General features: G+C 69.3%; 49 protein-coding genes, 2 pseudogenes and 2 riboswitches (1 of these 53 cut by a window edge). Of the genes and pseudogenes, 18 read left to right on the forward strand and 33 right to left on the reverse strand.

Annotated elements, in window-relative coordinates; all coding sequences use genetic code 11:
- The 6 genes and pseudogenes from ACFV6H_RS24070 to ACFV6H_RS24095 all read right to left on the reverse strand — a co-directional run.
- Positions 1-385 (reverse strand): annotated as a pseudogene (locus ACFV6H_RS24070) (cation:dicarboxylate symporter family transporter) (it extends 501 nt beyond the left edge of the window).
- Positions 386-606: 221 nt separating this feature from the next.
- Entirely contained in the window at positions 607-903 is a 297-nt protein-coding gene (locus ACFV6H_RS24075) for a DUF4229 domain-containing protein (RefSeq protein ID WP_093589575.1), read from the reverse strand.
- 80 nt (positions 904-983) lie between these two features.
- Positions 984-1,514, reverse strand: coding sequence for a GNAT family N-acetyltransferase (locus tag ACFV6H_RS24080; protein ID WP_385545482.1), 531 nt, complete (start codon positions 1,512-1,514; stop codon positions 984-986).
- 173 nt (positions 1,515-1,687) lie between these two features.
- Positions 1,688-2,866, reverse strand: a complete 1,179-nt coding sequence (gene mqnE / locus ACFV6H_RS24085; RefSeq protein ID WP_385545485.1) for an aminofutalosine synthase MqnE — start codon at positions 2,864-2,866, stop codon at positions 1,688-1,690.
- A 108-nt stretch (positions 2,867-2,974) separates the two neighbouring features.
- A complete protein-coding gene (locus ACFV6H_RS24090; protein WP_066943847.1) occupies positions 2,975-3,427 on the reverse strand; it encodes an Lrp/AsnC family transcriptional regulator in 453 nt (150 codons plus the stop codon).
- Between the two features lie 129 nt (positions 3,428-3,556).
- Positions 3,557-4,288, reverse strand: a complete 732-nt coding sequence (locus ACFV6H_RS24095) for a UbiX family flavin prenyltransferase (protein WP_385545489.1) — start codon at positions 4,286-4,288, stop codon at positions 3,557-3,559.
- A 93-nt stretch (positions 4,289-4,381) separates the two neighbouring features.
- Here ACFV6H_RS24095 and ACFV6H_RS24100 point away from each other — a divergent pair, with 93 nt between their 5' ends.
- Entirely contained in the window at positions 4,382-4,984 is a 603-nt protein-coding gene (locus tag ACFV6H_RS24100; protein WP_385545492.1) for a rhomboid family intramembrane serine protease, read from the forward strand.
- Positions 4,985-5,033: 49 nt separating this feature from the next.
- Here the strand turns inward: ACFV6H_RS24100 and mqnP are convergent, their stop codons facing one another.
- Both mqnP and ACFV6H_RS24110 read right to left on the reverse strand, forming a co-directional pair.
- Complete coding sequence (mqnP, locus tag ACFV6H_RS24105) at positions 5,034-5,948, reverse strand: menaquinone biosynthesis prenyltransferase MqnP (protein ID WP_093589588.1); 915 nt, start codon at positions 5,946-5,948, stop codon at positions 5,034-5,036.
- Positions 5,945-7,396, reverse strand: coding sequence for a menaquinone biosynthesis decarboxylase (locus ACFV6H_RS24110; protein ID WP_385545496.1), 1,452 nt, complete (start codon positions 7,394-7,396; stop codon positions 5,945-5,947). Before ACFV6H_RS24110 ends, mqnP begins: the two co-directional genes overlap by 4 nt.
- Before the next feature lie 88 nt (positions 7,397-7,484).
- Between ACFV6H_RS24110 and ACFV6H_RS24115 the strand changes: the two genes are divergently transcribed.
- Complete coding sequence (locus tag ACFV6H_RS24115; protein WP_093589594.1) at positions 7,485-7,880, forward strand: PLD nuclease N-terminal domain-containing protein; 396 nt, start codon at positions 7,485-7,487, stop codon at positions 7,878-7,880.
- Positions 7,881-7,988: 108 nt separating this feature from the next.
- Here the strand turns inward: ACFV6H_RS24115 and ccsB are convergent, their stop codons facing one another.
- From ccsB to hemL, 7 genes are all read right to left on the reverse strand, one after another.
- Positions 7,989-9,080 carry a c-type cytochrome biogenesis protein CcsB gene (gene ccsB, locus ACFV6H_RS24120; protein WP_385545500.1) on the reverse strand — a complete coding sequence of 364 codons (1,092 nt, stop codon included), beginning with the start codon at positions 9,078-9,080 and terminating at the stop codon, positions 7,989-7,991.
- Complete coding sequence (locus tag ACFV6H_RS24125) at positions 9,077-10,867, reverse strand: cytochrome c biogenesis protein ResB (protein WP_385545503.1); 1,791 nt, start codon at positions 10,865-10,867, stop codon at positions 9,077-9,079. The genes ccsB and ACFV6H_RS24125 overlap by 4 nt, the downstream gene beginning before the upstream one ends.
- 4 nt (positions 10,868-10,871) lie before the next feature.
- On the reverse strand, positions 10,872-11,621 hold the full coding sequence (locus tag ACFV6H_RS24130; protein WP_093589612.1) for a cytochrome c biogenesis CcdA family protein: 750 nt from the start codon (positions 11,619-11,621) through the stop codon (positions 10,872-10,874).
- 19 nt (positions 11,622-11,640) lie between these two features.
- Positions 11,641-12,261, reverse strand: a complete 621-nt coding sequence (locus tag ACFV6H_RS24135) for a TlpA family protein disulfide reductase (RefSeq protein WP_385545508.1) — start codon at positions 12,259-12,261, stop codon at positions 11,641-11,643.
- A gap of 67 nt (positions 12,262-12,328) precedes the next feature.
- Entirely contained in the window at positions 12,329-13,618 is a 1,290-nt protein-coding gene (locus tag ACFV6H_RS24140; protein ID WP_385545639.1) for a hypothetical protein, read from the reverse strand.
- A 148-nt stretch (positions 13,619-13,766) separates the two neighbouring features.
- Positions 13,767-14,450: a histidine phosphatase family protein gene (locus tag ACFV6H_RS24145; RefSeq protein ID WP_384986426.1), complete on the reverse strand. Its 684-nt coding sequence runs from the start codon at positions 14,448-14,450 to the stop codon at positions 13,767-13,769.
- 47 nt (positions 14,451-14,497) lie between these two features.
- On the reverse strand, positions 14,498-15,853 hold the full coding sequence (gene hemL, locus ACFV6H_RS24150) for a glutamate-1-semialdehyde 2,1-aminomutase (RefSeq protein ID WP_385545643.1): 1,356 nt from the start codon (positions 15,851-15,853) through the stop codon (positions 14,498-14,500).
- 116 nt (positions 15,854-15,969) lie between these two features.
- Here hemL and ACFV6H_RS24155 point away from each other — a divergent pair, with 116 nt between their 5' ends.
- Positions 15,970-16,554 carry a hypothetical protein gene (locus tag ACFV6H_RS24155; RefSeq protein ID WP_079124815.1) on the forward strand — a complete coding sequence of 195 codons (585 nt, stop codon included), beginning with the start codon at positions 15,970-15,972 and terminating at the stop codon, positions 16,552-16,554.
- A gap of 143 nt (positions 16,555-16,697) precedes the next feature.
- Here the strand turns inward: ACFV6H_RS24155 and ACFV6H_RS24160 are convergent, their stop codons facing one another.
- From ACFV6H_RS24160 to cobN, 4 genes are all read right to left on the reverse strand, one after another.
- Positions 16,698-17,132 (reverse strand): hypothetical protein, encoded by a 435-nt coding sequence (locus tag ACFV6H_RS24160; protein ID WP_384986383.1) that lies wholly within the window; start codon positions 17,130-17,132, stop codon positions 16,698-16,700.
- Between the two features lie 321 nt (positions 17,133-17,453).
- Positions 17,454-17,765 carry an excalibur calcium-binding domain-containing protein gene (locus tag ACFV6H_RS24165; RefSeq protein ID WP_385545512.1) on the reverse strand — a complete coding sequence of 104 codons (312 nt, stop codon included), beginning with the start codon at positions 17,763-17,765 and terminating at the stop codon, positions 17,454-17,456.
- A gap of 373 nt (positions 17,766-18,138) precedes the next feature.
- On the reverse strand, positions 18,139-20,535 hold the full coding sequence (locus ACFV6H_RS24170) for a M4 family metallopeptidase (protein ID WP_385545515.1): 2,397 nt from the start codon (positions 20,533-20,535) through the stop codon (positions 18,139-18,141).
- A 348-nt stretch (positions 20,536-20,883) separates the two neighbouring features.
- A complete protein-coding gene (gene cobN, locus ACFV6H_RS24175) occupies positions 20,884-24,792 on the reverse strand; it encodes a cobaltochelatase subunit CobN (RefSeq protein ID WP_385545518.1) in 3,909 nt (1,302 codons plus the stop codon).
- A 53-nt stretch (positions 24,793-24,845) separates the two neighbouring features.
- Positions 24,846-24,918, reverse strand: a riboswitch (cobalamin riboswitch).
- Between the two features lie 119 nt (positions 24,919-25,037).
- Between cobN and ACFV6H_RS24180 the strand changes: the two genes are divergently transcribed.
- The 3 genes from ACFV6H_RS24180 to ACFV6H_RS24190 all read left to right on the forward strand — a co-directional run bounded on the left by ACFV6H_RS24180 (position 25,038) and on the right by ACFV6H_RS24190 (position 29,169).
- Positions 25,038-26,630 carry a cobalamin biosynthesis protein CobG gene (locus ACFV6H_RS24180; protein WP_385545647.1) on the forward strand — a complete coding sequence of 531 codons (1,593 nt, stop codon included), beginning with the start codon at positions 25,038-25,040 and terminating at the stop codon, positions 26,628-26,630.
- 74 nt (positions 26,631-26,704) lie between these two features.
- Entirely contained in the window at positions 26,705-27,331 is a 627-nt protein-coding gene (locus ACFV6H_RS24185; RefSeq protein WP_093592957.1) for a precorrin-8X methylmutase, read from the forward strand.
- A 152-nt stretch (positions 27,332-27,483) separates the two neighbouring features.
- Positions 27,484-29,169, forward strand: a complete 1,686-nt coding sequence (locus tag ACFV6H_RS24190; RefSeq protein ID WP_385545651.1) for a precorrin-2 C(20)-methyltransferase — start codon at positions 27,484-27,486, stop codon at positions 29,167-29,169.
- Here the strand turns inward: ACFV6H_RS24190 and ACFV6H_RS24195 are convergent.
- A pseudogene (locus ACFV6H_RS24195) lies at positions 29,166-29,948 on the reverse strand (cobalt-precorrin-6A reductase); the annotation flags it as partial. The gene ACFV6H_RS24190 and the pseudogene ACFV6H_RS24195 sit on opposite strands and share 4 nt — an antisense overlap.
- 81 nt (positions 29,949-30,029) lie before the next feature.
- Here ACFV6H_RS24195 and ACFV6H_RS24200 point away from each other — a divergent pair.
- Positions 30,030-31,178 (forward strand): cobalt-precorrin-5B (C(1))-methyltransferase, encoded by a 1,149-nt coding sequence (locus tag ACFV6H_RS24200; protein ID WP_385545521.1) that lies wholly within the window; start codon positions 30,030-30,032, stop codon positions 31,176-31,178.
- 19 nt (positions 31,179-31,197) lie between these two features.
- On the opposite strand, the gene ACFV6H_RS24205 is transcribed toward ACFV6H_RS24200, so the two are convergent.
- From ACFV6H_RS24205 to ACFV6H_RS24235, 7 genes are all read right to left on the reverse strand, one after another.
- On the reverse strand, positions 31,198-31,494 hold the full coding sequence (locus ACFV6H_RS24205; RefSeq protein WP_385545524.1) for a hypothetical protein: 297 nt from the start codon (positions 31,492-31,494) through the stop codon (positions 31,198-31,200).
- Positions 31,491-31,772 (reverse strand): hypothetical protein, encoded by a 282-nt coding sequence (locus tag ACFV6H_RS24210; RefSeq protein ID WP_384986379.1) that lies wholly within the window; start codon positions 31,770-31,772, stop codon positions 31,491-31,493. The genes ACFV6H_RS24205 and ACFV6H_RS24210 overlap by 4 nt, the downstream gene beginning before the upstream one ends.
- Before the next feature lie 138 nt (positions 31,773-31,910).
- Positions 31,911-32,240 carry a hypothetical protein gene (locus ACFV6H_RS24215; RefSeq protein ID WP_385545528.1) on the reverse strand — a complete coding sequence of 110 codons (330 nt, stop codon included), beginning with the start codon at positions 32,238-32,240 and terminating at the stop codon, positions 31,911-31,913.
- Between the two features lie 200 nt (positions 32,241-32,440).
- Complete coding sequence (gene cobM, locus ACFV6H_RS24220) at positions 32,441-33,193, reverse strand: precorrin-4 C(11)-methyltransferase (protein ID WP_385545531.1); 753 nt, start codon at positions 33,191-33,193, stop codon at positions 32,441-32,443.
- The gene (gene cbiE, locus ACFV6H_RS24225; RefSeq protein WP_385545534.1) at positions 33,190-34,521 is read right to left on the reverse strand and encodes a precorrin-6y C5,15-methyltransferase (decarboxylating) subunit CbiE; all 1,332 of its coding nucleotides are present in this window, start codon (positions 34,519-34,521) and stop codon (positions 33,190-33,192) included. The genes cobM and cbiE overlap by 4 nt, the downstream gene beginning before the upstream one ends.
- 366 nt (positions 34,522-34,887) lie before the next feature.
- A complete protein-coding gene (locus ACFV6H_RS24230) occupies positions 34,888-35,721 on the reverse strand; it encodes a CbtA family protein (RefSeq protein ID WP_385545537.1) in 834 nt (277 codons plus the stop codon).
- Positions 35,722-35,742: 21 nt separating this feature from the next.
- The gene (locus ACFV6H_RS24235; RefSeq protein WP_093592935.1) at positions 35,743-35,967 is read right to left on the reverse strand and encodes a CbtB domain-containing protein; all 225 of its coding nucleotides are present in this window, start codon (positions 35,965-35,967) and stop codon (positions 35,743-35,745) included.
- A 37-nt stretch (positions 35,968-36,004) separates the two neighbouring features.
- Positions 36,005-36,173, reverse strand: a riboswitch (cobalamin riboswitch).
- Positions 36,174-36,240: 67 nt separating this feature from the next.
- Between ACFV6H_RS24235 and ACFV6H_RS24240 the strand changes: the two genes are divergently transcribed.
- Entirely contained in the window at positions 36,241-36,984 is a 744-nt protein-coding gene (locus tag ACFV6H_RS24240) for a histidine phosphatase family protein (RefSeq protein WP_385545540.1), read from the forward strand.
- 71 nt (positions 36,985-37,055) lie between these two features.
- Here ACFV6H_RS24240 and ACFV6H_RS24245 read toward each other — a convergent pair whose 3' ends face one another.
- The gene (locus tag ACFV6H_RS24245; protein WP_093592928.1) at positions 37,056-37,319 is read right to left on the reverse strand and encodes a GlsB/YeaQ/YmgE family stress response membrane protein; all 264 of its coding nucleotides are present in this window, start codon (positions 37,317-37,319) and stop codon (positions 37,056-37,058) included.
- A 167-nt stretch (positions 37,320-37,486) separates the two neighbouring features.
- Positions 37,487-38,056, reverse strand: coding sequence for a TIGR03086 family metal-binding protein (locus ACFV6H_RS24250; protein ID WP_385545543.1), 570 nt, complete (start codon positions 38,054-38,056; stop codon positions 37,487-37,489).
- A 63-nt stretch (positions 38,057-38,119) separates the two neighbouring features.
- On the opposite strand from ACFV6H_RS24250, the gene ACFV6H_RS24255 reads away from it, so the two are divergent.
- From ACFV6H_RS24255 to ACFV6H_RS24265, 3 genes are all read left to right on the forward strand, one after another.
- Positions 38,120-39,097, forward strand: a complete 978-nt coding sequence (locus ACFV6H_RS24255; RefSeq protein WP_385545546.1) for a DUF6597 domain-containing transcriptional factor — start codon at positions 38,120-38,122, stop codon at positions 39,095-39,097.
- Positions 39,098-39,181: 84 nt separating this feature from the next.
- Positions 39,182-39,751: a GNAT family N-acetyltransferase gene (locus ACFV6H_RS24260; RefSeq protein ID WP_385545549.1), complete on the forward strand. Its 570-nt coding sequence runs from the start codon at positions 39,182-39,184 to the stop codon at positions 39,749-39,751.
- Between the two features lie 68 nt (positions 39,752-39,819).
- Entirely contained in the window at positions 39,820-40,554 is a 735-nt protein-coding gene (locus tag ACFV6H_RS24265) for a Mut7-C RNAse domain-containing protein (protein WP_385545552.1), read from the forward strand.
- A gap of 72 nt (positions 40,555-40,626) precedes the next feature.
- On the opposite strand, the gene ACFV6H_RS24270 is transcribed toward ACFV6H_RS24265, so the two are convergent.
- The gene (locus tag ACFV6H_RS24270; protein ID WP_385545555.1) at positions 40,627-41,166 is read right to left on the reverse strand and encodes a hypothetical protein; all 540 of its coding nucleotides are present in this window, start codon (positions 41,164-41,166) and stop codon (positions 40,627-40,629) included.
- Positions 41,167-41,253: 87 nt separating this feature from the next.
- Between ACFV6H_RS24270 and ACFV6H_RS24275 the strand changes: the two genes are divergently transcribed.
- Positions 41,254-41,607, forward strand: a complete 354-nt coding sequence (locus tag ACFV6H_RS24275; protein WP_093592913.1) for a YnfA family protein — start codon at positions 41,254-41,256, stop codon at positions 41,605-41,607.
- A gap of 203 nt (positions 41,608-41,810) precedes the next feature.
- Positions 41,811-42,584, forward strand: coding sequence for an SDR family NAD(P)-dependent oxidoreductase (locus tag ACFV6H_RS24280; protein ID WP_385545558.1), 774 nt, complete (start codon positions 41,811-41,813; stop codon positions 42,582-42,584).
- 138 nt (positions 42,585-42,722) lie between these two features.
- On the opposite strand, the gene ACFV6H_RS24285 is transcribed toward ACFV6H_RS24280, so the two are convergent.
- Positions 42,723-43,916: an RtcB family protein gene (locus ACFV6H_RS24285; RefSeq protein ID WP_384786716.1), complete on the reverse strand. Its 1,194-nt coding sequence runs from the start codon at positions 43,914-43,916 to the stop codon at positions 42,723-42,725.
- Positions 43,917-44,103: 187 nt separating this feature from the next.
- Between ACFV6H_RS24285 and ACFV6H_RS24290 the strand changes: the two genes are divergently transcribed.
- From ACFV6H_RS24290 to ACFV6H_RS24300, 3 genes are all read left to right on the forward strand, one after another.
- Positions 44,104-45,042 carry a DUF3558 domain-containing protein gene (locus ACFV6H_RS24290; protein ID WP_385545562.1) on the forward strand — a complete coding sequence of 313 codons (939 nt, stop codon included), beginning with the start codon at positions 44,104-44,106 and terminating at the stop codon, positions 45,040-45,042.
- Between the two features lie 241 nt (positions 45,043-45,283).
- Positions 45,284-46,042, forward strand: a complete 759-nt coding sequence (locus ACFV6H_RS24295) for a DUF3558 domain-containing protein (protein ID WP_385545565.1) — start codon at positions 45,284-45,286, stop codon at positions 46,040-46,042.
- Positions 46,043-46,262: 220 nt separating this feature from the next.
- Positions 46,263-47,729 (forward strand): DUF2637 domain-containing protein, encoded by a 1,467-nt coding sequence (locus ACFV6H_RS24300; protein WP_385545568.1) that lies wholly within the window; start codon positions 46,263-46,265, stop codon positions 47,727-47,729.
- A gap of 67 nt (positions 47,730-47,796) precedes the next feature.
- Here the strand turns inward: ACFV6H_RS24300 and lysS are convergent, their stop codons facing one another.
- Positions 47,797-49,620: a lysine--tRNA ligase gene (gene lysS / locus ACFV6H_RS24305; protein ID WP_385545571.1), complete on the reverse strand. Its 1,824-nt coding sequence runs from the start codon at positions 49,618-49,620 to the stop codon at positions 47,797-47,799.
- 249 nt (positions 49,621-49,869) lie between these two features.
- Here lysS and argS point away from each other — a divergent pair, with 249 nt between their 5' ends.
- Together argS and ACFV6H_RS24315 are read left to right on the forward strand one after the other, a co-directional pair.
- Entirely contained in the window at positions 49,870-51,732 is a 1,863-nt protein-coding gene (gene argS, locus ACFV6H_RS24310; RefSeq protein ID WP_385545574.1) for an arginine--tRNA ligase, read from the forward strand.
- Between the two features lie 166 nt (positions 51,733-51,898).
- A complete protein-coding gene (locus tag ACFV6H_RS24315) occupies positions 51,899-52,810 on the forward strand; it encodes an NAD(P)-dependent oxidoreductase (protein WP_385545577.1) in 912 nt (303 codons plus the stop codon).
- Positions 52,811-52,871: 61 nt separating this feature from the next.
- On the opposite strand, the gene hemB is transcribed toward ACFV6H_RS24315, so the two are convergent.
- A complete protein-coding gene (hemB, locus tag ACFV6H_RS24320; RefSeq protein WP_385545581.1) occupies positions 52,872-53,870 on the reverse strand; it encodes a porphobilinogen synthase in 999 nt (332 codons plus the stop codon).
- Positions 53,871-54,117 lie beyond the last annotated feature (247 nt).

A 54,117-nucleotide genomic window follows, 5' to 3' on the forward strand; every position in this document is an offset into this window, starting at 1 on the left:
GCCCGATCGCCAGGCCGATGGCGACCGCGATCAGTGATGTGATCATGAACCAGAGCAGCGTACGGGAGGCCAGCCGGGCCGCGTTGTTGACCTTGCGGAGATTGGTGATCGACACCAGGATCGCGAAGAAGACCAGCGGGGCCACGGCCAGCTTCAGCAGTTGGATGAAGATGGAGCCGATCTTGTTGAGCGTGGTGTAGAGCCAGTCGATGTCCTGGCTGCGGGCGAGCCAGCCGAGCAGGACACCGAGGACCAGACCCGCGACGATCTGGGCCCAGAACGGGATCCTCCGTATACGGGAGCCGACGGAGCCGGGTTCGGAATCGGAGGCGGAGTCGGGTTCGGCGGGCTTGTCGGTCGGGGAGGACGCGGAGTTCGCGGACACAAGCACACTCCAGACGTGACGTATCGGGAGAATACGGAACAGAGGTCTGGCGCGCCCGTATACGAAAGAGCGGCGCGTGCGGGCGCGCCACGAGCCGGATACCCCGGAAACGGCCGCCGAACGCACAACACCCCGGCGCCGGAGGGACGGCTCCGGGCCGAGGTGTCACGAGATGAGAGGGCTGGAGAGCTATACGCGTTGCGAGGAGGGCTGAGCCGCGCTCACTGTGTCGCGCCGTCCTCCTGGGACCGGTTGGCCTCCAGCTTCGCCTTGGCTCCGTCGACCTTGTTGACGAGCTGTGCCGACATCTCGTCGCGCTGCTTGCGGAGCAGGACCAGGCTGAGCGGCGCCGAGATCACCAGGGCGAGCAGCAGCACCCAGATGAAATTGGAGTCACCGAGTCCCTTGGGCAGCGCACCGACCTGAACCAGGCCGGCGACCACGACGAAACAGCCGGCGAAGATGCCGAGGCGCATCGCGGTGTACCGGATCGTGGCGCTTGTCTTCACAGCGGTCACAGCGGGCCTTCTCTCTTCCCTGGGTCCTGGTTCCTGCCGCGCGGACTCCGTATCCGCCCGAACAGTCAAGCACGTCCCGTTCAGTACTGATTCAGAGGGAGCAGCATGAAGATGTCATCGCGGTCGTCACCTGGGCCGACGCGGATCGCGTCCGGCACACGGCCCACCTCCTTGTAACCGCACGAGGCATAGAACCGGTCGACGCCCGTGCCGCCGCGGCAGGTGAGCCGGATCGCCTCGATGCCCTCCATACCGCGGGCCGCCTCCGCCGCCTCGGCCATGAGATCGCGGCCGTATCCCTTGCCCTGATGCCGTGGATGGACCATCACGGTGTAGAGCCACAGCCAGTGCCGCATCAGCCGGTGGGTGTTGAGCGTGAGGAACGCCGTCGCGGCGACGGCGCCCTCATCGTCGTACCCGACCAGCAGCCGGCAGCGGCCGTCGGCCATCGCCACGAAATGCTTGACCAGCTCGGGCCGTATGTCGTCGGCCGTCACCGGCGGGACGAACCCGACTGCGCCGTCGGCGTTCGACACATCCGTCCAGAGCGTGAGAACACCGTCGCGCAGGGCCCGGTCCACCGGTGGATCGAGCTCGAACACAAGAGTCATCACTAGGGCCTCTCGTTTGGATCTGGCTGGGCTCGCGTGCCCTGGCACCGCGCCTCGCCGCGTTGTCGTCAGTCGCCTACGCTCCGCGTGGGCTCCATCCTCCGCCTTGCGATCCACGGCACCAGACCCCGCTCCCTGATCCAGCCAGACCCAAACGAAAGACCCTAGCCCTCTCAGATCCGCATCGGCTGCGGGGACTCACGGCGGTCGGGATCCGGGCCGGGATACTCGCGGATGATCTCGTAACGGGTGTTCCGCTCGACGGGACGGAAGCCCGCGTCGCGGATGAGGTCGAGCAGATCCTCGCGGCCGAGCTTGTTGGGCGTGCCGTAATTGTCCGCGTCGTGCGTGATCTTGTACTCGACGACCGAGCCGTCCATGTCGTCCGCGCCGTGCTGGAGCGCCAGTTGGGCGGTCTGGACTCCGTGCATCACCCAGAAGACCTTGACATGCGGGACGTTGTCGAAGAGCAGCCGGGAGACCGCGAAGGTCTTCAGCGCCTCGGCGCCCGTGGCCATGGTCGTACGCGCCTGGAGGCGGTTGCGGACCTTGCCGTCCTTCATGTCCACGAAGTCGTGCTGATAGCGCAGCGGGATGAAGACCTGGAAACCACCGGTCTCGTCCTGGAGTTCACGCAGCCGCAGCACATGGTCGACGCGGTGGCGCGGCTCCTCGATATGCCCGTACAGCATCGTGGCCGGAGTCTTGAGGCCCTTCGAGTGCGCGAGCCGGTGGATGCGCGACCAGTCCTCCCAGTGGGTGTTGTGGTCCACGATGTGCTGCCGGACCTCCCAGTCGAAGATCTCGGCGCCGCCACCGGTCAGCGATTCGAGACCGGCCTCGATCAGTTCGTCCAGGATGTCGGAGGCCGACAGTCCGGAGATCGTCTCGAAGTGGTGGATCTCGGTGGCGGTGAACGCCTTGAGGGAGACCTGTGGGAGGGCCTCCTTGAGCGCGCTGAGCGAGCGCGGGTAGTAGCGCCACGGCAGCGTCGGATGGAGGCCGTTGACGATATGCAGCTCGGTGAGGCTCTCGCCCTCCATCGCCTTGGCGAGACGGACGGCCTCCTCGATACGCATCGTGTACGCGTCCTTCTCGCCCGGCTTGCGCTGGAACGAGCAGTACGCGCAGGAGGCGGTGCACACGTTCGTCATATTGAGATGACGGTTGACGTTGAAGTGGACGACATCGCCGTTCTTGCGCGTCCGCACCTCGTGGGCGAGACCGCCGAGCCAGGCCAGATCGTCCGTCTCGTACAGGGCGATACCGTCCTCACGGCTCAGCCGCTCGCCGGCCCTGACCTTCTCCTCCAGCTCGCGCTTGAGACCAACATCTTGGACAGATGCAGTCATCAGGCCGCCTCCCATACGTCTACCAATCGGGCCTGTCGAGCCTACGCCCCCGGTCGGACAGTCCCGACGCGGCCCTCCGCCCGGCCCTCGCTCCTCGGGCGGTTCCCCTCACTCCTCGGGCAGTTCGCCGACTCTGTTCTCCCACTTCGTGGAGAGAACGATGGTGGTACGGGTCCGGGAGACGCCCTTCGTACCGCTCAGCCGGCGGATCGTCTTCTCCAGCCCGTCCACATCACCGGCCCGCACCTTGAGCATGTACGAGTCGTCGCCCGCGATGAACCAGCAGTCCTCGATCTCGCTCAGATCGCGCATCCGGCGGGCCACGTCCTCGTGGTCGGCGGCGTCGGAGAGGGAGATCCCGATCAGCGCGGTGACACCGAGGCCCAGCGAGGCCGAGTCGACCGTGGCGCGGTAGCCGGTGATGACACCGGCCGCTTCGAGCCGGTTGATACGGTCGGTGACGCTCGGCCCGGAGAGCCCTACGAGGCGGCCCAGCTCGGCGTACGAAGCCCTGCCGTTCTCCCTGAGGGCCTGGATGAGCTGCCTGTCCACGGCGTCCATAAACCTGAAGCCTTCCATTATTCAGCAATCTCGCAAACTTACACTAAGAATCTAAGGCATACAGAGGTGAGATTCTGCGATTCTTCCCAAAGGGCAGACGCACCGGCAGACGCACCGGCGGACACGCCGTCAGTCGCCGCGAGAGCCGCCGAGCCCGCCCTCCCAGCGGCGGTACAGCCTGTGCGGCACTCCGGCCGCGTCCAGCACCCGCCCGGCGACGAAGTCCACCAGATCCTGGATATGCGTCGCGCCCGCGTAGAACGCGGGAGAGGCGGGCAGCACCACGGCGCCCGCCTCGTCCAGCGTCACCAGATGCTTGAGCGTCTGGCCGTTCAGCGGTGTCTCCCGTACGGCGACGACCAGCTTCCGGCGCTCCTTGAGCGTCACGCTCGCCGCGCGCTGGAGCAGATCCTTCGACAGCCCGAGCGCCACACCGGCCACACACGCCGTGGACGCCGGCACGATCAGCATCCCTTGGACGGGATACGAGCCGGACGACGGCCCCGCCGCCAGATCCCCGGCCCCCCAGTGCCGTACGCCGTCCAGGTCCAGGCCCTCCGGGCCGAAGCGGTCGGGCTTGCCGTCCGCGCCTCTGGCCAGCCAGGACCGCAGGTCGTCGCGCCAGTGCGCGTCCCTGAAGGCGATCCCGGTCTCGTCGAGCAGAGTCAGCCGTGACGCGCGTGAGACCACCAGGTCCACGCTCTCGCCGGCCGCCAGCAGCGCGCGCAGTACGGCCGCGGCGTACGGCGTACCGGACGCGCCGGAGACTCCGACGACCCAGGGACGCCGCGGCGGATGCGGCGGTCGCGGGCTGCCCCGGTCTTCCTGGTCTTCGTGCTGTGCGTACGATCCGGGCTTCACGGATCCGAGCCTATCCGGCACGCTCCACCGGGAACCGGGTAAGGTGCCTCGGCCGTTCCTGAGGTTGGGAGCAAGTGAACCGAGGGGGGCAGCATGACCGGCACCGGATTCGAGTGGCCCCGCACGGGCCGGGCCAGGACGGCCGCCAAGCTGATGGTGGGCTGGGTGGCCCTGCTCTGGGTGCTCGAAGTGGTCGATGTGGCCACGGCCCACTCGCTCGACGGGTACGGCATCGTGCCGCGCGAGCCGTCCGAGCTGGCCGACATCATCCCGGCCGCCTTCATCCACTTCGGCTTCGCCCATGTCGCGGCGAACAGCATTCCGCTGCTGGTCTTCGGCTTCATAGCCGCCCTCGGCGGTATCCGCCGCTTCATCGCCGTCTGCGCCGTGATCGTCGTGGCCGACGGCCTCGGCGTCTGGCTGATCTCGCCCTCGAACAGCAACACGGCGGGCGCGTCCGGTCTGATCTTCGGTCTGTTCGGCTATCTCCTGGTGCGCGGTTTTGTCGAGCGCAAGCCGGCCGGCATCCTCGTCGGTCTGGTGATCGGCGCGATATGGGGGAGCTCGATCCTGCTCGGCATCTCGCCGGCCAATACGACCGTGAGCTGGCAGGGCCATCTGATCGGCCTGATAGCGGGCGTCGCCGCAGCGTTCATGTTCCGCCGCCCGGCGGCCCGTAGCGCCGTCACACCGTAAGCGCCGTCACACCGTAAGCGCCGTCACACCGTAAGGGTCCGTACGGCCGTCACCCCGTGAGGCCTCGCACCAGCAGATCGAGCAGCGCGCATACGAACAGGGCGATCCCGATGAAGCCGTTGACCGTAAAGAACGCGCGGTTGAGCCGTGACAGATCGTGCGGCTTCACAATCGTGTGCTCGTAGAGGAAGGCCGCCACCACGATCACCAGCCCGGTCCAGAAGAACACTCCGGCGTCCGTGGCCAGCGCGTACCACACCAGCAGTACGGTCGTGACGGCATGGCAGGCGCGCGCTCCGTACAGCGCGCCCGGGATACCGAAGCGGGCCGGCACGGACATCACACCGTGCGCGCGGTCCGCCTGGACGTCCTGGCAGGCGAAGATCAGGTCGAAGCCGCCGATCCAGATCCCGACCGCCAGTCCCAGGATCACCGCGTCCCACGACCATGCGCCGGTGATCGCGATCCAGGCGCCCACGGGGCCCATGGCCTGGGCGAGTCCGAGGATGGCGTGCGGGAAGTTGGTGAACCTCTTCCCGTACGGATAGACCACCATCGGGATCACCGCGATCGGCGCGAGGGCCAGACAGAGCGGATTCAGCGCCGCCGCCGCCGCGAGGAAGACCACGACGGCGACCAGCGCGCCCGTCCACGCGGAGCGCACGGACACCGCGCCCGTCACCAACTCCCGTCCCGCGGTGCGTGGATTGCGGGCGTCGATCTCCCGGTCGATGATCCGGTTGCAGGCCATCGCGAACGTACGCAGACCGACCATCGCGATCGTGACCAGCAGCAGCCGGCCCCAGTGGACATTCCCGTCGAACTGGAACATCGCGGTCAGCGCCGCGATATACGCGAACGGCAGCGCGAAGACCGAGTGCTCGATCATCACCAGCCGCAGGAACGCCCGGGTCCTGCTGCCGGGCTGTGCCGGTCCGGGCCCGAGGATCTCCGCTGCGCTCACAGGCCGTACTCCCTCCACCGGCGGTCGACCTTCGCCGCCGTCTCCGGGTCGGACTCGACCATCTCCGGCCAGCCGCCGTCCCGTGTGTACCCCTCCTCGGGGAGTTTCCTCGTCGCGTCGATCCCCGCCTTGCCGCCCCAGAACTGCTGGTAGGAGGAGTGGTCGAGATGATCGACCGGGCCCTCGACAACGGTGAGGTCACGCGCGTAGTCGGTGTTGCCCAGCGCGCGCCAGGACACCTCGTGCAGATCGTGGACATCGCAGTCCGCGTCGACCACCACGATCAGCTTGGTCAGCGACATCATGTGCGCGCCCCAGATCGCGTGCATCACCTTCTGCGCGTGCTTGGGATACTTCTTGTCGATCGAGACGATCGCACAGTTGTGGAAACCGCCCGACTCGGGCAGGTGGTAGTCCACGATGTCCGGCACGATGATCTTCAGCAGCGGCAGGAAGAACCGTTCCGTCGCGCGTCCCAGCGGCCCGTCCTCGGTCGGCGGACGGCCCACCACGATCGACTGGAGCAGCGGGCGTTTGCGCATCGTCACACAGTCGATGGTGAGCGCCGGGAAGGGCTCCTGCGGGGTGTAGAAGCCGGTGTGGTCCCCGAAAGGGCCCTCGGGAAGCGTCTTTCCCGGCTCCAGCCAGCCCTCGATGACGACTTCGGCGTTGGCCGGGACCTGGAGCGGCACGGTCTTGCAGTCGACCATCTCGATCCGCCGGCCCTGTACGAAGCCCGCGAAGAGATACTCGTCGATGTCACCGGGCAACGGCGCGGTGGAGGCGTAGGTCACGGCCGGCGGACAGCCGAACGCGATGGCGACGGGCAGCCGTTCGCCGCGCTTGGCGGCCACCTGGTAGTGGTTGCGGCTGTCCTTGTGGATCTGCCAGTGCATCCCGATGGTGCGCCGGTCATGGCGCTGGAGCCGGTAGAGCCCGAGATTGCGGACACCGGTCTCCGGGTGCTTGGTGTGCGTCAGACCGAGGTTGAAGAAGGATCCGCCGTCGCCCGGCCAGGTGAAGAGCGCGGGCAGTTGGTCCAGATCGACGTCGTCACCGGTGAGGACCGTTTCCTGGACGGGCGCGTCCTTGATCTTCTTCGGCGGTACATGCGCCATGGAGCCGAGCTTCCCGAAGGCCTCGCGCACTCCCATGAAGCCCTGCGGCAGCTCCGGTTTGAGCAGTCCGCCGATCTTCTCGCCGATCTCGCCGTACGAGCCGAGGCCCAGCGCCTTGAGCAGCCGGCGGTCCGTGCCGTACACATTCATGGCCAGCGGCATCGAGGAGCCCCGCACATTCTCGAAGAGCAGCGCGGGCCCACCGGACTTGTTCACCCGGTCGACAATCTCCCCGACCTCCAGATACGGGTCGACTTCGGCCTTGATGCGCTTGAGGTCGCCCTCGCGCTCCAGCGCCCGGAGCAGCGAGCGAAGATCGTCATAAGCCATGCGTCCCAGTATCGGCCACCCGGTACCCTGGGCCGGTCACCGGGGCCGTCACACGGCCTCCAACCGTTCCCGGGGGGACCGTCCAACCATGCTCAGGTATCTGCCGTTCCTGCTGGTCCTGGCCCTGTGGATCTACGCCTTCATCGACTGTCTGAACACTCCCGAGGAAGAGATCAAGGGCCTGCCCAAGGTGGTGTGGGTCATCATCATCCTGCTCTTCGGCGAGGTGCTGGTCGGTCCGATCGCCTGGCTGGTGGTGGGCAAGGTCCGGCGCGGACCGGCCGACGGCTCGACTCCGGCCGAGTGGCACCGTAACCACCGCGGGAAGTGGACGGCTCCCGACGACAATCCGGCGTTCCTGGACTCCTTGAAGGAAGAGAACAAGAAGGACGAGGCCCTGCTCAAGGACTGGGAGGCGGATCTCCGCCGCCGCGAGGAGGAGATCAAGCGCCGCGAGCGTGAGCAGGGCGGCAGCGACAACTGACGTACGTACGAAGGTGAATACGGCGGGTGCCCCGCGCGGAGCCGTCCGCGCGGGGCACCTGTCGTACGGGCCTTACGACCGCCGTAGCACCTGCCGTACGACCGGGCCTCAGACGCCCGCGTACGAGTGCTTGCCGGTGACGAAGATATTGACGCCGTAGTAGTTGAACAGCCAGCAGCCGAAGGCGATCAGCGCCAGATAGGCGGCCTTGCGGCCCTTCCAGCCGGCGGTGGCGCGGGCGTGCAGATAGCAGGCGTACGCGACCCAGGTGATGAAGGACCAGACCTCCTTGGGATCCCAGCCCCAGTAGCGGCCCCAGGCGTCGCCCGCCCAGATCGCGCCCGCGATGATCGTGAACGTCCAGAGCGGGAAGACGGCGGCGTTGACGCGGTACGCGAACTTGTCGAGCGTCCCGGAGGCGGGCAGCCGCTCCATCACGGAGGTGGCGAAGGAGCCGGGCTTCAGACCGGTCGCGAGCTTGGTCTCGTACCGCTCACGGAAGAGATAGAGCAGCGTGGCGACCGCGCCGACATAGAAGACCGCGCCGCAGAAGATCGCCGTCGAGACATGGATCCACAGCCAGTACGAGTGAAGGGCGGGCACCAACTGGTCGCTGTCGGTGTACAGGACGGTGACAGCGAGGCCGAGATCGAGGAGGACCGTGGTGATGAGCGGCAGGCCGATCCAGCGGACGTTCTTCTTCAGCGCGAGGAGCGTGAGATACACACCGACGGCCACGGTGGAGAAGGTGATGTTGAACTCGTACATGTTGCCCCACGGCGCCCGCTGTACGGACAGCGCGCGGGCGACCACACCGGCGGCCTCGACGGCCCAGGCGAGGACGGTGAGGGACACGGCGATCCGGCCGTACAGATCGCCCTGCGCGTCACCGCCGTGCGCGCCGGGACCGTCCGGGATGTCGCGGCTGCCGGATGCGGAGCGGGTGATGATCTTCGGCCGCTCCAGGACGGCGGTCGCGCCGCCCTTCTTCGCGACCTGGACCTTCACCGAACCCGCCGCGGACTCCTGGCCGTCACCGGTCAGCGCGGCGGCGGTACGGGCCACCTTGCTGCGGCTGCCGAGCAGCCACTCGGCGATATGCGCGAAGAAGGCCAGCGTGTAGACGGCCATGGCGGAGTAGATCAGCACATTGCTGGTCTGTGCCAGGCTCTCATTGGTTGCTGCGGCGGCGAGATTCACTTCTCAGCCCCTTCGACAGTCTGTTCTGCGGAATCGTCCGCGGGATCAGGCGCGCTGGGCGCCTCTGAATGGAGGGTGCCGGCCAGCTCGGCCAGTTCCTCGGGGAGCTTGGCGGACTCGCTGCGGCCGAGTCCCGCCATCTCTACGACGGTGACGCCGTCGGCGCCCCGTACGGCCCGGACCCAGATCCGGCGCCGCTGGATGAAGAGGGAGCCCGCCAGTCCCGCGATGGCGGCGACGGCACCGATGAGGGCCCAGGAGCTGCCGGGCTGCTGTGAGATCTGGAAGCTCGCCCACTCCTTGACATCCTTCTCGAAGGTGATCGAGCCGGCACCGTCCGGCAGGGTGAGCTTCTCACCGGGCAGCAGCGTCTTCTTCAGAAGATCGCCCTTGGCGTCCTTGAAGGCCGTCAGCTTCCTGGTGTCCAACTGGTACACGTTCTGCGGCAGTCCCGCGTCGACGCCCAGACTGCCGTGGTACGCGCCGACATTGAGCACCGGGAAGTCGAGCGCGGGGAACCGGGAGAACATCTGGCCCGATCCCTTTCCGCCGTAGGTCGGTACGAAGAAGGCGGCAAAGCCCAGTTGGTCCTTCTTGCCGTTCTTGTCCCGGTAGCCGTCCATCACCTTGATGGCGCCCGTGGACGAGACGTTGTTGTCGATGGGCAGCAGCGGCACCGCGCCGTTGAAGACGACCTGACCGCGGCCGTCCCTGACGGTGACGACGGGAGCGTAGCCGTGGGCGTTCAGATAGACCTTCGTGCCGTCCAGTTCGAGGGGCTTGTTGACCTCGATGACCGCTTTCTTCTCCGTGCCGCCCGCCTCGGTGGTGTAGCGGACGTCGGCCTTGTAGGTCCGTGGCGTGCCGAGCTGCGGTCCGCTGCGCTCATAGGTCCCGGTGAACTTGTCCAGGGTGAAGCTGAACGGGACCAGCTCGTCCGTGCTGAACAGGGAGCCGGACTTGAAGTCGTCGTACTGGGTGAGGGTGTTGGAGAAGCCGTCGCCCTCGACGACCAGCTTGCCGCCCTCCGATTTGAAGAGCTGTCCGGTGGCGAAGGCGACCAGCAGCACGATCAGCGCGATATGGAAGATCAGATTGCCGGCCTCGCGGAGATAGCCCTTCTCCGCGGCGACCGCGTCACCGGCGGTATGCGCGCGGAAGCGGTGCTTCTTCAGAATCGCGAGCGCGGCCTCGCGGGCGGCCTCGGGCGTGACCGTGGTGCGCCAGGTCGTGTACGCGGGCAGCCGGGTGAGCCGCTTGGGCGCGCCCGGCGGACGGGAGCGGAGCTGGCCGACGAACTGCCAGGTGCGCGGGACGATACAGCCGATCAAGGAGATGAACAGCAGGATGTAGATCGCGGAGAACCACACCGAGCTGTAGACGTGGAAGAGCTGGAGCTTGTCGTAGACCGGCGCCAGCGTCTCGTGCCGGTCCCTGAAGTCCTGCACCTTCAGCTCGTCGACGCTCGCCTGCGGGATCAGCGAGCCGGGGATGGAGCCGAGGGAGAGGAGGAAGAGGAGGATCAGCGCGACGCGCATGGAGGTGAGCTGCCGCCAGAACCAGCGGAACCAGCCGACGAGTCCGAGCGTGGGGCCGCCGATGGCGGTCTCCTCGCGGGGCGCGGTGGAGAGCTGGGAGCCCGCGGCGCCGAGTTCGCGCGCGTCCCGTGCCTCGGAGGCGGCGCGGTCGGCCGCGGCTGCTTCCGCCGCCGTCACGCCGGCCTCGTCCGCCGTTGTACCGCCGGTCTTGTCCGCTGCTGTCTCGCTGCTCATGGAAGCCTTGCTCATGGAACTAGATCCCCACCGTGAAACCGCTGGACCAGACCTGCATCTGCTGCACAATGCTGTCCCACGCACCGGTCAGCAGCAGCAGACCGGTCGCGATCATCATCGCGCCGCCGATCCGCATCACCCAGACGTAATGGCGCTTGACCCAGCCGAACGCGCCCAGCGCCTTGCGGAACGCCACCGCCGCGAGCACGAACGGCGCACCGAGGCCGAGGCAGTACGCGACGGTCAGTATGGCCCCACGGCCGGCGCTCGCCTCGTTCATCGCCAGGACCTGGACGGAGGAGATGGTCGGGCCGAGACAGGGCGTCCAGCCGATCCCGAAGAGCGCGCCCAGCAGAGGAGCTCCCGCGAGCCCGGTCACCGGCCGCCGGTGGAACCGGAATTCCCGCTGGGTGAGCCAGGGCATCAGCCCTACGAAGAACACACCCATCAGGATCATCAGCCCGCCGAGCACCTTGGAGAGGATCTCCCGCTGCCCTTGGAGCGTCGCGCCGAAGTAGCCGAAGAGCGCACCGCCCGAGACGAAGACCGCGGTGAAGCCGACCACGAACAGCGTGGCGCCGACGACCATCCGGCCACGGCGCGCGTCGGCCAGATCGGTGCCGCTGACACCGGTGACATACGAGAGATAGCCGGGCACGAGCGGCAGTACACAGGGCGAGAAGAAGGAGACGAGCCCGCCGAGCAGCGCGATCGGCAGAGCGAGCAGCAGTGCTCCGCTGGAAACCGTCTCAGTGATGCCTGAGGCCATGGCGGGAAACTGCACCGGATCACTTCTCCGCGATCAGCGGGTCGATCATCGTGCGCAGCTTCTCCTCGTTGAGCGCCATCAGCGAGCGGGCCGCGATCTTGCCGTTCCGGTCGAGCACGATGGTGGAAGGGATGGACTGCGGATTGAGGCTGCCCTTGGGGAAGCCGTTGACGATCAGCTTGCCCATCGGGTCGTACAGACTCGGGTAGGGGACGCCGTAGTCCTTCTCGAAGGCGAGCGCGGGGCCCTTGTTGGGATCGCGGGTGTTGATCCCGACGAACGCGACGCCCTGGGACTCGGTCTCCTTGGCGACCTTCGCGAAGTGCTTGGCCTCCTGCCGGCAGGGCGGACACCACGAGCCCCAGACGTTCAGCACGACGATCTTGCCCTTGAGATCGGCCACATCGAGCTTCGCGCCGTCGAGCGTCTCACCCGCGATCTTGTTGACGGGCCGCCGTTCCGCCACCGCGACGGTGGAGATACCACCGGTGTTCGTCACGAAATTGGTGTCGCCGCCGCCACCGGACTTACCTCCGCCGCTGCACGCCGAGAGCGTCAGCACCGCCGCCACGACCACGACCGGCGTGATGGCGCGGAGCCGGCGGTCGGAGCGGCGCGGGAGGGCACGGCCTGAGTTCATGTGAAAAGTTTCGCATGGGCGTTTCGGGGATCTTGGGCACCCCCCTCGGTGCCCGTTAGGCCCCTTGTCAGGCCGCCTTAAAGAAGGCGTTCCAGCCACCGGCCGGAGACTGTCCGACCTCCAGCGTACGGAGCTTGGCGAGTACGGCCGGGTCCTGGACATCGAGCCAGTCCGTGAACTGGCGGAAGGAGACCAGCCGTACGTCCTTCTTGCCCGCCATCCTCTTCAGGGCCTCTTCGACGGCGTCCATATAGATTCCGCCGTTCCACTGCTCGAAATGGTTGCCGATGAAGAACGGCGCGCGATTCGTCTCGTACGCCCGACGGAAACCGCCGAGATAGGCGCCGGTGGCCTGTCTGCGCCAGCCCGGGTATCGAGAGGTGCTGCCTCTGGTCGAATTGACGGACTGATTGGCGAGCATGTTGTAGTCCATGGAGAGGACTTCGAAGGAATGGCCCGGGAACGGCACACCTTGAAGCGGAAGATTCCAGACGCCGTGCAACTTGTCCGGCCAGATCTGGGTGCCGCCCGGGGAACTGGCGTCATAGCGCCAGCCCAGCTTCTTCGCGGTCGGCAGCAGCCTGTCCTGGCCGAGCAGACAGGGCGTACGGCCGCCTATGAGTTCCTTGCGGTAGTCGAAGGGCAGCGGATCGAGATCGGTCCAGCCGCTGTTCGTACGCCACTGTGTGACAAAGGACACGGCCTGGTCGATCTCGCTGCGCCACTGCTGCGGCGTCCAGTTGCCCACCGAGCCCGAGCCGCCGCAGAAGTGCCCGTTGAAGTGGGTGCCGATCTCATGGCCGTCCAGCCAGGCCTGCCGCACATTTCTGAGCGTGTCCTTGATATGGGCGTCGGTGAGATAGCCGATGTCGGACGCGCCGACGGGATTGTTGGGCGGGCGGTAGAGCGTCTTCTTCGACTCGGGCAGCAGATAGATGCCGGAGAGGAAGAAGGTCATGGCCGCGCCATGGTTCTCGGCGAGTTCGAGAAAGCGTGGAAAGAGACCGTTGCCGACCTCGCCCGCTCCGTCCCAGGAGAAGATCACGAACTGCGGCGGAGTCTCGCCGGGTTCAAGAGGAACCGGCGCGGGCGGCTGGTGCGGCTGTTTTCCGGTGTCGGCGGTGGAACCGTCACCGATCAGCCGGACGTCTCTGCCGGTGGGACGGGCACTGGGTGTCGGTTTTCCGGATGTGGTGGAGTTGCTGGAGCCGCTCGGTCCGCTCGAACCAGTGGAGCCGTTCGAACCAGTGGAGCCGGTGGATCCGGTGGAACCGCAGCCTGCGATTCCGGTCGCGGCGGCGGCTCCTATACCGGCTATACCGGCTCCGAGCAGACCTCTTCGGCTGATCTCCCGCATACAGATCCCATCCGCGTTCATCTCGTCCGTATGCCGCTCGTACGAGTCTTACAAGCGGCAATACGTGAGATGCCGTACCGAACGCGGAGGTTCCAGGCTTGTCATATCTTTACCGACGCACAGCAAATACTGGGAGCTGCGCTCGCCTCTATGCGCCGAAGGCCTTCGCACCGCCCTTCACCGGCTTGGCACCGGCAAGGAGATGGGCTGGGACGAGATCACGGGCCGGCTCGGAGTAGGTGACGGCGACGATCTTGTCGCCGTGGTACGTGAAGCTCGTCAGGGACGCGAGCGTGCACTGCCGCCGACGCGGATCGTGCCAGAGCCGGCGCCGCTCGACAAAGCTGCGCACGATCCAGATCGGCAGCTGATGGCTGACACAGACCGCCTCATGGCCACGGGCCGCGTCACGGGCCGCGCCCAGCGCGCCCATCATCCGGGTGACCTGATCGACGTACGGCTCGCCCCAGGACGGCCGGAAGGGATTGGTCAGGTGCTTCCAGTTGGCGGGCTTGCGCAGGGCGCCGTCACCGACGCCGAAGGCCTTGCCCTCGAAGATGTTCGCGGCCTCGATCAGCCGGTCGTCGGTGTCGAGCGTCAGCCCATGGGTCTTGGCGATCGGCGCCGCCGTCTCCTGGGCACGCTCCAGCGGAGAGGCGACGACATGAGTGATGTCACGGTCCGCGAGATGCTCGGCGACCCGGTCGGCCATCCGCCGGCCCAGCTCGGAGAGGTGGTAACCGGGACGGCGGCCGTAGAGGACACCGTCAGGGTTGTGGACCTCGCCGTGCCGCATGAGATGAACGACGGTCACTTCGTTCGGATCGGTCATGTCCAGATCGTCCATGTCGTTCGTGGCACTCGTGTCGTTCGTGGCGCTCATGCGGCGTTCTCCGGCTTCTCCGGTGTCTTCGGTCCGGTGGCTTCGGCGGCGGCTCGGGCGGCGGCCGGCAGTGCGGCGGCGATCCGCTCGATCGCGCGCTCGTCGTGCGCGGTGGAGACGAACCACGACTCGAAGGAGGACGGCGGCAGATAGACGCCATCGGCGAGCAGCGAGTGGAAGAAGGGAGCGAAACGGAAGGACTCCTGCTTCTTGGCGTCCTCGTAGTCGCGCACCTCGTCGGCCGTGAAGAACACCGAGAACATGTTGCTCGCCGTCTGGACCCGGTGGGCGACACCTTCCTTGCTGAGCGCCTCCGTCACCAGCCGCTGGATCTGGAGCGAGACCGCGTCGACCTTCTCGTACGCCGCGTCGTCCAGCAGCCGGAGCTGCGCGAGGCCCGCGGCGGTGGCGACCGGGTTCCCGGAGAGCGTACCGGCCTGGTAGACGGGCCCGGCCGGCGCGAGCCGTCCCATGACATCGGCCCGGCCGCCGAACGCGGCGGCCGGGAAGCCACCGCCCATGACCTTGCCGAAGGTCATCAGATCGGGCGCGACGCCGTCGATGCCGTACCAGCCGGCCTTCGACGTACGGAAACCGGTCATGACCTCGTCGGAGATATAGAGCGCGCCGTCGGCGGCGCAGAGCTCCTTGAGCCCGGCGTTGAAGCCCTCGCGCGGCGGTACGACGCCCATGTTGCCCGGCGACGCCTCGGTGATCACACAGGCGATCTCGCCGGGATGCGCGGCGAAGGCCTGGCGTACGGCGTCAAGATCGTTGTACGGCAGGACGATGGTGTCGCCGGCCTGGGCACCGGTCACACCGGGCGTGTCCGGCAGCCCGAAGGTGGCGACGCCCGAGCCCGCGGCGGCGAGCAGCGCGTCGACATGGCCGTGGTAGCAGCCGGCGAACTTCACGATCTTCGCGCGCCCGGTGAACCCACGGGCGAGCCGGATCGCGGACATGGTCGCCTCGGTGCCCGACGACACGAGCCGTACCTGTTCCACCGGGGCCACGCGGGCCACGATCTCCTCGGCGAGCGCGACCTCGCCCTCACCGGGAGTCCCGAAGGACGTACCGCGGGCGACCGCCGCCTGGACCGCTTCGATGACCTCTGGACGGGAATGACCGAGAATCATCGGCCCCCAGGAACATACGAGGTCGACATATTCACGGCCGTCCGCATCGATGAGGTATGGACCGTTACCGGACACCATGAACCGGGGCGTACCGCCCACCGCGCGGAAGGCGCGGACGGGAGAGTTCACGCCGCCGGGAGTCACGAGAGCCGCGCGGTCGAAAAGCGTCTGCGAAACTGGGGCGTCATAGTCATAGGGGAAGCTCACGCAATCAATGGTGTCAGAGCCTCGGACGTTCTTGCGGACAGGTGTTTCACCGCACGCTCGTGGGGGAGGTCACTGTCACGATGATCGGGTTGCGCGGCCGGGGCTGCGAGTGGTCGGGTGGAGATATGCATCGCGGTGGCGGACTGGGCGAGGGGACCGACGACCTGGGTCCCGAGCCTGCCCGGCGTGGAAAGCACCGGCGCCGCGAACGCGAGGCGCGTGAGCAACCTCCGGGAAACGGGCAACGTCCGGAGAGCAGGAGTGGTGGCCGGGTGGGGGTGACCTACAAGTACTTCGGCGCGCCCGACGGAGCCACGGCCGCCCGTGTGCCCATCTCGATGCGCCCGGAGGAACTGGGCGGCGACGAACTGGGCATGGGCGGCATGTTCACCAAGATCAAGCCCGAGACGATAGCGGCGATGGTCCTCACGGGCATCCAGGGCATGCCCCTGCACAAGGTCCCCCCACTGGAACTGGTCGTCCTGCACCCCGACTACGCCGTGGTCAAACTCCCCATGACGGTGGTGGACCCACTGCGCGGCATAGGAGAGGAATCCGTAGGCGCCGCAGCCTTCATCTGGTCCACGGTCCCGGACCGAGGCGGCCCGAGGGACGCGTACAACGTCTACCAACTGCTGCACGAATGGCAGGACTTCAGCCACCGGCTGCATGAGGCGGGGCATCAGCCGTACTGCTTGGTGTGGCCCTGACGCGGTCGGGGCTCGCGGGTAGACGCCTGGTGCTACCGGCGGGCCCCGGCGCGTCCGGTGCTCGGCCTTCTCGCAGGATGGACTCAACGAGTTGCACGGCACCCTGGGAAAACGCGGGTCTCGAAGGGATTGCCGGTCGGTGGTCAGATGCCGGCTGAGGCCATTTCTATCGCGGAGCGGTAGTTGAGTGCGGTTGTGTTCACGCAGGCGCGGTAGGTGCGGTCCTGGCTGACCGCCAGGAAGTAGTCGCGGAGGTTCTTCCAGTAGTTGACCAGGTAGCCGAGGCCTGGGATGAAGCCTGCGGGCCTGGGTACCAGGGCGAATGCCTCGGAGCACCTCAGGATCTCGCCGGTGGCCGTCGAGAGGACGTCGGCCACGTCGCTGTTCATGTCCCAGCCGGCGGCCAGGCTGTCATTCCAGATGGCACCGGCCACCGCGCGCAGTTTCTCCTGCTCCTCCGGTGTCGGGGTGCTCAGCGCGACGACTCCCGGGGCCTCCACCGCCTGCGGTGCCGCACTCGCCGGTACCGCTCCCACCGTGACGACGGCGAGTGCCGCTCCGGCGGCGGCCAATGCCACTGCGGATCTCCATCGGGACAGCCGCTGCTCCATCATGTCCTCCGCCTTTCGTCAGACTGACAATGCCATGCCAAGATTCGCGTCTCGCACACCCTCCGTCAACAAGGCATCGCTTCACGTGATCGCGTAGGGCCCTGGCAGTAGCGGGATCGGTCGGATGCGTGCAGCGTGTCGTTTGCGGCGTTTGCTGTTGTGGCGGGCTAAGGTGATCTCAGATCGCGGGTACGAATCCCGCCGCCGACTGTGTGTCGGCGTGGTCGAGCAGCAGCGCGCCCCCTCCCTTGGAGGGGGCGTTTTTGTGCGGTTCTCGTGCGGAGCGGATTATTCGCAGCCGACTCCGTCGCCGTCCCTGTCCAGGTGGCGGCCGTAGCCGGGATCTCCGGCGTGGACCGGCGCCGCCCCCGCGGCTCGGGCCGCCGTGCAGTTGGCGTAGTACGTGGAGCCGCCCGAGGTGTCGTCGCTCTCTGCTTCATCGTCGGCGGCGGCCGGGGCGACGGTGACTCGGACCGTCTTTGTCTTCGTGACCGTGGGGGCCGGCTCCGGGCTTGCCGTCACTGTCGTGGTGGCGAGGGGCTCGGCGGTGGTGGTCGCCGTCGTTGTGACCGTCACGGACGGATTGGGCTTCTCGCTCACCGTCTGCCCCGTTTTCGCGCCATCGTCGGCCCCGCCGATGGCTATTCCGATGAAGAACAGGAGCGCGGCGCAGGGAAAGAGAACCCGTTTCCGCGTCCATCCGGGCCTGCCCGACGGCGACGGCGACGGCAACGGCGGCCCAGGCGGGTGAGGCAACTGAGGCGGTTGGCCCCAGGGCGGTTGCTGAGGCGGCTGGTTGTACGACATGCGTCCCCCTATGGGTGGTTCGAGAGGGACGAACGTATAGGTACCACCGGAAGCGTGGAGGTCGTGTGCGCTCTCGGTAATCCACTTGTGACCGAAGCGTGCAGGGCGGGGCCCCGCCACGTCCAGGTGGTGGGCGCGGCGGGGCTTAGGGGTTAGAGGTTAGGGGTTAGAAGGTGAGCTTCCAGCTGTCGATGTAGCCCGTGTCGTAGGCGTAGACGTCCTGGACTCGGAGTTTCCAGGTGCCGTTCGCCGGGATGGTGGAGGCGTCAACGGTGTAGGTCTCGTGTACGTCGTCGGCGCTGTCGCTGTTGTAGTTCTTCAGGCGGCGGACCGTGCCGTCGGAGCCGACCAGGTCGATCACCAGGTCACCGCGCCAGGTGTGGACGATGTCGACCGTGACCTGAAGGTCGCTCGGCGCGTTGCCGTCGTGGCCGGTGACGACGAGAGGCGATTCGACCGGGTCGCCGGCGTCGGGGATGTTCACATTGCCGGGATTGACGAAGAAGTCACCGCCGGAAGGGATCACGGTCCAAGGGAAGGTCGCCGTGGTCGAGTTGCCGCCGGAGGTCTTCACGGTGACGGTGGCGGTGAAGTCGCCGGGCTCCGTCGGGCTGCCGGAGATCAGACCGGTGGTGGCGTTGATCGTCAGGCCGCCGGGCAGTCCGGAGGCGGTGTACGTCAGGCCGCCCGCCTGGCTGGTCGCCGCGTCGATCTGGAGGGCGGCCGGCTGGCCGACGGCAGCCTCCTGGGCGGCGGGCCGGCTGAGCGTGATGTGGTTGACGAAGCGTCCGCCGACGTTGACGGCCGCCCAGGTGTTGCCGACCGTCTCGTACGCCTCGCTCGACCTGCCGAACAGGTCGGCCGCGGCCTGGAGAGTGGCGACGCGGGCGCCCGCGTAGTCGGTGGTGGAGGTCATGTAGAGCGTCAGCGCCCGGTACCAGACGTTGAAGGCGTTGTGCAGGCCGAGACCGGGAACCGGCAGGTTGTCGTACGTGGGGCTGTTGTAGGCGGCGCCGTTGATGGTCTTGCTTCCGCTGCCCTCGGCGAGCAGATAGAAGTAGTGGTTCGCCACGCCCGAGGAGAAGTGCGGGTCGAGTCCCTCGGTAGCGGTGGACCAGTAGTCCTGGGAGATGCCGTCCTTGGAGGGCTGGTCCATGTAGCGCAGCGGAGTGCCGTCGCCGTTGATGTCGATCAGTTCGCCGACCTCGTAGTCGGGCACGTCGTTCGGGTTGTTGGCGAAGAACTCGACGGCGGCGGCCATGATGTCGCTGGTGCCCTCGTTCAGACCGCCGGACTCGCCGTTGTAGTAGTACAGGTTGGCGGTGGTGGAGGTGACGCCGTGCGTCATCTCGTGGGCCGCCACATCGAGCGCGGTCAGCGGGTTGACGTTGTCGAAGCCGTCGCCGTAGGTCATGCAGAAGCAGTCGTCGTCCCAGAAGGCATTGACGTATTCGTTGCCGTAGTGGACCCGGGAGTAGCCGCCGTTGCCGTCGTTGGCTATGCCGTTGCGGCCGAACTGGTCGTGGTAGAAGTCGAATGTCTTCCGCGCACCGTAGGCGGCGTCCACGGCGGCGGTCTGGCGGTTGGCCACCGTCCCGTCGCCCCAGATGTCGTCGGCGTCGGTGAAGAGCGTTCCGGTGCCGGAGCCGCCGCCGTTCAGGTCGTACGTCTTGTGGTTGCCGCCCTGGGTCTCGGTCAGTTCGTAGACGTCGCCGTTGCGGACGCTGCCGACCTGGACCTTGCCGCTGAACTGGCCCTGGCCTATGCCGGCGTGCTTCGTGTCGAACTCCTGGAGCTTCTTGCCGCTCTCGGCGTCGGTCACGACGTGCAGCTCGCTGGGCGTGCCGTCCTCGCGTACACCGTTGACGACGGATTCCCAGGCCAGGGTGGACACACCGTCCTTCGCCCAGATGACCTGCCGCGGCGCTCCGTCCGGGACGGCCTCGCCGGTTCCCTCGGTCCTGGCGGTGGCCAGAGCCGTCCTCTTCGCCGCCGAGGCCGGGACGGTGGCCTTGGTGGTCGGCACGGATATCGCGCCGTCCGTCGCCCAGGTGACGGTGACGTCGGGAGCGGTGGCGGCAGCGGTGGCGGCGGCCGTACCGGCGGTGGTACGCCCGGCACGCTCGTGGACCACCAAGTCGCCGCCGAGGACGGGAAGTCCGGCGTACGTCCGCTCGTAACGGGTGTGCACGGTGCCGTCGGCGTCCTTGACGACGTCCTTCGGCAGCAGCTTCTCCTTCCCGCCCAGCTTCAGAGAGCGGGCGGTGGTGGTCCCGGCGTCGGCCGCGGCCCTGAGCAGCTTCTCCCGCTGTCCGGGAGTGAGTTCGACGGCTCTCGCGCCCGGTCTGGGCTCGGCCACGGCCTGCCGCGGTATGCCGTCCGCGCCGGCCGGACCGACCGGGCCGGCAACGGCACCCGTGGCGGGAAGGACCGATACGAAGAGCGCGGCCACGGTGACGGCAGCGGCCGTCGCCACGCGCCGACGGCGAGATGAAGTGGCCGTGTCCGTGGGGGAGTTATGGGTGGTACCAGGACTGTGCGAGGTACGGGAGGTGTTCGTCACTCCTGGTGCTCCTTCTGTCCGGCTTGTTCATGACGGCAGGGAGATATGCGATGGGGATGTGACGACCGCGCGGTGTGTTGATCGTTTCAGCGGAAGATGTCTTTGTCAGCAGCGCGAGACAACGATGTCTCAAAGGCGCACGCCCGCTCGAAACCAGCCGACCGCCTATGCCTGAGTCACGTGCGCCTTTACGTGACAGCAACACGGAACCGCCGACTGCTTTGGCCATTTCCGTCATGCACATGGCCAAAACAGAACGGCTCCCGGACCCCGGACCCTGGACCCCGGACAGGGCGCGCCCGGCCGCAGACACGCCCGGCCGAAGATACGAAGAGGAAGGAAAGGCGGTCAGCCCTCTCCGTCCTCCCCACCCTCCAGCTCGCCCTCCGTCTCCAGGAACACCCTCCGGAGTTCGGCCAGCACCGCCGGATCCGGCTTCGCCCACATGCCGCGGGACTCCGCCTCCAGCAGACGTTCCGCGATGCCGTGCAGGGCCCAGGGATTGGCCTCCTGGAGGAACGCGCGGTTCTCCGGGTCTAGGACATAGGTCTCGGTCAGCTTGTCGTACATCCAGTCGGCGACCACGCCCGTCGTCGCGTCGTACCCGAAGAGATAGTCGACGGTCGCAGCGAGTTCGAAGGCGCCCTTGTAGCCGTGGCGGCGCATCGCTTCGATCCAGCGCGGATTGACCACACGGGCGCGGAAAACGCGCGACGTCTCCTCCACCAGCGTGCGCGTACGGACGGTCTCCGGGCGGGTGGAGTCGCCGATGTACGCCTCCGGCGCCGTGCCCTTCAGCGCGCGGACCGTGGCGACCATCCCGCCGTGGTACTGGAAGTAGTCGTCGGAGTCCGCGATGTCGTGCTCGCGCGTGTCGGTGTTCTTCGCGGCCACCGCGATGCGCTTGTACGCGGTCTCCATCTCGGCGCGGGCGGGCCGGCCGTCGAGCTCACGGCCGTACGCGTAGCCGCCCCAGACCGTGTAGACCTCGGCGAGATCGGCGTCCGTACGCCAGTCGCGGCTGTCGATGAGCTGGAGGATGCCCGCGCCGTACGTACCGGGCCGGGAGCCGAAGATACGGGTGGTGGCCCGGCGTTCGTCACCGTGCGCCGCCAGATCGGCCTGGGCGTGGGCGCGGATGTGGTTGGCCTCGGCCGGTTCGTCCAGCGACGCGGCCAGCCGTACCGCGTCGTCCAGCAGGCCGATCGCGTGCGGAAAGGCGTCACGGAAGAAACCGCTGATGCGGAGGGTGACATCGATACGGGGCCGGCCCAGCTCGTCGAGCGCGATCGGCTCCAGACCGGTGACCCGGCGCGAGGCGTCGTCCCAGACGGGCCTGATCCCCAGCAGGGCGAGGGCCTCGGCGATGTCGTCGCCGGATGTGCGCATGGCGCTCGTACCCCAGAGCGAGAGCCCGACCGAGGTCGGCCAGTCGCCGTTGTCGGTGCGGTAGCGCTCCAGGAGAGAGTCGGCGAGGGCCTGTCCGGTCTCCCAGGCGAGCCGGCTCGGGACGGCCTTCGGGTCGACGGAGTAGAAGTTACGGCCGGTCGGGAGCACATTGACCAGTCCGCGCAGCGGCGATCCGGACGGGCCCGCCGGTACGAATCCGCCGTTCAGCGCGTGCACCACATGGTCGATCTCGTTGACGGTGCCGGCCAGCCGCGGCACGACCTCGCGGGCGGCGAAGCGGAGGATGTCGGCGATCTGCTTCGGGTCACCGGACGGTTCGCCGGGACCGGACGGGTCGCCGGTCACCTGCTCGGATGGGCCGCTGGCCGGGTCGCCGTCTGCGTCACTGGGACCGGACGCGTGACCGACCGCGTCACCCGACGGGCCGTCGGCCACCACCCGCTCCACCGCCGACGGATCCCATCCCGCGTCCTCCATCGCCTGGACGAGCGCGCGGGCCCGCCGCTCCGTCTCGTCGGCGTCGGTACGGGTCGCGGCCGACTCGTCCAGGCCCAGCGCCTCGCGCAGCCCGGGAAGCGAGGTCGTACCGCCCCAGATCTGGCGGGCGCGCAGGATGGCGAGGACCAGATTCACCCGCGCGTCCCCGGTCGGCGCGCCGCCCAGGACATGCAGTCCGTCGCGGATCTGCGCGTCCTTGACCTCGCACAGCCAGCCGTCGACATGGAGCAGGAAGTCGTCAAACCCGTCGTCGTCCGGCCGGTCTTCGAGACCGAGGTCGTGATCGAGCTTCGCGGCCTGGATCAGCGTCCAGATCTGCGCGCGGATCGCCGGCAGCTTCGCTGGATCCATGGCGGAGATCGCCGCGTACTCGTCAAGCAGCTGCTCCAGGCGCGCGATGTCGCCGTACGACTCGGCGCGCGCCATCGGTGGTACGAGATGGTCCACGAGCGTGGCGTGTACGCGCCGCTTGGCCTGCGTACCCTCGCCCGGATCGTTGACCAGGAACGGATAGATCAGCGGCAGATCGCCCAGCGCGGCGTCGGGAGCGCAGGCGGCGGAGAGTCCGGCGTTCTTGCCGGGCAGCCACTCCAGATTGCCGTGCTTGCCGAGGTGGATCATGGCGTCGGCGCCGAAGCCGCCGTCCTCGCGGTCGGCCCGGATCCAGCGGTACGCGGCCAAGTAGTGGTGCGAGGGCGGCAGATCGGGATCGTGGTAGATCGCGATCGGGTTCTCGCCGAAGCCGCGCGGCGGCTGGATGAGGATCAGCAGATTGCCGCGCCGGAGGGCGGCGAGGACGATGTCGCCGTCCGGATCGCCGCCCGAGGCGACGCGGCTGCGGTCCACGAACATCTCGCCGGGCGGCGGTCCCCAGTGCTCCTCGACGGACTCCCGCAGTGCGAGCGGGAGTTGCCCGTACCACCGGCGGTAGTCGGCGGCCGGGACACGGACCGGGTTACGGGCGAGCTGCTCCTCGGTGAGCCACTCCTGGTCATGGCCGCCGGCCTCGATGAGCGCGTAGATCAGCTCGTCGCCGTCGCCCGACTCCAGACCGGGGACGGGCTCGTCGTCCGGGCCTGAGCCAGAGGCAGAGCCGGAACCCGAGCCCGAGCCGCCGAAGTCGTACCCTTCGGCCCGCAGTCGGCGCAGCAGGGCCACGGCGCTGGCGGGCGTGTCCAGGCCGACCGCGTTGCCGATACGGGAGTGCTTGGTCGGGTACGCGGAGAGCACCAGCGCGATGCGCTTGTCCGCGTTCGGGCGGTGGCGCAGCCGGGCGTGGCGTACGGCGATACCGGCCACCCGCGCGGCCCGCTCGGGATCGGCGACGTACACCGGCAGTCCGTCGGGATCCAGCTCCTTGAACGAGAACGGGACGGTGATGAGCCGGCCGTCGAACTCCGGTACCGCCACCTGCGACGCGGCGTCCAGCGGCGACAGTCCCTCGTCGCTGGACTCCCAGGTGGCGCGGCTGGTGGTGAGGCAGAGGGCCTGAAGAATCGGTACGTCGAGTGCGGCCAGGGCGCCCGCGTCCCACGCCTCGTCGTCACCGCCCGCCGAGGCCTCGGCGGGCCGGGTGCCGCCGGCGGCGAGCACAGTGGTGACGATCGCGTCGACGCCGCTCAGCGCCTCCAGCAGTTCGGGCTCGGGCGCGCGCAGGGACGATACGTAGATGGGCACGGCGCGGCCGTCGGCGTCCTCGATGGCGTCGCACAGGGCGTCCACGAAGGCGGTGTTGCCGCTGAGGTGGTGTGCGCGGTAGTAGAGGACGGCGACGAGCGGACGGTGCGCGGACGGGCTGCCTGTGCTGCCAGTGCTGCCCACGGTGGCGAGGCGATCGGGCCCGCGTTCGGCCCGGCGTTCGGCGCGGCCCCAGGTGGGCGCCGCGGCGGGCGGCTCGAAGCCGTGGCCGGTCAGCAGGACGGTGTCGGAGAGGAAGCGGGCGAGCTGCTCCAGATTGGCCGGACCGCCGTGGGCGAGATATGCGTGCGCCTCGGCGGCGATACCGATGGGGACGGTGGACGCCTCCATCAACTGGGCGTCCGGAGCCTGTTCGCCGGTGAGGACGACGACGGGCGGGCGGTTCGTGACACGCGACAGACCAGCGTCGGGACGCGCGTCGGCGTCGGGACGCGGAGCGGCCGTACCGTCGCCGAGGAGAAGGTCGATCCCGTCCTGCCAGGCGCGCAGTCCGCCGAGGAGCCGTACGACGACAAGGTCGACGCCCTCCAGCAGCGCGGGCAGTTCGCCGAGCGCGAGCCGGGCCGGGTTGGTGTACCGGTACGGGACCGGACCGCCCGCCGCACGGGCACTGAGCAGATCGGTGTCGGACGTCGACAGGAGCAGGATCATGCGGCGTCTGCCTTCCTCGGGGTCCGCGCCCCGGGCGGTAGGGAGGACGGCGGGAGTTCCTGGCTCACCCGGCTGCTGCCGGGCTCACAGTGGCGGGACCGCGCCGGATTCTCACCGGGCTTCCTCCCCTGACGCCGTCGCTGGCGTTGACGGGCACCGGACCCGTCGTCTGCATAGTAGGTGCAGCAGGTCACGGGCGGGGAGGGCGCCTGGGCGGCCAGGATGGGAGGCGTGGGTACGTGGGTATGCTCGCCGCCATGCCGCCCACCTCGCCAACACCCGCCAACCGGGACGAAGCTCCCTCGCGGGCTGACGAAGCTCTGTCGCGGGCTTCCGTTCCGTATCTTGTGCGGGCGCCCGTCCGGGAGGGCGGTGACGCCTGTCCGGGTGCGCTGCGGCTGCACGCGGCGGACGACGGGCGGCTGGCCCGACTGCGCCTGCCCGGCGGTTTGCTGACGTACCGTCAGGCAGAGGCGCTGGCGAGCGCGGCGGAGCGGCTGGGCGACGGACATGTCGACATCACGTCCCGGGGCAATGTGCAGCTCCGAGGGCTGGGCGCGGACGCGAGCTGCGGCGCCGAACTGGCGGAGCTGCTGCACGAAGCCGGGCTGCTGCCCTCCGAACGGCATGAACGAGTACGGAACATCGTCGCCTCACCGCTGGCCGGTCTCGACGGATTCGGAAGCGGAGGTGGGGACGCGGGTGGGGACGCGGGTGGGGACGTGCGCGGGGACGTGCGCGCGGACGGACTTGGCGTCGGGCAACCGCAGTTGTGGGCACGGGAACTGGACAAGCTCCTGTGCGCGAGCGAGGCTGCGACCGCTCTCTCCGGCCGCTTCCTGTTCGCACTGGACGACGGCCGCGGCGATGTGGCGGCCCTCGGCGCGGATGTGACGTTGCTCGCACGGCGGGACGGTACGGCGATCGTACGTATCGGGGCGAACCGGTCAGGTCTGCGCGTGAACGCCGCCGACGCGCCGAGGGCCGCCCTGCTCGCCGCGGAGACGTTTCTCACGGTGGCGGAGGCGGGCGGCTCGGGCGCCTGGCGCGTACGGGAGTTGCCGCCCGGCCACGAGCTGGACGCGGCGGTGGAAGCGCGGCTGACGAGGGCGGGCATCGCCGCGGAGTACGTAGCCGCGGAGTACGTATCGGACTACGTGGCGGACCACTTGTCGGACTACGTGGCGGAAGCCCGCGTAGGAGAAGGCGAAGGCGAGCCTCCGCTTCCAGGGCTGATCCACTCCCCCGACGGCACCGTGGCCCTGTCCGTCCACGCACCACTGGGGCGGCTGAGCGCGGCACAGTTGCGGCTGCTGACATCGGCGCGAGGCAGTGCGCGAGACGGCACCGAACCGACCACCGCCCTGCGCGTCACACCCTGGCGTGGCGTGATCGTGCCTGGGCTGGAGCCCGCCGCGGCCGACGACCTGCTGAAACGTCTCCGCATCGCCGGACTGATCACCGATCACGACTCCCTCTGGTACGGCGTAGGCGCCTGCACCGGCCGACCCGGATGCGCGAAGGCTCTCGCGGACGTACGGGCGGACGCGACCGAGGCGCTGCGGCGCCCGACGGCCGGCCGTGACGCGCTGCCGGTCTACTGGTCGGGCTGCGAGCGCCGCTGCGGCCATCCGCAGGGAGCCCGGGTGGACGTGGTCGCGACGGCCGAGGGCGGCTATCGCGTCACCGTACGGGGGAGAGTCCCGACGGCTGCCGCGACAGCGGCGGCGACGTCGACCACGACAGCAGGCGTAACGGCAGGCGTAGCAGTGACCGCACCAGGACCGGAGCTCGCCAACGCGGTGGCGACGGCACGCATGACCACAGTGACGAGATGAGCGAGACCACAGTGCCCAACGAGCCGACGGTGAACGAGCCCACGGTGAACGAGCCCCGGGTGAACGAGCCCACGGTGTTCGACTACGAGAAGGACGGCGCGGCGATCTACCGCCAGTCCTTCGCCACGATCCGCGCCGAGGCGGACCTCGCCGGGCTGCCCGCCGACGTCTCCCAGGTCGCGGTCCGGATGATCCACGCCTGCGGCATGGTCGACCTGGTGCGCGATCTGGCCTTCACACCCGGTGTCGTGGCCCGCGCCCGTGAGGCCCTGCGCGCGGGCGCGCCGATCCTGTGCGATGTCGCGATGGTCGCCAGCGGAGTCACCCGTAAGCGGCTGCCCGCGGCCAACGAGGTGGTCTGCACCCTGTCCGACCCGTCCGTCCCGGCGCTCGCCGCCGAGTTGGGAACCACGCGCAGCGCCGCCGCCCTGGAGCTGTGGCGCGACCGGCTGGAGGGCGCGGTGGTGGCCGTCGGGAACGCGCCGACCGCGCTCTTCCGGCTGCTGGAGATGGTCGAGGCGGGCGCGCCGCGCCCGGCGGCGGTCATCGGCGTACCGGTCGGTTTCATCGGCGCGGCCGAGTCCAAGGCCGCGCTCGCCGGGCATCCTGCCGGACTTGAGCACCTGGTCGTACGCGGACGGCGCGGCGGCAGTGCCATCGCGGCGGCGGCCATCAACGCGATCGCGAGCGAGGAAGAGTGAACGCGAACAGCAGGACGCCGTCCGGAACGAGCGCCGACGACGGCATCAACGGCGGCAGCGGCAGTAACGGCGGCAGCACTGGTACGGACGGCACCGCCACCGGCACCACTGCCACGGGCCGCACCTCCACGGGCGGCACCCGCACCGGCCGGTTGTACGGAGTCGGCCTCGGCCCCGGCGATCCGTCCCTCATGACCGTACGCGCCGTCCAGGTCATCGCCGAGGCCGATGTGATCGCGTACCACAGCGCGCGCCACGGCCGTTCCATAGCCCGTTCCATAGCCGCGGAACATCTGCGTCCGGACCACTTGGAAGAGCCGCTGGTCTACCCGGTCACCACCGGCACCACCGACCATCCCGGCGGCTACCGAGGCGCGATGGAGGACTTCTACGCCGAGTCGGCCGCCCGCCTCGCCGTACATCTCGACGCCGGCCGCACCGTGGCCGTCATCGCCGAGGGCGATCCGCTCTTCTACGGCTCGTACATGCATATGCACAAGCGGCTGGCGGACCGTTATCCGACGGAGGTCATACCCGGCGTCACCTCCGTCAGCGCTGCCGCGGCCCGGCTCGGCACGCCGCTCGTCGAGGGCGAGGAGGTGCTGACGATCCTGCCGGGCACGCTGCCCGAGGAAGAGCTCACGGCCCGGCTGGCCTCGGCGGACTCGGCCGTGGTGATGAAGCTCGGCCGTACGTTCCCGGCCGTACGGCGGGCCGTCGAGCGGGCCGGCCGGCTCGCGGACGCGCGGTACGTCGAACGCGCCACCATGAGCGGCGAGCGCACCGGCGCGCTGGCCGACACCGATCCGGACTCCGTCCCGTACTTCTCGGTGGCGGTGCTGCCGAGCCGTGCCGATGCCCGTCCTGCCTCTCAAGAGTCCGAGACCGAGACCGGGACAGAAACCGAAGCCGGGACCGGGACCGAGACCGGTGATGTGGTCGTCGTCGGTACGGGACCGGCGGGACCGCTGTGGCTGACGCCCGAGACGCGCGGCGCACTGGCCGCGGCCGACGATCTCGTCGGCTACACCACCTATCTGGACCGTGTTCCGGTCCGTCCCGGGCAGCGACGGCACGGCTCCGACAACAAGGTGGAGTCCGAGCGCGCGGAGTTCGCCCTCGATCTGGCGCGGCGCGGCCGGCGCGTGGCCGTGGTCTCCGGTGGTGATCCGGGAGTCTTCGCGATGGCCACGGCCGTACTGGAGGTGGCGTCGGCCGATCCGTACAGGGACGTTCCCGTACGTGTGCTCCCGGGCGTGACCGCCGCCAACGCCGCCGCCGCGCGCGTGGGCGCGCCGCTCGGCCACGACTACGCCGTGCTCTCGCTCTCCGACCGGCTCAAGCCGTGGGAGGTCATCGCCGAACGGCTGCACGCGGCAGCGGCGGCGGACCTGGTGCTCGCGCTCTACAACCCGGGCTCGCGCAGCCGTACCTGGCAGGTCGGCAAGGCCCGTGAACTGCTGCTGGAACACCGTGCGCCGGACACTCCCGTCGTGATCGGCCGCGATGTGGGCGGGACGGAGGAGAGCGTACGGATCGTACGGCTGGCCGATCTCGATCCGGCGCAGGTCGACATGCGGACGATCCTGCTGGTGGGCTCCTCGCAGACGGTGACGGCACGGCGTGGTCCCGTCGGCGGCGGTGGTGACGGTGCCGGTGGCGGTGACCGCGAGGAGATCGTCTGGACGCCGCGCCGCTACCCGGACGCGCGGTCGTCCGACGGACCGAGCGCGCCGGGAGCACACGGCTCGGCCTCAGAGCCCAGCGCACCGGAGCCAAGCACACCGGAGCCAAGCGCCTCGGACCCCAGCGCCTCGGACCCGAGCCCGGAGAGCTGACGCAGCCACGCGACCGCCTCCGCCGCGCTGCTCACCACGGCCACGCCCTCCGGCGTCGGCGGCCGACGCACGACGACGACGGGCAGTCCGGCCTCGCGGGCGGCGGTGAGTTTGGGCGCGGTGGCCGCGCCGCCGCTGTCCTTGGTCACGACGGTGTCGATGCGATGGCGGCGCAGGAGTTCACGCTCGCCGTCGAGCGTGAAGGGCCCACGGTCGAGGACCGTCTCCATACGGGCGGGATACGGCGGTTCGGGCGCGTCCACGGACCGTACGAGAAACCACAGTCCGTCGAGCCGGGCGAAGACGGCGAGCCCCGTCCGTCCGGTGGTGAGGAAGACTCTGCGCCGCCGCCCGGGAAACGCGGGCAGTGCGGGCAGCGCGGCCAGCGCCTCGGCGGCCTCCGCCAGCGAACCGACCGAATGCCAGTCGTCGCCCGCGACCGGCACCCACGAAGGACGGCGTACCGCCAGCAGAGGAACATGGGCGTCGGCGGCGGCGAGCGCCGCGTTCCGGCTGATCGTTGCGGCGAAGGGATGAGTGGCGTCGATGAGCGCGTCCACGCGATGCTCGCGCAGCCAGCGCGCCAGCCCTTCGGCGCCGCCGAACCCGCCGATCCGAATCTCTCCCGGCGGCGGTACGGGCCGGGTGACGCGCCCGGCGAGAGAACTGGTGACCCGGAGCCCAGGACCGTACGTACCGTCGTGGCCGTACAGGCTCTCGGCGAGGCGGCGCGACTCGGTGGTCCCACCGAGGATCAGCACATGGAACGGTTCACTCATCGGCGGCGAGCCTTCCCTGCCTGAGGCGGACCTGTCTGAGGCGGACGACGAAGCGGACAACGGATACGACAAGGGGACCATGTGTCTGATGGGCCAGGAACAGCGGGCGGGCGCGGCGCCCAGCTCAAGCACACCGGGCTACGGCACGGCTGGACGACGGGCGCGTGCGCGACGGCGGCGACGAAGGCGGCGTACACCGCCCTGCTGACGGCCGAGTTCCCCGACCCGGTGACGATCACCCTCCCCAAGGGCCAGGCGCCGAGCTTCGCGCTGGCCGCCGAGGAACTCCTCCAGGAACCAGCCCAGGAAGGGTCCGGAGCCTGGGCGATGGCCGGAGTGATCAAGGACGCAGGCGACGATCCGGACGTCACGCACGGCGCCCTGATCCGCTCGACCGTACGGCTGCTGCCACCGGGCTCGGGCGTCGTCTTCCGCGCCGGGCCGGGCGTGGGTACGGTCACGCGCCCGGGACTGCCTCTGGAGGTGGGCGAACCGGCGATCAACCCGGTGCCGCGTCAGTTGATGCGCGCGCAGGTGGCGGAGGTGGCGGAGCGCCACGGCGGCACGGGCGACGTGGAGATAACGGTCTCGGTCGACAACGGCGAGGAGATCGCCCGCTCCACCTGGAACCCGAGACTGGGCATCCTGGGCGGCCTGTCCATCCTCGGTACGACGGGCATCGTGGTCCCGTACTCCTGCTCGGCCTGGATCGACTCCATCCGCCGAGGCGTGGACGTGGCCCGGGCGGCGGGCCGTACACATGTGGCGGGCTGCACGGGCTCGACCTCCGAGCGGACCGTCCGCACCGAATACGCCCTGCCCGAGGACGCCCTGCTGGACATGGGCGACTTCGCCGGCGCGGTCCTCACCTATCTCCGCCGCCATCCGGTCCCCCGGCTCACCCTCTGCGGCGGCTTCGCCAAACTCTCCAAACTGGCCGCAGGCCATCTGGACCTCCACTCGTCCCGCTCCCAGGTGGACAAGTCCTTCCTCGCGACACTCGCGGCCGACGCCGGAGCGGACACCGCCTTGGCAACGGAGGTCTCGCAGGCCAACACAGGCCTGGCGGCACTCCAGCTGTGCCAGTCCCAGGACATCCCACTGGGCAACCTGGTCGCCACCAGGGCACGCGACGAGGCCCTGCGAGTCCTACGCGGGGCACCGGTACTGGTCGACGTCATCTGCATCGACAGAGCGGGCACGGTGGTGGGCCGCAGCGAGCCGAGGTAGGACCTGCGAAGCGTCGGGTTCAGTCGCTGAGCCAGACCACATCGGTGATGCGGAACTCACGCATCCCGGGGTACCGGCTGTAGCTGACGAGCACGGGCAGAAGCGGCACATTGATGTTGTACCGGCCGTCGCCCATCGGCAAGCCGGGCAGAGGCTTGTCCGCGTCGGCCGCCTGACCTGCCTCGACAGCGAGGGCCCTGAGGAAGAGCACGACCTCGTCGTACAAGTCGCCGTGGCCGGCCACCCGCATGGCCTCCAGGACGTTCGCGGCGTCCTCGGCACAGAACACGGTCCAGCCGCGCTCGGGGTCGCTCACTCCTCCGCACCACCCACCAGCCGGGGCAACGGAACAAGGTTGCGCCCGGCATCGGCCTCGGCGAGTCGCTGCTCACGGCCGGGACGGCTGTCGAACATCGCCTCCATCCACCACTTCCGCAGGACCGCGTTGATGTGCTCGCCCTCTTCGGCCTGCCCGATCTCGGAGTAGAAGGCCATCCGCTTGGTGGCGCCGAGGGCATTGGAGACAGCGTCGATGGTACGGGGGATGGGCCGGACCCTGGGATCGGGAGAGCGTCGCTCGGGTCGAGCGGTCACAACATTCTCCTCCGGTTGACGGGGCCGTCCTCGTGGGCGGGAAGCGGATTCCCGGCCTGCGAGTCTACGAGCGGAGCGCGCCCCTCCGAGCGCATCCAGCACAATTCACCCCATCAGGCGCCTCACTCCCACCGTTGATCACAGGTGATCAACGGTGATCCGTCGTTGCGCACCAACCAAACCGCAGCCGCCGAGCCGCGCGGCAAGTTCGTCCACGGACATGAGGTTGCGGCCGGCGGCGGCGTTGGCGCGGCTGCGCTCGGCGCCGGGGGCGCGGTTGAGCATCGCGGTCTTCCACCAGCGACGCATGACAGCGGGAACCGTGCTCTCCTCGGCGGCCAGGACCTCGGCGTAGAAGCGGGCACGGTCAGCGCCGCTGAGGGCGTCGCCGATGGCGTTGATGGTGTGCGGAATCTGCGGGATCACGATGCCCCGGCTGTCCGGCGAGTGTTCGGGCTGGGCGCTCATAGTCTTCTCCTTCCGTTGGTTGAGACAACCCCGCGTGCGCGGGGACCAGCTCGCCGACGCCGCTATCGCCGTCGGCATCCTCGGACCAACCCCGCATGCGCGGGGACCAGGCTTCCCGGCCTCGCAGTTTACGAGGGACTCGCGCCTTCCCCAGCCGCTTCCGCCGAATCGGGCATCTGCGCATCCAACAGACACACCCGTCAGCACACGTGCGGGCGTTCCCTCTCCGGGGAGTACAGGTGGCTGTCCCGGAACTGTTCCGCTCCCAGCGTTCGGCCCACCATGATCACCGCCGTCCGTACCACACCCGCCTTCTTCATCTGTCCCGCGATGTCGTCCAGCGTGCCGCGCAGGACCAGTTCGTCGGGGCGGCTGGCCATCGCAACCACCGCGGCCGGGCAGTCCGCGCCGTAGTGCGGGAGCAGTTCCCGGACCACCCGGTCCACGTATCCGGCCGCGAGGTGGAGCACCAGCAGCGCGCCGCTCCGGCCGAGCGTCGCCAGGTCCTCGCCCTCCGGCATGGGGGTGGCGCGCTGGGCGATCCGCGTCAGGATCACCGTCTGGCCGACCGTCGGTACCGTCAGCTCACGCTTCAGCGCCGCCGCCGCCGCGGCGAAGGCCGGCACGCCCGGGACCACCTCGTACGGCACGCCCGCCGCGTCCAGCCGCCGCATCTGTTCCGCGACCGCGCTGAAGACCGACGGGTCGCCGGAGTGCAGCCGGGCCACGTCCTGGCCCTCCTCGTGGGCCCGGACCAGCTCCGCCGTGATCGCGTCCAGATCCATCCGCGCGGTATCGATCAGCCGCGCGTCCGGCGGGCACTCGGCCAGGAGTTCGCGCGGCACCAGGCTGCCCGCGTACAGACACACACCGCACGAGGCGAGCCTGCGAGCTCCCCGTACCGTGATCAGGTCGGCGGCGCCGGGACCGGCACCGATGAAGTACACCGTCATCGTTGACCTCCTGAGGGAACGTACGGAGAGCCCGGAGCCACATCCACATCCACACCCGAGCCCGCACCCGGGGCCGGGCCCGCGTCCGGGCCTTTTACGACCGCCCACTGCGTCACCGGCATCGCCTGCCGCCAGCCCGTGAATCCACCCACCGGCACGGCGTGCGCGACCGCCAGCCGTACCAGTTCGCCGCCGAAACAGCGGTACCGCTCGGCCAGCAGCGCCTCGGACTCCAGCGTCACCGTGTTCGCGACCAGTCGGCCGCCCACCGGCAAGGCGTCCCAACAGGCGTCCAGCAGCCCCGGTACGGTCAGTCCGCCTCCGACGAACACCGCGTCCGGCACCGGCAGTCCCGCCAGCGCCTCGGGCGCGGCACCGGTGACGACCCGCAGACCGGGCACGCCGAGCGCCCGCGCGTTGCGCCCGATCCGCTCCGCCCGCACCGGATCCCGCTCCACCGAGACCGCGCGGCAGGACCGGTGCGTACGCATCCACTCGACGGCGATCGAACCCGACCCGCCGCCGACGTCCCACAGCAGCTCTCCCGGAGCGGGCGCCAGCGCGCCCAACGTCGCGGCCCGGACATGGCGCTTGGTGAGCTGCCCGTCGTGTTCGTACGCGGTGTCCGGCAGGCCCGGTACGGCGCCGAGCCGCACCGCGTCCGGCGAGCGACGGCATTCGACCGCCACGACGTTCAGCGGATCACCGGACGGCTCGGCCCAGTCCTGCGCGAGGCCCTCGACACGCCGTTCCCGCTCCCCGCCGCCGAGTTGTTCGAGTACGTACATACGGCTCGGCCCGAAACCCCGGTCCCGCAGCAGCGCCGCCACCTCGGCCGGTGTCTCCGCGCCCGCGCTGAGTACGAGCACCCGACGGCCGTCGTGCAGGGCCGCGGCGAGCCGCTCGGCGGGACGGCCGACCAGAGTGACGACCTCCGTGTCCTCCACCGGCCAGCCGAGCCGGGCACAGGCGTACGACACGGACGACGGATGCGGCAGCACCCGCAGCGCCCCGGCCCCCACCACCTCCGCGAGCGTCCGCCCGATCCCGTAGAACATCGGGTCCCCGCTCGCCAGCACACAGATCCGCCGGCCCGCATGGGCCGCGAGCACCCGAGGCACGGCGGGCCGCAACGGCGACGGCCACACCACCCGCTCGCCCGCACACTCATCCTCCGGCAGCAGCGCCAACTGCCGTGCTCCGCCGACCACCACCTCGGCCGCCCGCAGAGCCTCCCGTCCCACGCCGGAGAGCCCTGCCCAGCCGTCGGCACCGATCCCCACGACGGTCACCACGTGCGCTACGGCGGGAGACGGTGCTGCGCTCACTGCGATACACCTCTGCGCTTCTGAGCTGGAGAAAGACCGGCCCCAAACTCTACTGTCCAGTCATCTCCCGCCCTCGGCGGGCCCGCGCTCGCCTCCGACGGACCCAGGCCCGGAGCGCACGCCCACCTCGTCTCTCTCGCGAGTCCTGTGGCGCAGCGGATCACGTGGCACGGCTCGCGCTTTGCTGCTTCGGCTTCGGGAACCCAGGTCTCCGGCTCCTGGTACCGCCCGGGCCGCCCAGGCCGCCCCACCTCGGCCGGACGTAGCCGTCGGCATGTGGCTGTGCGAATGGGGCGGCTGGGGCGGCTGGATGCACTCGCTAGCGGATCGCCAGTTCTCTCAGAAGAGCCGGAGGCGGACGGAGCGTCAGCCGACGGTCCTCACCGGCGAGGTGACTCCATCGGCGTCCGTCCTCGCCGCGGAGGCGCCCCGGCCGCCGGGCTGGAGCACCCGCTCGGCCAGCGCGCCGAAGATCAGCCCGAAGGCCGTCCACAGCAGCGCCTGCACGGCGACCGACGCCAGCCGAAATTCCCAGAGAAGAGCAGCCGGGAAGGTTTCCCGGACGGCATCGGAGTTGGCGGGCAGAACAAGACAGGCGACCGCCACCGCGACGACATAACCGGCACCGGCGACAACGGACGCGTTCCAGTTACCCAACTTCGGAGCGAGCCGTCTGCCCGCGATGACGGCGACGACGGCCAGCAGCACGCTGAGCACGATCATCAGGAAGAACAGCGTGGTGCGCTTACCGATGGTGTCCGGGTTGCCCACCGCGGGCGGGGTCGCCGGATACTTCAGGAACGGCACCAGATAGACCGTGGTGAAGGCCGCTCCCGCGATCAGCGCCGCGGTCGCCCTCGGCCCGAATCCGCCGATCCTGCCCAGACAGACGGAGAAGACCAGCGAGGCGATTCCGCCCAGGGCCACTCCGTACACCAGGACACCGGTGGCCAGCCCGAACGTCGACTGGACCGGCCGACTGACCAGTTCCTCCTCTTCTTCGCCGTGCTCATGCGCCGTTGCCGCTGCGGGTGCGTGCGCGTGCTCCGCTGCCGGTGCCGACTGGGTCTCCTCCAGCGCGATGGAGTCCCGTACGGAAGGCTCACCGGCCAGATATGCCAGCGCGAACGCGAAGAGCCCGGCCAGCACACCCGCGATCATGCCGCGGACCAGGAGAGTTCTGACGGTGGAGGCATGCATGTGCGTGATCTCCGTCAGCGCTCAGTGGCAGGGAAAACCGAGCAGATGACGGCCGTCGTGCACCCACTCGTGCACACCCTCACCCGAGAACACCGACGTCGCGCCCTGCTCGGCGCCGACGAAGTACAGCAGCACCAGCATCAGAGTGCCTACGAACACCGCCCACGGCAGAACCGCGCGCAGTGGAAGCGGAGTCACCTTGACGCTGACGGGCGAAACGGTCGGCGGGGCTATGGACTCAGCCATGGCGGAACCTCCTTGGGGAACTCGCGTCCCATTCGGTGGAGCTCGAACGACGGCCGTCGGGTCTGACTGACCGGGCTCCGCTGCGCTGTTGCGCAGCCGACACCCGGCATACAGTGGCGCGACCGTGCCGGACTCTCACCGGACTTCCGTCCCGCCGTCGTGATATCGACGTGAAGGTATCGCGAACCGACAGACGGGCCAAGAGGACCTCGACCGACGCCAGGCCTGCGACGGGCCTGCAATGACCGCCAGGACCCGAGCGAGGAGAGCCGTATGACGACCCGGGTGACGCTCATCTCACCGGCCATCAGCACGGCCCTGCGCGAGGCCCGTTTCCCCAAGAGCACCGACCGCAGCGATACGGACCCGGCCTCGGACACTGGCCCAAACACCGCCACCGACACCGCCACCAACGCCTCGGGCACCGCCACCACCTCTGGCAGTGGCACCGGCACTGGCGCCCACACACTCAGCGCACCCGACACACCCGACGCCCTCGATCCCCTCGGGCTCCGGCAGGCCCAAGCCGTACGGGAGACCTTCCCCCGCGCCGCCGCCCTCTATGTCTCCCCCTCTCACCGCTGTCGCCGTACCGCCGAGATCCTCGGCCTGGACGCCAAGCCGCTGTCCGACCTCGCACCCTGCGCGATGGGCCGCTGGCAGGGCAGGACTCTCGATGAAGTGGCCGCCGAAGAACCGGAGTCCGTGGCCGTCTGGCTCTCCGATCCCACGTCCGCACCCCATGGCGGAGAGTCCTTGCTGACCTTCCACACCCGTGTCGGCCACTGGCTCGACAACCTCGGCTCCGACTCCGGCGAGGACCCGGGCGGACGCGTCATCGCCGTGGCGGAACCCGACATCATCCGCGCCGCCGCCGTCCACGCCCTCGGCGCCTCCCCGCAGTCGTTCTGGAGGATTGACGTACGGCCTCTGTCCCTCACCGAACTCAGCGGGCGCAGTGGCCGCTGGAATCTGCTTGCCGGCCGTCCTCTACACACCCACACCGCCGCACCCTGAGGACCGTCCGCCGACCCCCGGCGCCGTACACCCGGACACCCCAGGCACCCCGCGCACCCCGGCAAACTCGGTCAGCGGCGCGCCTTGGCCCGGTCCAGCGCGGCGACACCCACCGCCGCCAGACCGATCTGGATTATCCACTCGATCCAGTCGGGACCGTCCGTATCGGCGACACCGACGGCCGCCGCCAGAGCCGTACCGATCAGGGCCGCGACGATACCGACGGCGATCGTCCACAGCACACCGATGTGCTGGCGCCCTGGGACAACGAGCCGTCCCAGCACACCGATGACGATGCCGATCACTATGGCCGTGAAAATACCGGAGATCTCCATATCCACTCCTTCTCACCACATTCGCTGCCGTTCGTGGTGTCTGTCAGAACGTCTGCCCGCCGAATACGCGTTCAGTCCAGGAGTGCGATAGCTCGCCAGTTCGGTTTGAGGAACGCGGGCGGTGGAAGGGCGAACGTCCACGGGACGTCCCGAGACATCCCGAGACGCTACGAGTGGCTCCAGTGCGGGGCACGTCCCGTCGCGGCCAGCAGCACCTCGAACGGACCGGCGTCCTCCGCCACCGGCACCGGCTCCCCGAACATCCCCATCTCCCGTGCCGTCGGCGCCAGCGCCGCGAACTCCTCGCCGAGCATCTCGACGAGCGCCGGATCCGGCTCGTACGGCTGTCCCGTCGCCCGCGCCAGATCCCACCCGTGCACGGCCAGGTCGCCGACCACCATCGCGCCCACCGTTCTGGCCGGCAGCCCCATGGCCCCCGAGGTGCCCTCCTCGGCGCCCGGCGCGTCCCAGGCCGCGACGAGCCGTACGGTCTCGTCGGCGAACCGCTCGCGCCACTCACCCTCCAGATGCTCCGGGGCGGCGCCGAAATCGGCGTCCTTCTTGGCCGCCAGCGCCTGGAAGTTGACGACGACCTGGAAGAGATGGTCGGCCAGGGCGTGTACGTCGTACTCACTGCACGGAGTCGGTGCGGTGAGCTGGTCGTCGGTGATACCTCGAATGACGGTGACGGTACGGTCGGCCGCCACCTCCAACAGCTTGCTGATCTTGTCGCTCATGGCCCCGACCGTATGAACCGGCTACTCCCGGCGTCTTGAACAAACGCGACATAGGATCTGCCCATGGCAGGTCCACGGCGCGACACCCGGGGCATCGTCGACGCTCCCGAGCTGTTCGCGCGGGTACGTTTCCGGCGCCGCGAACCGGCGCCGGCCCTGCGGCCGTATCTGGAGCACTACTGGCTGATCGACTGGGATCTGGCCCGGCCGTACGTCTCCCACGTGGTGCCGCATCCCTCGGTGAACGTGGTCTTCCAGCGCTTCGGACACGGGCCCGACAGCCCGCCCTTCGCGGAGGTCGCGGGCATCGGCCTGGAACTTTTCGCACAGCGGCTGGAAGGGCGGGGCCGGATGTGCGGAGTGCAGTTCAGGCCCGGAGGCTTCCGGCCGTTCGCGCCGCGGTGGCCCGTATCGGAGTGGACGGGACGGCGGGTGCCTCTCGGCGAGGTCATGCCGGCGACGGACACGGACATCGAGGCGGTGCTCGGCCCCGCCGAGGACGCCGTCGAGAACGCCGCCGAGGACGCCAGAGTGGCCGCGCTCGACACGTACCTACTGACGCTCGGCCCGCGGCCGGACCCGGGGGCCGATCACGCCATGGCGCTGGCCGACCGGATCAGGACGGACCGTACGATCCGGCGCGTGGCGCAGCTCGCCGAGGCGGAAGGAATCTCGACGCGCTCGCTGCAACGGCTGTTCGCCGCGTATGTGGGCGTGGGACCGAAATGGGTCATCCTGCGCTACCGGATCCATGAGGCACTGGAACGCGCCGAGTCGGACGCGGGCACGGGCACGGTCGCGGCTACGAGCAGTGGCCCGGCCGCGGACCCGGCCGCCGGATCGGACTCCAACCTGGCCGCCGACCCGGACTCCAGCCCGGACTCCGGCTCAGCGTCGGCCCCGGCTCCGGCCCCGGGCCGACAGGTCGACTGGGCGGAGCTGGCCTCCGAACTCGGCTACAGCGACCAGGCACATCTCGTACGTGACTTCACGGCGACGGTCGGAGTACCGCCCACGGCGTACGGCCGTTCGGGCCTCTGAACCATCCGTCCCCACGCCCTCACACCCACGCCCTCACCCACAGCTCCGGCTCATATGTCAGACCCCCGTCCTACAGTGCTCGACATGGAGATCAAAGCACCGCACGTACGGCTCGAACCGTGGTCGGAGACCGATCTCGGCCTTCTCCGCGCGGCGAACGCGCCCGAAATGATGACCCATCTCGGCGGCCCCGAGACGGAGGAACAGCTTGTCAAACGACACAGACGGTATGTCGATCTGAGCGCGGACCGTACGGGCAAGGGCCGTATGTTCCGCGTCGTGCTGCTGCCGGGCGGCGAGGCGGTCGGCACGATCGGGTTCTGGGAGAAAACCTGGCAGGGACAGGAGGTGTACGAGACGGGCTGGGGGATTCTCACCGCGTTCCAGGGCCAGGGCATCGCCGCCGCGGCGGCTGCGGCCGTGGCGGAAATGGCGCGGGCCGAGAAGAAGCATCGCTATCTGCACGCGTTCCCGTCCGTGGGCAATCCGCCGTCGAACCGTCTGTGCCGCAGGGCGGGTTTCTCTCTCCAGGGCGAATGCGACGTGGAGTTCCCGCCTGGGAATGTGATGCGCTGCAACAACTGGCGGCTGGACCTTGAGCCCGGCTTCGACTCCGGCCTTGAGTCCGGCCCTGAACCCGCCGAAGCAGAATGACACCGCCACTGCCCCGACGCCCCGGAATACCCTGGCCCGCTCCCCGCCTCCAATGACATCCTGACGGCGTGAACGGACCGGAGATCCAGATCAGCTTCGCCCCTGAGCTGCGCCTCTTCGTGGCAGCCGAGCGGCGCCAGGGACGTACGGCCGTGGTCACCGACGGTAAGTCCACACTCGGCCATGCCGTCGAATCCCTCGGCGTCCCGCTCACCGAGGTCGGGGCACTGCTCGTCGACGGCCGCGAAGTGCCCGTAGCGCACATCCCCGCTGCGGGCGAGACGGTCGAGGTACGAGCCGTGAGCCGGCCGCAGCGCGTGCCGGACGCGCCGTTGCGCTTCCTGCTCGACGTCCATCTCGGCACGCTCGCGCGACGGCTGCGGCTGCTGGGCGTCGACGCGGCGTACGAGAGCGAGGACCTCGGGGACCCGGCGCTGGCCACCCTCTCCGCCACGGAGCGCCGCGTGATGCTGTCCCGGGACCGCGGGCTGCTGCGGCGGCGCGAGATCTGGGCCGGAGCGTACGTCTACAGCGACCGCCCGGACGACCAGCTCCGGGACGTACTGGAGCGCTTCGCGCCCGTCCTCGCGCCCTGGACACGCTGTACCGCCTGCAACGGCGAACTGGGCCCCGCGGACAAGGACTCCGTCCAGGAGCAGCTGGAGCACGGCACACAGCGTTCGTACGACGTCTTCGCGCAGTGCCGGACATGCGGCCGGGTGTACTGGCGCGGCGCGCACCACGCCCGGCTGGCGGCGATCGTCGAGGAGGCGGTACGGGAGTTCGGCAACGCGGCGGCGTAGCAGGAGAGGCGACGACACGTCCGCGGATCGCCGAAGGATCACCTGGGAAGCGCCGGGGATCAGAAGCGGAGATCAGAAGACGTACTTGTCGCCCGTGTCCGGAGCCGGCACCCGGTGCTGATGGTTCTCGGAGTTACGGTCGCTCGCGCCGCCGTTCCAGGCGGTGTCGATCCGGACGACCACCTCGTCCGGCCGCCCGTCCGTCCTGAGATCGACCGTGGTCTCCGGGCCTCGTCCGCCCGCCCGGAGGTGGCCCGTACGGCACAGCGCCACCCGGTCGCCGCTCCAGAGACAGCCGGGCGGCAGCGGCTGGCCCGGCGGCAGAGGTACCGAGAAGTCCAGCCGTACGGTCGCGTCCGTCAACTGGGACGGCCCGTGGTTCTCGGTCTGCAGCCGAAGCGTCAACTCGCCGTTCCGCAGGGACACATGCCCGTGGTGCGCCAGATCGGCCTCCGGCTCGACGGGACCGTAGGCCCGGGAGACACGCCGCTCGCCCTCGCCGCCGACGCCCGTTCCCATGCCCGTTCCCGCACCGGCGCCAGGGCCTGCCCCTGTCATGACCACCGTGGCCGCGGACACCCCTACCAGCAGTGCTTTACGCATGACACCCATGAGAGGAACATACCGATCATCACACCGCAATAGCGATAAATCGTCAGCCCGACGCCTCTCCGATCACCCGCATGGCAGGCTGTTCGCATGCTCGTGCTCCGCTCCGCCGCCCTCTTCCTGATCGCCGCCGTCTTCGAGATCGGCGGCGCCTGGCTCGTCTGGCAGGGCGTGCGCGGTGACGGCAGTGGAGGTGGTGGCCGGGGCTGGATCTGGATCGGCGCCGGAGTCATCGCCCTGGGCGCGTACGGCTTTGTCGCCACGCTTCAGCCCGACGGCGAGTTCGGCCGTATCCTCGCCGCGTACGGCGGGGTCTTCGTCGCGGGCTCGATCGCCTGGGGCATGGTCGCCGACGGCTACCGCCCGGACCGCTGGGATGTCACGGGAGCGCTGGTGTGTCTGGCCGGTATGGCAGTGATCATGTACGCACCTCGCGGCCACTGAACCGCGAACTGCGGGGCCTCACGTACGCCCCGCGCCCAGCTCGCGGCCCGGCTCACGCCCGGCTTACGCAGCACTCACGCGCCGGGCCGCACGCCGACCCGCACCGGCCCGCACACCGGTCCGCGCTCCGGACGGACAGCACGTCGGCCCGCACCGCCTGCCTATCCTGGCCCCACATCGATCACACGCGCGAGGAGTACGTCATGACCGCCGCGGGGAGCCCCATCGCCGTCATCACCGGAGCGAGCAGCGGCATCGGCGCCGCCACCGCGCGGCAGCTCGCCGCAGCCGGCTATCACGTCGTCGTCACCGCCCGCCGCAAGGACCGTATCGAGGCGCTCGCCGCGGAGATCACCGCCGCGGGCCACCTCGCCACCGCCTACGCCCTCGATGTCACCGACCGCACGGCGGTCGACGCCTTCGCCGCCGAGCTCGGTGGCTTCCCGTCCGTAAACGTCCTGGTCAACAACGCCGGAGGCGCGCTGGGCGCCGATCCGGTGGCCACCGGCGACCCGGCGGACTGGCGTCAGATGTACGAGACGAACGTCATCGGCACGCTCAACCTCACCCAGGCCCTGCTGCCCGCCCTCACGGCGAGCGGCGACGGAACGGTCGTCGTCCTCTCCTCCACCGCCGGTCACAGCACCTACGAGGGCGGCGCGGGCTATGTGGCCGCCAAACACGGCGCCCATGTCCTCGCCGAGACTCTCCGCCTGGAAATCGTCGGCACTCCGGTCCGGGTGATCGAGATCGCTCCCGGAATGGTCAAGACGGAGGAGTTCGCCACCACCCGCTTCCGCGGCGACACCGAGAAGGCGGCGAAGGTCTACGCGGGCGTCGCGGAGCCCCTCACCGCCGACGACGTAGCCGACACGATCACCTGGGCGGTCACCCGCCCCAGCCACGTCAACATCGACCTCCTGGTGGTCCGCCCCCGAGCCCAGGCATCCAACACCAAGGTCCACCGAGAACTCTGATCACTCGAAGGCCCGAAGCCAGGATTGCCCTCCCGGCCTCGGGCCCGACCACCAAAGACCCGACCGCCAAAGATCCGACCCCCAAAGGAGGCGGTCCTCCCGCTGACCAAACGCGAGCGCGCCCGACGCGCTCGACGTTCAGCCCTTCACACAGATGACCTGCTTCAGCTTCGCCACGACCTGCACCAGGTCCCGCTGCTGATCGATGACCTGCTCGATCGGCTTGTACGCGGCCGGGATCTCGTCCACCACGCCCGCGTCCTTACGGCACTCCACACCTCGCGTCTGCTCCTCCAGGTCCCGCGTGGAGAAGCGGCGCTTGGCCGCACTACGGCTCATCTTCCGGCCCGCACCATGCGAGGCCGAGTTGAACGACGCCACGTTCCCGAGGCCCTTCACGATGTACGAACCGGTGCCCATCGAGCCCGGGATGATGCCGAAGTCCCCGCTGCCCGCGCGGATCGCTCCCTTCCGTGTGACCAGCAGATCCATGCCGTCGTAACGCTCCTCCGCCACATAGTTGTGGTGGCAGGAGATGACCGGATCGAAGGTCACTTTGGCCTTCTTGAACTCCTTGCGGACCACGTCCTGGAAGAGTCCCATCATGATCGCGCGGTTGTACTTCGCGTACTCCTGCGCCCAGAAGAGATCGTTCCTGTACGCCGCCATCTGCGGAGTGTCCGCGACGAAGACGGCCAGGTCCCTGTCGACCAGACCCTGGTTGTGCGGCAGCTTCTGAGCCTCGCCGATGTGGTGGTCGGCCAGCTCCTTACCGACGTTCCGCGATCCGGAGTGGAGCATCAGCCAGACCGATCCTGACTCATCGAGACAGAACTCGACAAAGTGGTTGCCTCCGCCGAGCGTTCCCATCTGTTTCGTGGCACGTTCCTCGCGGAATTTGACCGAATCCGCCACTCCCCCGAACCGCTCCCAGAAGTCGTCCCAGCCCGCCGTCGGGAAGCCGTACAGCCGGTGCGGGTCCACCGGGGTGTCGTGCAGGCCGCGGCCCACTGGGATGGCCTGTTCGATCTTGGAGCGGAGGCGGGAGAGGTCGCCCGGCAGGTCGTTCGCCGTCAGGGACGTCTTCACCGCGGACATTCCGCAGCCGATGTCCACGCCCACCGCCGCCGGGCAGACCGCGCCGTGCATCGCGATCACCGAGCCGACCGTCGCGCCCTTGCCGTAGTGGACGTCCGGCATGACGGCCAGGCCCTTGATCCAAGGCAGAGTGGCAACATTGTGGAGCTGCCGCATCGCACCCTCGTCGACCGCCGCGGGATCCGCCCACATACGGATCGGGACCTTCGCGCCCGGTATCTCTACATACGACATAACCCCTCGATTCCCCCGAAAGTCTGAATAACGCAAAAACCGGAACCAGGACCGTCAAAGGAGACAGCCGACCAGCGTCGACGGCGGTGCGTGCGATAGACATTGTGTCCATCGACCGCCATCCGGCGGCAAGCAGTTTTCGCGCGGAACCCCGCGCTGAACCCCGTACAGAAGGGAGCCCGGGACCGTGCAGCCCAAGGCGCGACACGCGTACCTACCCGGCCTGGCGGCGCTCCTCGTGGCGGTCGTCGCGGGTTGCTCCGGCAGCGGCGCGGACGACGGCTCGGCCGCCGACCCCAAGGCGGGCAGTCCCACCGCCGCCACCGCGGCAGCCCCCGGCAAGTACCGCACGCTCCGCGAGCCCTGCGGCGCCGTACCGCGCTCCATGCTCAAGGATCTGCTCCCCGGCGCGGCCTCGCTCCCCGAGGACCAGCAGGCGAAGGTGTACGGAGGCACGGCCGCCGTGACATACGACACGGACCGCCGCGTCGGCTGCAGCTGGAAGGCCGACGACACCGACGCCTCCCACCAGCTCGTGATCGATCTGGAACGCGTGGTGTCGTACGACCCGGCCGTGAGCGACGACGATCGGGCGCAGGAGGTCTACGCGAAGAAGGAGACCTCCGCCGCGCTGCCGCCACCGAGCGGCACGAGCACCGGATCCACGCCCGGTACGGCCGGTACGCCCGGTACGCCCGGCAGCTCGTCCCCCGCCACCGGATCGGCCACCGATCCCAAGAACAGCGACCCCAATACCGGTACGAATCCGAATACAACGACACAGACCGGCCCCTCCTCGTCGGCCGTTCCCTCCGGCGGCACCTCGGAATCGCCCGGATCGCCCGGATCAGCGGGATCGCCCTCCGAGACCCCGCCCGCCGAGGGCCTGGAGCCCCGCCTCCTGGACGGCCTCGGCGACGCCGCCTTCCTGAATGACGTCCTCGCGCGCTCCGGTTCGGCCGCCCAGCACCGCACGGTGAGCGTGGTGTTCCGCACATCCAATGTGATCGTGACCGTCCGGTACACCGAGCAGCCCGCGCTCGCCGCCGGCGCACCCGACAGCAGAGAACTGCAGGACAGGGCCCAGGAACTGGCCAAGAGACTCGCCGAGGAGCTCGACGAGTAACGGCTCCGTCCGCGTCCCCGGCCGCTCCTCGGCCGGGGACGGACTCCGACTCCAGGACGGCTACAGGACGACTCCGGGACGACTTCGGGTCGGCCTCGGAGCGGTTTCAGGTCCCGCAGCCCCGGCTCGCCGGTTACCGTGGCCGATCAGACCGTACGACAAATGGTCGTACGGATGACCATACGAATGGCCGCACAAATGACCGGCCGAACGACCGGACGAACGACCGAGTGAAGGAACCATGCACCGATCAGCCTCGCGACTCACCCGCATACTCGCCTGCGCAGCCGTTCCGGTGATGCTCGTCGTCGCCGGCTGCTCGTCCGGCTCCGGCGGCGGCAGCGACGCCGACGGCTCGTCCACGAGCCCGACCGCCCAGCCGTCCGCGACCGTCGCCCCGGCCAAGTTCACCGGGCTGCCCGACGCCTGCGCGACGCTCGGCCGCAAGACGATCGACTCGCTCGTGCCGAAGGCCAAGGTCAAGGGCGGTACAGCCGGCAAGTCCAGCGATATCACCGCGCGTGCGAGCTGTTCCTGGAACGGTCTGGACGACAACGGCGTCAAGGGCTCGCAGTACCGCTGGCTCGATATTTCCCTCACCCGCTACGACTCCGACGTGACACTCGGCAGCGGCGCCAAGCGCGCCACCGAGTACTACGCGAAGGAGGTCGCCGGGGCCAAGGGCACGGAGGGCGCCAAGGAGCTCAAGGCGACTCCGTCGAGCGGTATCGGCAGTGAGGCGACGACCGTCACGTACTCGCTCAAGAAGACCGACGAGGACTTCTCGTACGCCACGGTCGTGGCCCGTACGGAGAACGTCGTCGTGACCCTGACCTACAACGGCGCGGGATACGCGGGCGCGAAGTCGCCCAGCATCGCCGACATGTCGAAGGACGCGGTGAAGGCGGCAAAGGAGACGGTGGCGGCGGTGTCCGCCGGCTCCGGGCAGACGCCCGCCACCGGCGAGTCCGCCGCGCAGGAGTCCGCCAAGGCCGAGTAGGGCGTTTTCTCCGCTTTTCCATGGAGCCCGGCCCTCTTCCGAGGGCCCGGCTCCCCTACCCGCGCCACGTCATGCGCACACATGTGCCAGGCTGTGCCCGCCGGATGTCGGGCCGTCGGGTGCCGGTTGTCGAGTACCTGACCGACTGCCCGACGTCGAACACGGCGTCACCGGGCGCCGCACGGCGTCATAAGGAGTCGATTACGGGAGGGGATCGCGGGTGGCCGCGATGCAGCTGACACGCACGCACCGGATACTCATCGGGGTCGTGGTCTTCGGAGCGGTCATCATCGCCGCGATCGGCTTCGCGGGGTCCTACGCCGCCGTACGCGAACTCGCGGAGGAGAAGGGCTTCGGGCAGTTCTCACTGGTCTTCCCGATCGGTATCGACGCGGGCATCTGCGTCCTGCTCGCGCTCGACCTCCTGCTGACCTGGATCCGTATCCCCTTCCCGCTGCTGCGCCAGTCGGCATGGGTCCTGACCACCGCCACCATCGCCTTCAACGGCGCGGCGGCCTGGCCGGACCCGCTGGGCGTCGGTATGCACGCGGTGATCCCGCTCCTCTTCATCGTCTCCGTCGAGGCCGCACGGCACGCGGTCGGCCGGATCGCGGACATCACGGCCGACAAGCACATGGAGGGCGTACGGCTCACCCGCTGGCTGCTCTCGCCCGGTCCCACGTTCATGCTGTGGCGCAGGATGAAGCTGTGGGAGCTGCGGTCGTACGAACAGGTCATCAAGCTCGAACAGGACCGGCTCATCTACCAGTCGCGTCTCCAGGCCCGGTTCGGCCGCAACTGGCGCCGCAAGGCGCCCATCGAGGCACTGATGCCGCTACGGCTCGCCAAGTACGGCGTACCGCTCGCGGACACCGCGCCCGCGGGTCTGGCCGCCGCCGGTATCGAACCGGTGCTGCTGCCGCCCGCGCCGCAGATGGCCGAACTCCCGCAGGCCCGGGCCGAGATACCCGCCGACGCCGGGGCGCAAGCCCAGATCCAGGTCCAAGCCCAAGCATCGGCTCCGGCATCGGCACCCATACCGGATCCCCAGCAGGTCCAGCCACAACAGGTTCAGCCGCAGCAGAACGGGCAGGGCCAACAGCCGGGGCCCCAGCAGCCGCCACAGCCCCAGCAGCCCAACCAGCAACAGCAACAGCCCGATGCCGAGGCCCAGTTCCCGCCGGAGTCCCCGAACCACATCAGCCCGTGGTTCGCGGCGCAGCCGGTCCCGGAGGTCACATACGAAGGTGCCTACAACCCCACGTACGTGGAGGGCCTCGAACCCACACCGGTGATGATCCCTCAGGGCCCCTCGGGCCCGGTCCGCCGCCCGCTCGGCGGAGCGCCCGGGCAGCGCGGGCCGGCGCAGCCGCAGCAGCAGCAGCAGCAGCCCGAACCTGCCGAGGTCGCTTCCCCCGCCCCGGACAACGAGCAGTACGAGGAGCTTTCCGCTCCGAACCTGCCCGATGACGTCCCCAGGGAGGAGGCGTACTACACGGCCTTCAAGAAGTACATCAGCGAGAACAACGTCTTTCCCACGACCCGTCAGTTCGGCCTCTACCTGATGGACCTGTACAGCATCACGGGACGCAACGGCGGGCCGCTGTCCGACAGTTCTCTCCGGCCCTATCTGCGCGACTTCCCTCTCCGGTACCAGGCGGAACTGGACGAGGAGCACATCGCGTAAGCCGGAACGGGAACGGGAAGCAGGGACCGACGCCCCACCTCCCGCACCCCGTCTCGCACGATCAGGCTCAGGCGCCGAGCAGCTTCCGTACCCGGTCCGCGCCCACCGCCAGCAGCAGCGTGGGCAGCCGCGGCCCGGTGTCCCGGCCCACCAGCAGCCGGTACAGCAGCGCGAAGAACGACCGCTGCGCGACCTTCAGCTCCGCCGTCGGCTTGGCGTCGGGCGCCAGGCCCGCCAGCACCTTCGGCACTCCGTAGACGAGCGTGGTCAGCCCGTCCAGCGACCAGTGGCTGTCCAGTCCCTCCAGCAGCAGCCGCAGCGACTCCCGCGCCTGCTCGTCCAGCGAGTCCAGCAGCTCGTGGTCGGGCTCGGCGCGCACGATCGTCCGCGCCTCGGCCGGCACCTGGCTGGTGATCCAGTTCTCGGCGCGGTCCAGCCGTGGACGCACCTCGTCCAGCGAGGTCAGCGGACGCGCCGGGTCGAGCTCGCTCAGGATCCGCAGGGTCTGCTCCTCGGCACCGGCCGTGATGTCCACGACCGAGGCCAGCGTGCGGTACGGCAGCGGGCGCGGCGTGCTCGGCAGGGCACCGGCCGCCGTGCCCGTGGCGCGCGCGTACGCCGCGGCGTCGGCCGGCAGTACGGAACCTTCCGCGACCTTGCGCTCCAGCGCGTCCCACTCGTCGTACAGCCGCTGGATCTCCTGGTCGAAAGCGATCTTGAACGACTGGTTGGGCCTGCGCCGTGCGTAGAGCCAGCGCAGCAGCGGCGCCTCCATGATCTTCAGGGCATCGGCCGGAGTCGGCACGCCGCCCTTGCTGGACGACATCTTCGCCATGCCGGAGATCCCGACGAAGGCGTACATCGGGCCGATCGGCTGCACTCCGTCGAAGACCTCGCGCACGATCTGCCCGCCCACGACAAACGAGGATCCCGGCGAGGAGTGGTCGACACCGGACGGCTCGAAGATCACGCCCTCGTACGCCCAGCGCATCGGCCAGTCGACCTTCCAGACCAGCTTGCCGCGGTTGAACTCACTCAGCCGTACGGTCTCGGAGAAGCCGCACTCCGCGCAGGTGTACGTCAGCTCCGTCGTCTCGTCGTCGTACGAGGTGACGGTGGTCAGGTCCTTGCCGCAGCCGCCGCAGTACGGCTTGTACGGGAAGTAGCCGGCGGAGCCGCCGCTGCCGTCGTCCTCGGCGGCGGCGCCGGAGCCCTCCTCGGCCTCCAGCTCGGCCTCCTCGACCTGCTTACGGCCGCCCTTGGCCTGGGCCGGGACCTTGGCATTCGCCTTGTCCCCGGTGCCCGTGTCCCCGGTGCCCGTGCCGCCGTCCTTGGTGGTGGACGTACCGTCCTTGGTGTCCTTGGCCTTCGTCCGGTAGCGGTCGAGGATCGCGTCGATCTCCGCGCGGTGCTTCATCGCGTGCAGGATCTGCTCGCGGTACGCCCCCGACGTGTACTGCTCCGTCTGGCTGATCCCGTCGTACTCGATGCCCAGCTCGGCCAGCGACTCGGTCATCGCGGCCTTGAAATGCTCGGCCCAGTTCGGATACGCCGAGCCGGCCGGCGCCGGCACCGACGTCAGCGGCCTGCCGATGTGCTCGGCCCAGGACGTGTCCGTACCGGGGACGCCCGCGGGCACCTTGCGATACCGGTCGTAGTCGTCCCAGGAGATGAGGTGCCTGACCTCGTATCCACGCCTGCGGATCTCGTCCGCGACCAGGTGCGGGGTCATGACCTCGCGCAGATTGCCCAGGTGGATCGGGCCCGACGGGGAGAGTCCGGACGCGACGACCACCGGTTTGCCAGGCGCACGCCGCTCCGACTCGGCGATGACATCGTCCGCGAAACGGGAGACCCAGTCGGTCTCTGTGCTCTGAGCCACGGTCGGCACGTCCTTCTTTCTGCTACGCCCTACTGAGGTCCGGTGGCCATGAGGAACCGGTGACCATCATTGTCCCAGGTCCCTCGGACAGAGCGAAAACGCTTTGAGAGCCCATGGGATACTGGGACATGCTCCGAGAGCGTCGTACGGCCGCCCGGACACGCCCGGACGGTCGTACAGCAGCTCAGAGATCAGCTCAGACATCTCTCATCGCAGCCCACCGCAGCTCTCCGCACCCGACAGGAACGGCACCCGCCCATGGCCTCGGTCACTTCCCTCGCTTCGACCGTCGATCAGCGCATCGCGGACGCCCTCTCGGCAGCTCTGCCGGAGGCCGGTTCCGCGAGCCCGCTGCTGCGCCGAAGCGACCGGGCCGACTTCCAGGCCAACGGCATCCTGGCGCTCGCCAAGCAGCTCAAGGGCAATCCGCGTGAGCTGGCGACGCGGGTCGTCTCGGCCCTGACCGCCACCGACGCCGAGGCCGATGGGCCCTCGGACGGGCCCGCCCATGCCGACCAGACCGTCCCTGACCTGATCAAGGACATCGAGGTCTCGGGCCCCGGCTTCCTCAACATCACCGTCACGGACCGGGCGATCATCGAGACTCTCGCGGCCCGCGCGGCGGACAGCCGGCTCGGTGTGCCGTACGCGGAGCAGCCGGGCACGACCGTGATCGACTACGCGCAGCCGAATGTGGCCAAGGAGATGCACGTCGGCCATCTGCGGTCGGCCGTGATCGGCGCGGCGATGGTCGAGATCCTGGAGTTCACCGGCGAGAAGGTGATCAGGCGCCACCACATCGGCGACTGGGGCACCCAGTTCGGCATGCTCATCCAATATCTGATCGAGCACCCGCACGAGCTGGACCACAAGAGCGGCTCGGGCGACTCGAACAGCTCAGGCGGCTCCGGAACGGATACATCCGTCGACGGCGAGACCGCGATGTCGAACCTGAGCCGGCTCTACAAAGCCTCGCGCGCGCTCTTCGACTCCGACGAGGAGTTCAAGGCGCGGTCCCGCGACCGGGTGGTGGCCCTCCAGGCAGGCGACGAGGAGACCCGGGCCTTCTGGCAGCGGTTCGTGGACGAGTCGAAGATCTACTTCTACTCGGTCTTCGACAAGCTGGACATGGAGATCCACGACGCCGATGTGGTCGGCGAGTCCGGCTACAACCACATGCTGGAGGAGACCTGCCGCATCCTGGAGGAGACGGGCGTCGCGGTCCGCTCCGAGGGCGCGCTCTGCGTCTTCTTCGAGGATGTGAAGGGACCTGACGGCAATCAGGTCCCGCTGATCGTCAAGAAGTCCAACGGCGGTTACGGCTACGCGGCCACGGACCTCTCCGCGATCCGCGACCGGGTGCAGAGCCTGGACGCGACGACGCTGCTGTATGTCGTGGACGCGCGGCAGTCGCTGCATTTCAAGATGGTCTTCGAGACCGCGCGGCGGGCCGGCTGGCTGAACGAGAAGGTGCACGCCGTCCAGCTCGCGTTCGGCACGGTCCTCGGTAAGGACGGCAAGCCGTTCAAGACCCGTGAGGGCGAGACCGTACGGCTGGAGGACCTGCTGGACGAGGCGGTCGAGCGGGCGACGGCGGTCGTACAGGAGAAGGCCGAGAAGTCCGGACTCAGCGACCAGGAGATCACCGAGAACGGCTGGTACGTCGGTATCGGCGCGGTGAAGTACGCGGACCTGTCGACGTCGGCGGTACGGGACTACAAGTTCGACCTGGACCAGATGGTCTCGTTGAACGGCGACACATCGGTCTACCTCCAGTACGCGTACGCCCGTATCAAGTCGATCCTCCGCAAGGCGGGCGACACCGAGCCCGCCGCCCGTCCGGAACTGGCACTGGCTCCGGCGGAGCGGGCGCTGGGGCTGCATGTGGACGAGTTCGGAGAGGTCCTGGCCGAGGTCGCGTCCTCGTACGAGCCGCACAAGCTGGCGGCGTATCTGTACCAGCTCGCGTCGCACTTCACCACGTTCTACGACCAGTGCCCGGTCCTGAAGGCGGAGACTCCGGCCCAGGTCGAGAACCGTCTGTTCCTGTGCGATCTGACGGCCCGCACGCTCCAGCAGGGCCTGGCTCTGCTCGGCATCCGGTCGCCCGAGCGCCTTTAGGGCCTTTCGTTCACCTCGCGGTGGGCGCGTACTCAGCCTCAGCGCTTACCGCGAGGTAAGTAGCTGACGGAATAGTCGGTACTTGCCAGCTCCGGAGCCCGGAACGAAGATCGGGAGCATCCCGAGACACGAACCTCTCCAGGAATCCTCCAAGGAGCACATCGGCATGCCCACGCACTCCGTCCCGGCCTCCACCGCCCCAGCCTCCCCGGCCTCCACCTCCGTCTCCGTCCTCGGTCTCGGTATGATGGGTTCCGCTCTCGCCGCCGCCTTCCTCCAGGCTGGGCGCTCCACCACCGTCTGGAACCGCTCCGCCGCCAAGACCGGCCCGCTCGTCGCCCAGGGCGCCCTGCCCGCCGAAACCGTCGCCGCGGCCGTCCAGGCGAGCCCGCTGATCGTCGTCTGTCTCACCACGTACGACACGGTCTCCACGGTCCTCGGACCCGTCGCGGACCGGCTCGCCGGCCGGACCGTCGTCAACCTCACCAACGGCACTCCCGCCCAGGCCCGTGAGTTCGCCGACTGGACGGCCGCGCAGGGCGCGGAGTATCTCGACGGCGGAATCATGGCCGTCCCTCAGATGATCGCGGGCCCGCAGGCGTACATCCTCTACAGCGGCCCGCGGCCCGCCTTCGACGCCCACCAGGAGACTCTGGCCGTCCTCGGCGGTACGAAGTACGTCGGCACCGATCCCGGTCTCGCCGCCCTGTACGACCTGTCCCTGCTCACCGGCATGTACGGCATGGTCGCGGGCGTGCTCCAGGCCTTCGCCCTGATCCGTACGGAGTCCATCCCGGCCGGTGAGTTCGCCGAGCTCCTGGTGCCCTGGGTCGGCGCCATGCTGAACAGCGCGCCTCACTGGGCCGAGGCCATCGACTCCGGGCAGCACCTCACGAACGTCTCCAGCCTGGCCGTGAACCAGGAGGCGTTCCCCAATCTCCTCGCCGCCTTCGCCGCGCAGGGCGTCAGTGACGAGCTCTTCGCGCCGTTCCAGGCGCTGCTCGACCGTGCGATCGGCGAGGGATACGCGGACGACGGCCTCTCACGCCTGGCCGACCTGCTCGACCGACGGAGATAGGCCGGAGGAGATAGGCCGGCCCAGCCCGCGTCCCATCAAGGCAGTGTTCCTGCGTTCGGCGTCAGCGCGCGCCGAGCTTCTCCGCGACCTCCGTCGCCCAGTACGTCAGGATCATGCCCGCGCCCGCGCGCCTGATCCCGGTCAAGGTCTCCATGATCGCCGCGTCGCGGTCGATCCAGCCCTTCTCCGCCGCCGCCTCGACCATCGCGTACTCACCGGAGATCTGGTACGCGGCGACCGGTACGGCCACCTCCGAGGCGATACGCGCCAGGACGTCCAGATACGGCAGGGCCGGCTTGACCATCACCATGTCGGCGCCCTCTTCGAGGTCGAGCGCCAGCTCCCGCAGGGCCTCCCGTACGTTGGCCGGGTCCTGCTGGTACGTCCTGCGGTCGCCCTTCAGCGAGGAGCCCACGGCCTCGCGGAACGGGCCGTAGAAGGCGGACGAGTACTTGACCGTGTACGCGAGGATCGACACGTCCTCCTTGCCGATCGTGTCCAGGGCCTCGCGGACCACGCCGATCTGGCCGTCCATCATGCCGCTGGGGCCCACCACATGGGCGCCGGCGTCCGCCTGGACCTGCGCCATCTCGGCATACCGTTCGAGCGTCGCGTCGTTGTCGACACGGCCCTCCGCGTCCAGCACACCGCAGTGGCCGTGGTCGGTGTACTCGTCCAGGCACAGGTCGGACATGACGACCAGTTCGTCGCCGACCTCCGCCCGTACCGCGCGGATCGCGGCCTGGAGGATGCCCTCGGGATCCGTGCCCGCCGTGCCCGCCGCGTCCTTCTTGGCGTCCTCGGGGACACCGAAGAGCATGATCCCGGAGACGCCCGCCGAGGCCGCCTCCACCGCCGCCTTGCGCAGGGTGTCCAGCGTGTGCTGGACGACGCCGGGCATCGCGGCGATGGGGACGGGCCGGTCGATTCCCTCGCGTACGAACGCGGGGAGGATGAGATCCGCCGGGTGCAGCCGGGTCTCCGCGACCATCCGCCGCATCACCGGGTTCACCCGCAGCCGCCGGGGCCGCGAGCCGGGAAAGGATCCGTACACAGTCATCGTCTGCCGCCTCTTGCGCCTCTGGTGTTCCGCTTCATCGTGGCCGGGCCGGCGCCCGGTCGGCCGTCGGACCACCTTCGACCATAGCCCCGGGAATCCCATGGCCTTACCGACACCACGACCGGAAACAGCAGCCGGAAACCGCAGTGGGGGGGGGGCGCGGGGGGGGGGGGCCCCCGCCCGCGGGCAGCCCGCAACCCACCCCGCCCCCCCCCCCGCGGGGGCCGCCCGCCCCACCCCACCCACC

Source organism: Streptomyces sp. NPDC059743 (assembly GCF_042732975.1).
In the GTDB taxonomy this organism is placed as follows: domain Bacteria; phylum Actinomycetota; class Actinomycetes; order Streptomycetales; family Streptomycetaceae; genus Streptomyces.

Bases quoted from the DNA above. Each gene is read 5' to 3' on its own strand.
- ACFV6H_RS24080 (WP_385545482.1), bottom strand. From the start codon at position 1,514: ATGACTCTTGTGTTCGAGCTCGATCCACCGGTGGACCGGGCCCTGCGC.
- mqnE (WP_385545485.1), bottom strand. From the start codon at position 2,866: ATGACTGCATCTGTCCAAGATGTTGGTCTCAAGCGCGAGCTGGAGGAG.
- ACFV6H_RS24090 (WP_066943847.1), bottom strand. From the start codon at position 3,427: ATGGACGCCGTGGACAGGCAGCTCATCCAGGCCCTCAGGGAGAACGGC.
- ACFV6H_RS24100 (WP_385545492.1), top strand. From the start codon at position 4,382: ATGACCGGCACCGGATTCGAGTGGCCCCGCACGGGCCGGGCCAGGACG.
- ACFV6H_RS24110 (WP_385545496.1), bottom strand. From the start codon at position 7,396: ATGGCTTATGACGATCTTCGCTCGCTGCTCCGGGCGCTGGAGCGCGAG.
- ACFV6H_RS24115 (WP_093589594.1), top strand. From the start codon at position 7,485: ATGCTCAGGTATCTGCCGTTCCTGCTGGTCCTGGCCCTGTGGATCTAC.
- ACFV6H_RS24125 (WP_385545503.1), bottom strand. From the start codon at position 10,867: ATGAGCAAGGCTTCCATGAGCAGCGAGACAGCAGCGGACAAGACCGGC.
- ACFV6H_RS24130 (WP_093589612.1), bottom strand. From the start codon at position 11,621: ATGGCCTCAGGCATCACTGAGACGGTTTCCAGCGGAGCACTGCTGCTC.
- ACFV6H_RS24135 (WP_385545508.1), bottom strand. From the start codon at position 12,261: ATGAACTCAGGCCGTGCCCTCCCGCGCCGCTCCGACCGCCGGCTCCGC.
- ACFV6H_RS24140 (WP_385545639.1), bottom strand. From the start codon at position 13,618: ATGCGGGAGATCAGCCGAAGAGGTCTGCTCGGAGCCGGTATAGCCGGT.
- ACFV6H_RS24145 (WP_384986426.1), bottom strand. From the start codon at position 14,450: ATGACCGATCCGAACGAAGTGACCGTCGTTCATCTCATGCGGCACGGC.
- ACFV6H_RS24155 (WP_079124815.1), top strand. From the start codon at position 15,970: ATGCATCGCGGTGGCGGACTGGGCGAGGGGACCGACGACCTGGGTCCC.
- cobN (WP_385545518.1), bottom strand. From the start codon at position 24,792: ATGATCCTGCTCCTGTCGACGTCCGACACCGATCTGCTCAGTGCCCGT.
- ACFV6H_RS24180 (WP_385545647.1), top strand. From the start codon at position 25,038: ATGCTCGCCGCCATGCCGCCCACCTCGCCAACACCCGCCAACCGGGAC.
- ACFV6H_RS24215 (WP_385545528.1), bottom strand. From the start codon at position 32,240: ATGAGCGCCCAGCCCGAACACTCGCCGGACAGCCGGGGCATCGTGATC.
- cobM (WP_385545531.1), bottom strand. From the start codon at position 33,193: ATGACGGTGTACTTCATCGGTGCCGGTCCCGGCGCCGCCGACCTGATC.
- ACFV6H_RS24230 (WP_385545537.1), bottom strand. From the start codon at position 35,721: ATGCATGCCTCCACCGTCAGAACTCTCCTGGTCCGCGGCATGATCGCG.
- ACFV6H_RS24235 (WP_093592935.1), bottom strand. From the start codon at position 35,967: ATGGCTGAGTCCATAGCCCCGCCGACCGTTTCGCCCGTCAGCGTCAAG.
- ACFV6H_RS24240 (WP_385545540.1), top strand. From the start codon at position 36,241: ATGACGACCCGGGTGACGCTCATCTCACCGGCCATCAGCACGGCCCTG.
- ACFV6H_RS24245 (WP_093592928.1), bottom strand. From the start codon at position 37,319: ATGGAGATCTCCGGTATTTTCACGGCCATAGTGATCGGCATCGTCATC.
- ACFV6H_RS24250 (WP_385545543.1), bottom strand. From the start codon at position 38,056: ATGAGCGACAAGATCAGCAAGCTGTTGGAGGTGGCGGCCGACCGTACC.
- ACFV6H_RS24255 (WP_385545546.1), top strand. From the start codon at position 38,120: ATGGCAGGTCCACGGCGCGACACCCGGGGCATCGTCGACGCTCCCGAG.
- ACFV6H_RS24260 (WP_385545549.1), top strand. From the start codon at position 39,182: ATGGAGATCAAAGCACCGCACGTACGGCTCGAACCGTGGTCGGAGACC.
- ACFV6H_RS24270 (WP_385545555.1), bottom strand. From the start codon at position 41,166: ATGGGTGTCATGCGTAAAGCACTGCTGGTAGGGGTGTCCGCGGCCACG.
- ACFV6H_RS24275 (WP_093592913.1), top strand. From the start codon at position 41,254: ATGCTCGTGCTCCGCTCCGCCGCCCTCTTCCTGATCGCCGCCGTCTTC.
- ACFV6H_RS24280 (WP_385545558.1), top strand. From the start codon at position 41,811: ATGACCGCCGCGGGGAGCCCCATCGCCGTCATCACCGGAGCGAGCAGC.
- ACFV6H_RS24285 (WP_384786716.1), bottom strand. From the start codon at position 43,916: ATGTCGTATGTAGAGATACCGGGCGCGAAGGTCCCGATCCGTATGTGG.
- ACFV6H_RS24295 (WP_385545565.1), top strand. From the start codon at position 45,284: ATGCACCGATCAGCCTCGCGACTCACCCGCATACTCGCCTGCGCAGCC.
- argS (WP_385545574.1), top strand. From the start codon at position 49,870: ATGGCCTCGGTCACTTCCCTCGCTTCGACCGTCGATCAGCGCATCGCG.
- ACFV6H_RS24315 (WP_385545577.1), top strand. From the start codon at position 51,899: ATGCCCACGCACTCCGTCCCGGCCTCCACCGCCCCAGCCTCCCCGGCC.
- hemB (WP_385545581.1), bottom strand. From the start codon at position 53,870: ATGACTGTGTACGGATCCTTTCCCGGCTCGCGGCCCCGGCGGCTGCGG.